The organism is Streptomyces sp. ME19-01-6, from assembly GCF_033793745.1.
Lineage (GTDB): Bacteria > Actinomycetota > Actinomycetes > Streptomycetales > Streptomycetaceae > Streptomyces.
This window is the reverse complement of record NZ_JARAXF010000039.1, coordinates 56,927-100,963: the sequence shown is the minus strand read 5'-3', so window position 1 is coordinate 100,963 and position 44,037 is coordinate 56,927. Positions and strand designations below refer to the sequence as shown.

Annotated in this window: 43 protein-coding genes, 1 rRNA gene, 2 pseudogenes and 1 riboswitch (1 of these 47 running past the window's edge); of the genes and pseudogenes, 30 read left to right on the top strand and 16 right to left on the bottom strand. The window is 70.8% G+C overall.

The window, feature by feature from the left end:
• From rrf to PV419_RS45910, 11 genes are all read left to right on the top strand, one after another.
• Positions 1-96 (top strand): 5S ribosomal RNA (gene rrf, locus PV419_RS45960); the annotation flags it as partial.
• Between the two features lie 143 nt (positions 97-239).
• The gene (locus PV419_RS45955; protein WP_319699354.1) at positions 240-848 is read left to right on the top strand and encodes a CDP-alcohol phosphatidyltransferase family protein; all 609 of its coding nucleotides are present in this window, start codon (positions 240-242) and stop codon (positions 846-848) included.
• Positions 849-963: 115 nt separating this feature from the next.
• Positions 964-3,459, top strand: a complete 2,496-nt coding sequence (locus PV419_RS45950) for a mannose-1-phosphate guanyltransferase (RefSeq protein WP_319699352.1) — start codon at positions 964-966, stop codon at positions 3,457-3,459.
• 133 nt (positions 3,460-3,592) lie between these two features.
• Positions 3,593-4,528 carry a DUF881 domain-containing protein gene (locus tag PV419_RS45945; RefSeq protein ID WP_319699351.1) on the top strand — a complete coding sequence of 312 codons (936 nt, stop codon included), beginning with the start codon at positions 3,593-3,595 and terminating at the stop codon, positions 4,526-4,528.
• Positions 4,525-4,857 carry a small basic family protein gene (locus PV419_RS45940; RefSeq protein ID WP_319699350.1) on the top strand — a complete coding sequence of 111 codons (333 nt, stop codon included), beginning with the start codon at positions 4,525-4,527 and terminating at the stop codon, positions 4,855-4,857. The genes PV419_RS45945 and PV419_RS45940 overlap by 4 nt, the downstream gene beginning before the upstream one ends.
• Positions 4,858-4,861: 4 nt before the next feature.
• Entirely contained in the window at positions 4,862-5,830 is a 969-nt protein-coding gene (locus PV419_RS45935; RefSeq protein WP_319699349.1) for a DUF881 domain-containing protein, read from the top strand.
• 130 nt (positions 5,831-5,960) lie between these two features.
• On the top strand, positions 5,961-6,794 hold the full coding sequence (locus PV419_RS45930; protein ID WP_415925520.1) for an FHA domain-containing protein: 834 nt from the start codon (positions 5,961-5,963) through the stop codon (positions 6,792-6,794).
• Positions 6,795-6,811: 17 nt separating this feature from the next.
• The gene (locus PV419_RS45925; RefSeq protein ID WP_319699347.1) at positions 6,812-7,573 is read left to right on the top strand and encodes a MerR family transcriptional regulator; all 762 of its coding nucleotides are present in this window, start codon (positions 6,812-6,814) and stop codon (positions 7,571-7,573) included.
• Between the two features lie 52 nt (positions 7,574-7,625).
• Positions 7,626-8,099, top strand: a complete 474-nt coding sequence (locus PV419_RS45920) for a bifunctional nuclease family protein (protein WP_014181304.1) — start codon at positions 7,626-7,628, stop codon at positions 8,097-8,099.
• Between the two features lie 209 nt (positions 8,100-8,308).
• Entirely contained in the window at positions 8,309-8,935 is a 627-nt protein-coding gene (locus PV419_RS45915; protein WP_319699346.1) for a MerR family transcriptional regulator, read from the top strand.
• Between the two features lie 144 nt (positions 8,936-9,079).
• Positions 9,080-10,549, top strand: a complete 1,470-nt coding sequence (locus PV419_RS45910) for a DNA polymerase IV (RefSeq protein WP_319699345.1) — start codon at positions 9,080-9,082, stop codon at positions 10,547-10,549.
• Here PV419_RS45910 and PV419_RS45905 read toward each other — a convergent pair.
• Positions 10,539-10,856 (bottom strand): PRC-barrel domain-containing protein, encoded by a 318-nt coding sequence (locus PV419_RS45905; RefSeq protein ID WP_319699344.1) that lies wholly within the window; start codon positions 10,854-10,856, stop codon positions 10,539-10,541. The genes PV419_RS45910 and PV419_RS45905 overlap by 11 nt on opposite strands.
• A 145-nt stretch (positions 10,857-11,001) precedes the next feature.
• Positions 11,002-11,099: riboswitch (glycine riboswitch) on the top strand.
• A 190-nt stretch (positions 11,100-11,289) separates the two neighbouring features.
• Here PV419_RS45905 and gcvP point away from each other — a divergent pair.
• The gene (gcvP, locus tag PV419_RS45900; protein ID WP_319699342.1) at positions 11,290-14,184 is read left to right on the top strand and encodes an aminomethyl-transferring glycine dehydrogenase; all 2,895 of its coding nucleotides are present in this window, start codon (positions 11,290-11,292) and stop codon (positions 14,182-14,184) included.
• An 88-nt stretch (positions 14,185-14,272) separates the two neighbouring features.
• Here gcvP and PV419_RS45895 read toward each other — a convergent pair whose 3' ends face one another.
• Both PV419_RS45895 and PV419_RS45890 read right to left on the bottom strand, forming a co-directional pair.
• Complete coding sequence (locus tag PV419_RS45895; protein ID WP_319699373.1) at positions 14,273-14,479, bottom strand: DUF5999 family protein; 207 nt, start codon at positions 14,477-14,479, stop codon at positions 14,273-14,275.
• Positions 14,480-14,749: 270 nt separating this feature from the next.
• Positions 14,750-15,328 (bottom strand): hypothetical protein, encoded by a 579-nt coding sequence (locus PV419_RS45890; RefSeq protein ID WP_319699340.1) that lies wholly within the window; start codon positions 15,326-15,328, stop codon positions 14,750-14,752.
• A gap of 443 nt (positions 15,329-15,771) precedes the next feature.
• Between PV419_RS45890 and PV419_RS45885 the strand changes: the two genes are divergently transcribed.
• Positions 15,772-17,277: a glutamate--cysteine ligase gene (locus tag PV419_RS45885; RefSeq protein ID WP_319699338.1), complete on the top strand. Its 1,506-nt coding sequence runs from the start codon at positions 15,772-15,774 to the stop codon at positions 17,275-17,277.
• 103 nt (positions 17,278-17,380) lie between these two features.
• Here PV419_RS45885 and PV419_RS45880 read toward each other — a convergent pair whose 3' ends face one another.
• Positions 17,381-19,213 (bottom strand): substrate-binding and VWA domain-containing protein, encoded by a 1,833-nt coding sequence (locus PV419_RS45880; RefSeq protein WP_319699336.1) that lies wholly within the window; start codon positions 19,211-19,213, stop codon positions 17,381-17,383.
• A 176-nt stretch (positions 19,214-19,389) separates the two neighbouring features.
• Here PV419_RS45880 and PV419_RS45875 point away from each other — a divergent pair, with 176 nt between their 5' ends.
• On the top strand, positions 19,390-20,169 hold the full coding sequence (locus PV419_RS45875; protein ID WP_319699334.1) for a CPBP family intramembrane glutamic endopeptidase: 780 nt from the start codon (positions 19,390-19,392) through the stop codon (positions 20,167-20,169).
• A 73-nt stretch (positions 20,170-20,242) separates the two neighbouring features.
• Here PV419_RS45875 and PV419_RS45870 read toward each other — a convergent pair whose 3' ends face one another.
• The 3 genes and pseudogenes from PV419_RS45870 to PV419_RS45860 all read right to left on the bottom strand — a co-directional run.
• Positions 20,243-21,067 (bottom strand): PhzF family phenazine biosynthesis protein, encoded by an 825-nt coding sequence (locus tag PV419_RS45870; protein ID WP_319699332.1) that lies wholly within the window; start codon positions 21,065-21,067, stop codon positions 20,243-20,245.
• Positions 21,068-21,274: 207 nt separating this feature from the next.
• Positions 21,275-22,234 (bottom strand): sulfotransferase, encoded by a 960-nt coding sequence (locus PV419_RS45865; RefSeq protein ID WP_319699330.1) that lies wholly within the window; start codon positions 22,232-22,234, stop codon positions 21,275-21,277.
• Between the two features lie 48 nt (positions 22,235-22,282).
• Positions 22,283-22,459 (bottom strand): annotated as a pseudogene (locus tag PV419_RS45860) (VOC family protein); the annotation flags it as partial.
• A gap of 126 nt (positions 22,460-22,585) precedes the next feature.
• Between PV419_RS45860 and PV419_RS45855 the strand changes: the two are divergent.
• Positions 22,586-23,835 (top strand): annotated as a pseudogene (locus PV419_RS45855) (IS256 family transposase).
• 61 nt (positions 23,836-23,896) lie between these two features.
• On the opposite strand, the gene PV419_RS45850 reads toward PV419_RS45855, so the two are convergent.
• Positions 23,897-24,637, bottom strand: coding sequence for a methyltransferase domain-containing protein (locus PV419_RS45850; RefSeq protein ID WP_319699328.1), 741 nt, complete (start codon positions 24,635-24,637; stop codon positions 23,897-23,899).
• Between the two features lie 1,066 nt (positions 24,638-25,703).
• Complete coding sequence (locus tag PV419_RS45845) at positions 25,704-26,681, bottom strand: threonine/serine dehydratase (protein ID WP_319699371.1); 978 nt, start codon at positions 26,679-26,681, stop codon at positions 25,704-25,706.
• 268 nt (positions 26,682-26,949) lie between these two features.
• Here PV419_RS45845 and PV419_RS45840 point away from each other — a divergent pair, with 268 nt between their 5' ends.
• Positions 26,950-27,561 (top strand): PadR family transcriptional regulator, encoded by a 612-nt coding sequence (locus tag PV419_RS45840; RefSeq protein WP_319699326.1) that lies wholly within the window; start codon positions 26,950-26,952, stop codon positions 27,559-27,561.
• 16 nt (positions 27,562-27,577) lie between these two features.
• On the opposite strand, the gene PV419_RS45835 is transcribed toward PV419_RS45840, so the two are convergent.
• Positions 27,578-28,006: an SRPBCC family protein gene (locus tag PV419_RS45835; protein ID WP_319699324.1), complete on the bottom strand. Its 429-nt coding sequence runs from the start codon at positions 28,004-28,006 to the stop codon at positions 27,578-27,580.
• A 272-nt stretch (positions 28,007-28,278) separates the two neighbouring features.
• Here PV419_RS45835 and PV419_RS45830 point away from each other — a divergent pair, with 272 nt between their 5' ends.
• Together PV419_RS45830 and PV419_RS45825 are read left to right on the top strand one after the other, a co-directional pair.
• Positions 28,279-28,827, top strand: coding sequence for a Clp protease N-terminal domain-containing protein (locus PV419_RS45830; RefSeq protein ID WP_319699323.1), 549 nt, complete (start codon positions 28,279-28,281; stop codon positions 28,825-28,827).
• A 31-nt stretch (positions 28,828-28,858) separates the two neighbouring features.
• Positions 28,859-29,935 (top strand): EamA family transporter, encoded by a 1,077-nt coding sequence (locus tag PV419_RS45825; protein ID WP_319699321.1) that lies wholly within the window; start codon positions 28,859-28,861, stop codon positions 29,933-29,935.
• A 76-nt stretch (positions 29,936-30,011) separates the two neighbouring features.
• Here PV419_RS45825 and PV419_RS45820 read toward each other — a convergent pair whose 3' ends face one another.
• Entirely contained in the window at positions 30,012-30,695 is a 684-nt protein-coding gene (locus PV419_RS45820; RefSeq protein ID WP_319699319.1) for a pyridoxamine 5'-phosphate oxidase family protein, read from the bottom strand.
• Between the two features lie 36 nt (positions 30,696-30,731).
• Between PV419_RS45820 and PV419_RS45815 the strand changes: the two genes are divergently transcribed.
• Entirely contained in the window at positions 30,732-32,063 is a 1,332-nt protein-coding gene (locus PV419_RS45815) for an aminotransferase class I/II-fold pyridoxal phosphate-dependent enzyme (RefSeq protein WP_319699318.1), read from the top strand.
• Positions 32,064-32,094: 31 nt separating this feature from the next.
• Here the strand turns inward: PV419_RS45815 and PV419_RS45810 are convergent, their stop codons facing one another.
• Positions 32,095-33,039, bottom strand: a complete 945-nt coding sequence (locus PV419_RS45810) for a DMT family transporter (RefSeq protein WP_319699316.1) — start codon at positions 33,037-33,039, stop codon at positions 32,095-32,097.
• A gap of 74 nt (positions 33,040-33,113) precedes the next feature.
• Between PV419_RS45810 and PV419_RS45805 the strand changes: the two genes are divergently transcribed.
• Positions 33,114-34,022, top strand: coding sequence for a LysR family transcriptional regulator (locus tag PV419_RS45805; protein WP_319699314.1), 909 nt, complete (start codon positions 33,114-33,116; stop codon positions 34,020-34,022).
• A 407-nt stretch (positions 34,023-34,429) separates the two neighbouring features.
• Entirely contained in the window at positions 34,430-34,795 is a 366-nt protein-coding gene (locus PV419_RS45800; protein WP_319699312.1) for a hypothetical protein, read from the top strand.
• Between the two features lie 77 nt (positions 34,796-34,872).
• Here the strand turns inward: PV419_RS45800 and PV419_RS45795 are convergent, their stop codons facing one another.
• Positions 34,873-35,334: a pyridoxamine 5'-phosphate oxidase family protein gene (locus tag PV419_RS45795; protein WP_319699310.1), complete on the bottom strand. Its 462-nt coding sequence runs from the start codon at positions 35,332-35,334 to the stop codon at positions 34,873-34,875.
• 121 nt (positions 35,335-35,455) lie between these two features.
• On the opposite strand from PV419_RS45795, the gene PV419_RS45790 reads away from it, so the two are divergent.
• On the top strand, positions 35,456-36,103 hold the full coding sequence (locus tag PV419_RS45790; RefSeq protein ID WP_319699308.1) for an isochorismatase family protein: 648 nt from the start codon (positions 35,456-35,458) through the stop codon (positions 36,101-36,103).
• A gap of 12 nt (positions 36,104-36,115) precedes the next feature.
• Here the strand turns inward: PV419_RS45790 and PV419_RS45785 are convergent, their stop codons facing one another.
• The gene (locus PV419_RS45785; RefSeq protein WP_319699306.1) at positions 36,116-36,577 is read right to left on the bottom strand and encodes a Rieske (2Fe-2S) protein; all 462 of its coding nucleotides are present in this window, start codon (positions 36,575-36,577) and stop codon (positions 36,116-36,118) included.
• A 116-nt stretch (positions 36,578-36,693) separates the two neighbouring features.
• On the opposite strand from PV419_RS45785, the gene PV419_RS45780 reads away from it, so the two are divergent.
• The 6 genes from PV419_RS45780 (at position 36,694) to ung (ending at position 41,555) form a co-directional block, all read left to right on the top strand.
• A complete protein-coding gene (locus PV419_RS45780) occupies positions 36,694-37,527 on the top strand; it encodes a HipA family kinase (protein ID WP_319699304.1) in 834 nt (277 codons plus the stop codon).
• Positions 37,524-37,919 carry a DUF3037 domain-containing protein gene (locus PV419_RS45775; RefSeq protein ID WP_319699303.1) on the top strand — a complete coding sequence of 132 codons (396 nt, stop codon included), beginning with the start codon at positions 37,524-37,526 and terminating at the stop codon, positions 37,917-37,919. Before PV419_RS45780 ends, PV419_RS45775 begins: the two co-directional genes overlap by 4 nt.
• A gap of 274 nt (positions 37,920-38,193) precedes the next feature.
• Positions 38,194-38,955 carry a 3-oxoacyl-ACP reductase FabG gene (gene fabG / locus PV419_RS45770; RefSeq protein ID WP_319699302.1) on the top strand — a complete coding sequence of 254 codons (762 nt, stop codon included), beginning with the start codon at positions 38,194-38,196 and terminating at the stop codon, positions 38,953-38,955.
• 17 nt (positions 38,956-38,972) lie between these two features.
• Complete coding sequence (locus PV419_RS45765; protein WP_319699300.1) at positions 38,973-39,734, top strand: SDR family oxidoreductase; 762 nt, start codon at positions 38,973-38,975, stop codon at positions 39,732-39,734.
• Positions 39,735-39,832: 98 nt separating this feature from the next.
• A complete protein-coding gene (locus PV419_RS45760; protein ID WP_319699298.1) occupies positions 39,833-40,798 on the top strand; it encodes an aldo/keto reductase in 966 nt (321 codons plus the stop codon).
• A 76-nt stretch (positions 40,799-40,874) separates the two neighbouring features.
• Positions 40,875-41,555 (top strand): uracil-DNA glycosylase, encoded by a 681-nt coding sequence (ung, locus tag PV419_RS45755; protein ID WP_319699369.1) that lies wholly within the window; start codon positions 40,875-40,877, stop codon positions 41,553-41,555.
• A 23-nt stretch (positions 41,556-41,578) separates the two neighbouring features.
• On the opposite strand, the gene PV419_RS45750 is transcribed toward ung, so the two are convergent.
• Positions 41,579-41,986 (bottom strand): DUF3224 domain-containing protein, encoded by a 408-nt coding sequence (locus PV419_RS45750; protein WP_319699297.1) that lies wholly within the window; start codon positions 41,984-41,986, stop codon positions 41,579-41,581.
• 117 nt (positions 41,987-42,103) lie between these two features.
• Between PV419_RS45750 and PV419_RS45745 the strand changes: the two genes are divergently transcribed.
• Both PV419_RS45745 and PV419_RS45740 read left to right on the top strand, forming a co-directional pair.
• Positions 42,104-43,108 (top strand): helix-turn-helix transcriptional regulator, encoded by a 1,005-nt coding sequence (locus PV419_RS45745; protein WP_319699295.1) that lies wholly within the window; start codon positions 42,104-42,106, stop codon positions 43,106-43,108.
• Between the two features lie 103 nt (positions 43,109-43,211).
• On the top strand, positions 43,212-43,724 hold the full coding sequence (locus PV419_RS45740; RefSeq protein WP_319699293.1) for a hypothetical protein: 513 nt from the start codon (positions 43,212-43,214) through the stop codon (positions 43,722-43,724).
• A gap of 16 nt (positions 43,725-43,740) precedes the next feature.
• Here the strand turns inward: PV419_RS45740 and lnt are convergent, their stop codons facing one another.
• Positions 43,741-44,037, bottom strand: the end of a protein-coding gene (gene lnt, locus PV419_RS45735; protein ID WP_319699367.1) for an apolipoprotein N-acyltransferase. Its footprint extends 1,254 nt past the window's final position; only the last 297 of its 1,551 coding nucleotides appear in the window; its start codon lies beyond the right edge, outside the window — the gene reads right to left on this strand; its stop codon occupies positions 43,741-43,743.

Genomic DNA, 44,037 nt, shown 5'->3' with positions numbered 1-44,037 from the left:
GAAACGCCCGGTTACATTCCGAACCCGGAAGCTAAGCCTTTCAGCGCCGATGGTACTGCAGGGGGGACCCTGTGGGAGAGTAGGACGCCGCCGAACAATTTTTGAAAAGCTCCGGGCGGGAACCATTGGTTTCCGCCCGGAGCTTTTTGTTGTGCCCGGGGCCCCGTGCCAGGGTCCAATACCTTACCGGTAAGGTCATGGGGCATCCCATCGGCACCGTTCCCACAGGAGGCTCCCGGGTGGAGGTCCAGGAGACACGCGTCCAGACCGACCGCGTGCTCACCATCCCGAACGTCCTCAGCGCCGCGCGTCTGGTCGGCGTCCCGCTTTTCCTGTGGCTGATCCTGCGGCCCGAGTTCGGTGGGCCGAAGAGTGACGAATGGGCACTGCTCGTGCTGGCGCTCAGCGGTGTGAGCGACTACCTCGACGGGAAGCTGGCCCGCCGCTGGAACCAGATCAGCAGCCTTGGCCGGATTCTGGATCCGGCGGCCGACCGCCTCTACATTCTGTCCACACTCGTCGGTCTGACCTGGCGCGACATCCTGCCGATCTGGCTGACCGCGGTCCTTCTCGCGCGGGAGTTGGTGCTGCTGGTCATGGTCGGCATCCTACGGCGTCATGGGTATCCCCCGCCCCAGGTCAACTTCCTCGGCAAGGCGGCGACCTTCAACCTGATGTACGCCTTCCCGTTGCTCCTTCTGAGTGATGGAAGTGGCCCAGTTCACACAATCGCTGCTATTTTCGGATGGGCGTTCGCCGGATGGGGTACAACGCTCTATTGGTGGGCAGGAGTCCTCTACGTGGTTCAGGTCCGCCGACTCGTCAAGGCGGACGCTGCGGCCGGCTGAGCTCGCTGATGTGGCAGCCCGTAGTGGCGGGGTGCTCGTAACGCGACAGGTATGTGGGCCATCGGGGTGCGTCAGTCGGCATGACCGTCGTCTCTTCAAGGAGGACGCTTCCGACATGAAGGCCGTCGTGATGGCGGGAGGCGAGGGTACTCGCCTGCGCCCGATGACCTCGACCATGCCCAAGCCGCTGCTGCCGGTGGCCAACCGGCCGATCATGGAGCATGTGCTGCGGCTGCTCAAGCGGCATGGTCTGTGCGAGACCGTGGTGACCGTCCAGTTCCTCGCGTCGCTGGTCAAGAACTACTTCGGGGACGGCGAGGAGCTCGGCATGGAGCTCACGTACGCCAACGAGGAAAAGCCACTCGGCACCGCCGGCAGCGTCAAGAACGCGGAAGAGGCACTCAAGGACGATGCCTTTCTCGTGATTTCGGGTGATGCCCTGACGGATTTCGACCTCACCGAGCTGATCAATTTCCACAAGCAGAACGGGGCGCTGGTCACGGTCTGTCTGACCCGTGTGCCCAATCCCCTCGAGTTCGGGATCACCATCGTCGACGAGGGCGGCCGGGTCGAGCGCTTCCTGGAGAAGCCCACCTGGGGGCAGGTCTTCTCCGACACCGTGAACACCGGCATCTATGTGATGGAGCCGGAGGTCTTCGACTATGTCGAGCCCGATGTGCCCGTCGACTGGTCCGGTGATGTCTTCCCGCAGCTGATGAAGGAAGGCAAGCCGATTTACGGCTATGTCGCCGAGGGCTACTGGGAGGACGTCGGCACGCACGAGAGCTATGTCAAGGCCCAGGCCGATGTGCTGGAGGGGAAGGTCGACGTCGAAATCGACGGCTTCGAGATCTCCCCGGGGGTATGGGTCGCCGAGGGCGCCGAGGTGCATCAGGACGCCGTGCTGCGCGGCCCGCTCTACATCGGCGACTACGCGAAGGTGGAGGCGGACGCGGAGATCCGCGAGCACACCGTCGTCGGGTCCAATGTCGTCGTGAAGAGCGGCGCCTTTCTGCACAGAGCCGTGGTCCACGACAATGTGTACGTCGGCCAGCAGGCCAATCTTCGCGGCTGCGTCATCGGAAAGAACACCGACGTCATGCGGGCGGCCCGGATCGAGGACGGCGCGGTCATCGGTGACGAGTGCCTGATCGGTGAGGAATCGATCGTCCAGGGCAATGTCCGGGTGTATCCGTTCAAGACAATCGAGGCCGGCGCCTTCGTCAACACCTCGGTCATCTGGGAGTCGCGCGGCCAGGCCCATCTTTTCGGGGCCCGCGGCGTGTCCGGGATCCTGAACGTGGAGATCACCCCGGAGCTCGCCGTGCGGCTCGCCGGGGCCTATGCGACGACCCTCAAGAAGGGCTCGACGGTCACCACCGCGCGCGACCACTCCCGTGGTGCGCGGGCGCTCAAACGAGCCGTGATCTCGGCCCTCCAGACCAGCGCCATCGATGTGCGGGACCTGGAGAACGTGCCGCTGCCCGTGGCCCGCCAGCAGACCGCGCGCGGCAGCGCCGGCGGAATTATGATCCGTACCTCGCCCGGCGTGCCCGACTCCGTCGACATCATGTTCTTCGACGAGCGCGGCGCCGATCTGTCCGCCGCCGGGCAGCGGAAGCTGGACCGGGTGTACGCGCGGCAGGAGTACCGGCGGGCGTTCCCCGGCGAGATCGGCGACCTCAGCTTCCCCTCCAGCGTCTTCGACTCGTACACGGGCTCCCTGCTGCGTGCCGTGGACACCAGCGGCATCGCCGAATCAGGCCTCAAGGTTGTCGTGGACGCCTCGAACGGCAGCGCCGGACTTGTTCTGCCCAGCCTGCTCGGCCGGCTCGGCGTCGACGCGCTGACCATCAATCCCGGCCTGAACGAATCGCGCCCGACCGAGACGGCGGAGGCGCGCCGCTCGGGTCTGGTGCGGCTCGGTGAGATCGTGGCCTCGGCCCGCGCGGCCTTCGGCGTGCGTTTCGACCCGGTGGGCGAGCGGCTGTCGCTGGTGGACGAGCGGGGCCGCATCGTGGAGGACGACCGGGCCCTGCTGGTCATGCTGGACCTGGTGGCCGCGGAGCGCCGCAGCGGTCGGGTGGCGCTGCCGGTGACCACCACACGTATCGCCGAGCAGGTGGCGGCGTACCACGGCACGCAGGTGGAGTGGACGACGACCGCGGCCGACGACCTCACTCGGGTCGCCAGGGCGGAAGGCACCATGTTCGGCGGGGACGGGCGCGGCGGCTTCATCATCCCCGAGTTCAGCAGTGTCTTCGACGGCACGGCCGCCTTCGTACGCCTGATCGGGCTGGTGGCCCGTACCCAGCTCACCCTCAGCCAGATCGACGCGCGCATTCCGCGCGCCCATGTCCTGCGCCGGGATCTGGCCACTCCGTGGGCGGTCAAGGGTCTGGTCATGCGCCGGGTGGTGGAGGCGGCGGGCGACCGGTCCGTCGACACCACGGACGGGGTGCGGGTGGTCGAGGCCGACGGGCGCTGGGTCATGGTGCTGCCCGACCCCGCCGAGGCGGTCACCCATCTGTGGGCGGAGGGACCGGACGACGCGTCCGCGCAGACGCTGCTGGATGAGTGGTCCGCCGTGGTGGAGAGCGCCGGGCGCTGACCCGTTCCCCCTGGTGGGGAGCGTCTGAGAGCTCGTAGGCAGCCCCCGGGAGCACACGGGGGCTGCAGCGGCCTCTGCCTGCTTCCGGCGCGCCGGTGGGGCCATTCGGCGGCTGCGCCCGCGACGTGCGACGATGTGCGGCATGCCGCAGCAGCCCCCCGTTCGGAGCACAGCTCCGCCGAGCCCACGCCCACGTCTCGACGCGTCCATGTCGCTGCTGACCAATGTGATGGACCACAGTCTCGACGAGGGGTACGCCGAGGCCGCCGCGCGCCACGGCACGGAGGGCCGGCGGGGCCTGCCACGTACCCTGCGCGGCAAGCTGGTGCTGGCCGCGGGGCTGGTGCTGGCGGCGGGCATCGTGACCATCGGCGCCGACGAGGCCCGGATATCGGCGCCGAAGCTGGCCAAGGATCGGGAAAAGCTGATCGACCGCATCGAGTCCGGGAACTCGAACGCGGATGACCTACAGAAGAGCCTGGACAGGCTCCGCAAGGAGGTCGGCGACCGGCAGCGGCAGGCGCTGGAGGAGCACGGCGGGGACAAGGGGGAGCTGCTCGCGCTGCTGTCGGGTGCGACCGAGGTGAAGGGGCCGGGGGTCAAGCTGGTTGTCAATGACGCCAAGGAGGCCGACCAGGGCGGCGGGGGGCCGCGGGAGAGCACCGGCTTCTCCGATACGGGCCGGGTGCGCGACCGTGATCTGCAGCGGGTCGTCAATGGCCTGTGGGAATCCGGCGCGGAGGCCGTCTCGATCAACGGGCAGCGGCTGACGGCCCTGTCGGCGATCAGGGCCGCGGGGGACGCCATACTGGTCGACAACAAGCCGCTGGTGCCGCCGTACACGGTGCTCGCGGTGGGGGACGGACGGCGGCTGAGCACGACCTTCCAGGACAGTGCCGACGGACAGTACCTGCATGTACTGCACGAAAACTACGGCATCCGCACGAGCATTTCCGCCGCGGACGAGGTGCGGCTTCCGGCCGCGCCGAGTCTGATCGTACGAACCGCAGAACCGATAGCCGGTGGCCCCGGGAAGGGCGGCACCGACACAGGGAAGGGCACATCGTGATCGCCGTATTGGGCCTCATCGTGGGAGTCGTGGTCGGACTTGTGGTCCAACCCGTGGTGCCGACGGTGGTCGAGCCCTATCTGCCCATCGCCGTCGTCGCCGCGCTCGACGCGGTGTTCGGTGGCTTCCGGGCGATGCTCGACGGGATCTTCGACGACAAGGTCTTCGTGGTCTCGTTCCTGTCCAATGTGGTGGTCGCCGCGCTGATCGTCTTCCTGGGCGACAAGCTCGGGGTCGGGGCCCAGCTGTCCACCGGTGTCGTGGTCGTGCTCGGTATCCGGATCTTCTCCAACGCCGCCGCCATCCGCCGCCATGTCTTCCGGGCGTGAGCCGATGACGACCGACGACACCCCGCAGGAGCCCCAGCGGCAGCCCCGCGAGCCGGAGCGGCCCCGCACGTCCGAGCAGTCCGATAAGCCCGAGTGGTCCCGTAAGCCGGAAGAACCCGGGGAGAAGGCCGAGGCGGAACGGCGGGAGACCGCACCGGCCCATGAGCCCGGCGAGGGCCCTGGCGAAGAGTCCGGCGAGGGGCCCGGAGACGGTTCAGCGGACCGCGGGGAGCCCGAGGCGGTCCAGGAGTCGTCCACCGGCCGTCAGCGGCTGGTGAAGGGTCTGTGGCCGCCACGGCTGACGCGGGCTCAACTCATCGTCGCGCTCCTGCTGTTCGGCCTTGGCCTCGGTTTGGCCATCCAGGTGCGCTCGACCAATGAGAACAGCGTGCTGCGCGGCGCCCGGCAGGAGGACCTGGTGCGCATCCTCGACGAGCTGGACAACCGCACCCAGCGGCTGCGGGACGAGAAGCAGCGGCTGGAGACCCAGAGGACCGAGCTGGAGAACAGCTCGGACCGGGCCGAGGAGGCCCGTAAGCAGACGGCCCAGAAAGAGCAGCAGCTCGGTGTGCTCGCGGGCACCGTCGCCGCCGAGGGGCCGGGCATCACCATGAAGATCGGCGCGTCGAGGGGCACCGTGGAGTCGGACATGCTGCTCGACGCGGTCCAGGAACTGCGCGCCGCCGGGGCCGAGGCCATCCAGATCGGCAAGGTGCGGGTGGTCGCGAGCACGTACTTCGCGGATATCGGCGGCGCGGTGGAAATCGACGGACGGAAAGTGACACAGCCGTACGTGATCAAGGTCATCGGCAAGCCGGAGGACTTGGAGCCGGCCCTGAACATTCCGGGCGGAGTGGTGCAGAGCCTGGAAAAGGAGCAGGTCACCGTGTCCATCGAGCGCTCGAAGAAGATCGTGGTCGACGCCTTGCGGTCGGCGAAGCGGCCTGACTACGCTCGGTCGTCGTCGCGGTGAGGTGGTTAGGTATGGGAGTCTCGCGGCGAGACAATGAGGACGCGGGGGGTCGGCGCACCGGAAGAGTCGCGCGTGATGGAAACTGTCTGGTGGTCACGGACGTTGTGATGATGTCCGGACCGTCTGGTGTGTGCATCGAGGGTTTGCCCTGCCCCACGGGCGGGTCTGTTTCAGTCAAGGGGAATCGCCCGTGAAGTTGTTCGGGAAGTTGTTCGGCAAGAGCGCGCGCCAGGACGGCGGCAGCAGCACCGCCCGCCACCGCGCCCCGCGTGCCGCGGAGGAGAGCGGGGTGAGCGAGGAGCGTCCGCTGTTCCGGGACGGCGGCGGCATTCCGGGTGGTCAGGGCGCGTCTTCTGTTGACCCTTCCGCGGCTGGACGCATAGGTTTCGGGGAGCCATCGACCGCGAACACGGGCGGAGGGTTCGGCTTGCCGGTATGTCAAAGGTGTGGCCATCAGAACGCCGAGGCCAGCCGGTTCTGCTCCAACTGCGGCGCGCCGCTGCGGGGCCAGGCGCCCTCCGAGCGCGCCTCGGAGACCACCTCCACCATCTCGATCTCCGGGCTGGAGGCCTATGACTCCGAGGTGACCGGGCAGACTCCGCTGCCCTCGCTCTCCCCGGAGGCCCAGGCGGCCGTCGAGGCGCTGCCCCCGGGGTCCGCGCTGCTGGTGGTCCGCCGCGGACCGAACTCCGGCAGCCGCTTCCTGCTGGACAGCGATGTGACCACGGCCGGCCGTCATCCGCAGAGCGACATCTTCCTGGACGACGTGACGGTCTCGCGTCGCCATGTTGAGTTCCGGCGCGGTCAGGACGGCTCCTTCACCGTCGCGGACGTCGGCAGCCTGAATGGGACGTACCTCAACCGCGAGGCGATCGACTCCGCCATCCTGACCAGCGGTGACGAGGTGCAGATCGGCAAGTACCGGGTGGTCTTCTACCCGAGCCAGCGGGGCTTCGGCATCTGACCCGTCAGGGGAGGTCCATGCTTCAGACACCGTCGGGCGGTGCCGGCACCGGCACCGCCCCCGCGGGTGGCCGGGCAATGAGCATCGGCACCGTGCTGAATCTGCTGCGGGACGAATTCCCCGAGGTCACCGTCTCCAAGATCCGTTTCCTGGAGGCCGAGGGCCTGGTCGAGCCGCGTCGTACGCCCTCCGGCTATCGCAAATTCAGCCCAAAGGACGTGGAGCGGCTCGGCCAGATCCTGCGCCTGCAGCGTGACCACTACCTGCCACTGAAGGTCATTCGGGAGCATCTGGACGCCCTGGAGCGGGGAGAGCGGCCGCAGCTGCCCGTCGCGGCCTCCGGCGCCTTGCCGGAGGGATCGGCCGGATCGGCCGAGGAGGGGCCCGAGAGCGCCTTGGAGCGCCCCACTGCCGCCCGGGTGGGCCGGGCCGAGCTGCTGGCCGCCACCGGGATCGACGAGGGGAAGCTGGCCGAGTGGGAGTCGTTCGGGCTGATCGGGCCGGGTGCGGACGGCGGGTACGACATCGAGGCGGTGACCGTCGCCAGGCTCGTCGCGGACCTGGGTCGTTTCGGTCTGGAACCACGTCATTTGAGGATCATGAAAGCCGCCGCGGAGCGCGAGGTCGGACTGCTCGAGCAGGTGGTCGCGCCCCTGCGACGACATCGAAATCCGCAGACCAGAGCCCATGCGGAGGCCAGCGCTCGGGAGCTGGCCGACCTGTCCGTGCGGCTTCATGCGGCCTTTGTCCAGTCCGCTCTGCGGGCCGGTTCCCGGTGACCGGCCCGGCCCCGACTATCCAAACCGGCCGGGCACGTCCTAGGGTTGCTGTGTGAACGAGCTCGACGTCGTGGGTGTCCGGGTGGAGATGCCCTCCAACCAACCGATCGTGCTCCTGCGCGAGGTAGGAGGCGACCGCTACCTCCCCATTTGGATCGGACCGGGGGAGGCGACCGCGATCGCCTTCGCTCAGCAGGGCATGGCTCCGGCGCGCCCGCTGACCCACGACCTCTTCAAGGACGTGCTCGACGCGGTCGGCCAGCAGCTCACCGAGGTCCGGATCACGGACTTGCGCGAGGGTGTCTTCTACGCGGAGCTGGTGTTCGCCAGCGGCGTGGAGGTCAGCGCCCGGCCGTCCGACGCCATAGCGCTGGCGCTGCGCACCGGCACGCCGATCTACGGCAGTGACGGGGTGCTGGACGACGCGGGGATCGCCATCCCGGACGAGCAGGAGGACGAGGTGGAGAAGTTCCGCGAGTTCCTCGACCAGATCTCGCCCGAGGACTTCGGCACCAGCAGCCAGTGAGCCATCAGCCGCCAGGGAGCGGCGGGCGGTGAACTGAGCTGCGCTGTTTGCCGGTCTTCGTCAGCGCATTCGAGTAGCCTTTCCCGCAAGAGGGATGCGGGAAACCACCCTTAGGGTGATTATCACTCGGCGTGCCGAGTGTGGCGATCGTTGACGCACCCCGGGTGACTGCCTACCGTCGAGAAGGCAGGTCGAGGACGGAGGTCGGCGTGAGAAGCAGCGGCGACGGCACGGCGGCAGGCGGTCCGTACACGCTCCCCGGGAGCGCACCGGCCGAACCGGCTTTGAAGGCTCAGGTGGCGGCACAGGCCGCACCGCCGCGGGAAGGCGCCGTGGCGAAGCCCGAGAAGGTGGGGTATCGCGGGCCGACCGCTTGTGCGGCCGCCGGCATCACCTACCGCCAGCTGGACTACTGGGCGCGCACCGGGCTCGTGGAGCCCAGCGTGCGGCCTGCGTACGGCTCGGGCAGCCAGCGGCTCTACAGCTTCCGGGACGTCGTCGTCCTCAAGATCGTCAAGCGGCTTCTGGATACCGGCGTGTCCCTGCAGAACATCCGGGCCGCCGTCCAGCACCTGCGCTCGCGCGGCCTCGACGACCTCGCCCAGATGACGCTGATGAGCGACGGGGCGACGGTCTATGAATGCACGTCGCCCGACGAGGTGGTCGACCTCCTCCAGGGCGGTCAGGGCGTCTTCGGGATCGCCGTGGGCGTGGTGTGGCGGGACGTGGAGAGCGCGCTGGCGCAGCTCCACGGCGAGCGCGTGGACACCGGCGAGACCCTGGTGGGGCACAACCCCGCCGACGAGCTCGCGCGGCGCCGCAACCGCGCGGGCTGAGCGCGGAGCCGGAGCCGCGCGGGCCGGCTGCCGCGCCCGGCTCGCGAGTGTGCGAGGACTCGGCGGCGTCGCACGGCCTCGCGGACGGCCTCACCTGATGGTCATTCGCCCGATTGTCAGTGGCATGCGGCAGCATCTGTAGGTGTGAGGGGTGCGCCGACGATTCTGCATCTGGACATGGACGCCTTCTACGCCGCGGCGGAGCAGGCGGCCAAGCCCAGCCTGCGCGGCAAGCCGGTGATCGTCGGCGGCCTGGGGCCGCGCGGCGTGGTGGCCACGGCCTCCTACGAGGCGCGGGTGTTCGGGGTCCACTCGGCCATGGCGATGGCCCAAGCCCGCCGCCTGTGTCCGAACGCGGCGTATCTCACCCCCCGCTTCACCCTGTACCGCCAGGTGAGCGACACGGTCATGGCCCTGCTGGCCGCCCTGTCCCCGCTGGTCGAGCCGCTGAGCCTGGACGAGGCGTTCGTGGATCTGGAGGCGGGCGGTGTCCCTGCCACCTCGCAGGCGGCGCGGGCCGTGGGGGAGCGGCTGCGCGCGGACATCGTGGCCGCGACCGGGCTGACCGGCTCGGTGGGGCTGGCGGGGTCCAAGATGCTCGCCAAGATCGCCTCCGAGCAGGCCAAGCCCGATGGTCTGGTGCTCATCGAGCCGGGCATCGAGCGGGAGCTGCTGGGGCCGCTGCCGGTGCGCACGCTCCCCGGGGTGGGCCCGGCCACCGCGGAGGCGCTGCGCCGGGCCGGGATCCACACCGTCGACGAGACCCGGGAGGCGGGGGAGGAGGAGCTGGTGCGGCTGCTGGGCAAGGCGCATGGCGCATCGCTGTACGGCATGGCCTGTGGGCGGGACGACCGGCCGGTCGTCGCGGAGCGGGACGCCAAGTCCGTATCGGTGGAGGACACGTACGACGTCGACCTCACCGACCGCACTCGGGTGCAGCTGGAGGTGGCGCGGCTCGCCGACCGGTGTGTGCGGCGGCTGCGCGGGGCCGGCCGCTCGGGGCGCACGGTCGTGCTCAAGGTGCGGCGTTACGACTTCTCCACGCTGACCCGGTCCGAGACGCTGCGCGGACCGACGGACGATCCGGCAGTGGTGCGGGAGGCCGCGGCGCGGCTGCTGGAAGGGGTGGACACCACGGCGGGTGTGCGGCTGCTGGGAGTGGGCGTGAGCGGCCTGGCCGACTACACCCAGGAGGATCTGTTCGCCCAGGCCGCCCAGGCCGCTCATGAGGCCGCGGAGGGGACGCGCGAGGCCGGAGGGACACCGGAGCCCGCCCCGGCGGACCTGATCGAGGAAGAGGGCGAGGACGCCGGCCGGCCGCGCCGCTGGCTGCCCGGCTCCGACGTACGACACGCGGAGTACGGGGCGGGATGGGTGCAGGGCAGCGGGGTCGGCCGGGTGACCGTGCGGTTCGAGGAGCCCTGGTCGGAGCCGGGCCGGGTGCGGACCTTCGCGGTCGACGATTCGGCGCTGGAGCCCGCGGAGCCGCTGCCGCTGATCCGGTCCGCCGTGAGCCACGCCGACGCCTCGGCCCTGGACGAGGAGCAGGGCCAGGAGCAGGGCCAGGCCCAAGACCAGGCCTGGACGGACAGCGACGCCGGGGTCAGCCGGTGACGTCCAGACCGTAGTGGTGGTAGAGCTGCAGCTCCTGCTCCGGCGACAGATGGCGGCCGACCCCGAAGTCCGGCGCGTCCTTGATGAGCGCCCGGTCGTACGGCACCCGCAGCGTGTCGCCGACGACCTCGCTGGGTTCGAGAGGCACGAACACGTCCCGGCTGAACAGGCCGGTGCGTACCGCCGCCCACTCCGGATCGCCGGTCGCGTCGTCGAGGTAGACCTCGTCCACGGTGCCGATCTTCGTGCCGTCGCGGTCGAGGGCCTTGCGGCCGATGAGGGTCCGCGGATCGATGTCGGTCTGCACACTCTCTCCCACAGGTGGCGATTTTTTCATGTTTTCCCGTGATTTTCCGTGATACCTACGAAAAGCCACAACGCCGCGCGCGTCCACTCGAGCGCTTGCCCAAAATCCCTGGCGGCAGGCTCGCTGGTAGGCTGACTGTGGCTGCAGACCCCGTGCGGGAGAGCTCTCCGCCGACGTCGTCGGAGGCGCCGAAGGAGCAAATCCTCCCCGGAATCTCTCAGGCACACGTACCGCGCGGGTGAGGTCACTCTGGAAAGCAGGGTGGGCCACGGGCGAGCACAGCTCCGGAACCCCTCCTCACCGACGGTGAAAGCCGGGTCGCCGTCCGCGGGCCCGGTGAAGCTCTCAGGTCGAGATGACAGAGGGGGAGGCCGTTCGGGCACCCGCACCCGTGGTGCCCCTCGTCGGTCGTACAGACCAGGAGGCCTCGCAGATGACCGCCAATCGCACCTCACTGACCGAGCTGGAACGCGGTACTCCGTTCGAGCGGCGCCACATCGGACCCGATGCCGAGGCACAGGCCAAGATGCTCGCGCAGGTCGGCTTCGGCTCCCTCGACGAGCTCACCCAGGCCGCCGTGCCGGAGGTCATCAGGAGCGCCGAGGAGCTGCGGCTGCCCCCGGCCCGCAGCGAGGCCGAGGTACTGGCCGAGCTGCGCGGCCTGGCCGAGCGCAACCAGGTGCTCTCCCCGATGATCGGCCTGGGCTACTACGGGACGTTCACCCCGCCGGTGATCCTGCGCAACGTGCTGGAGAACCCCGCCTGGTACACCGCGTACACGCCCTACCAGCCGGAGATCTCCCAGGGCCGGCTGGAGGCGCTGCTCAACTTCCAGACCGTCGTCGCCGACCTGACCGGGCTGCCGACCGCCGGTGCCTCGCTGCTCGACGAGGCCACCGCCGCCGCCGAGGCCATGGCGCTGTCGCGGCGGGTGGGCAAGGTCAAGCAGGGCGTGTTCCTGGTCGACGCCGACACCCTGCCGCAGACCGTCGCGGTCATCCAGACCCGCGCCGAGCCCACCGGTGTCGAGGTGGTGGTCGCCGACCTCTCGGCGGGCATACCGGCCGAGGTGGCCGAGCGCGGGGTGTTCGGCGTGCTGCTGCAGTACCCGGGCGCCTCCGGCGCGGTGCGCGACCCGCGCCCGGTCATCGAGCGGGCCCATGAGCTCGGCGCCGTGGTCACCGTCGCCGCGGATCTGCTCGCCCTCGCCCTGCTCACCTCGCCCGGGGAACTGGGCGCCGACATCGCGGTCGGCAGCAGCCAGCGGTTCGGCGTGCCGATGGGCTTCGGCGGGCCGCACGCCGGTTTCATGGCCGTCCGCGCGGCCTACGCCCGCAGCCTGCCGGGCCGTCTGGTGGGCGTCTCGGTCGACGCCGACGGCGACAAGGCGTACCGCCTGGCCCTGCAGACCCGCGAGCAGCACATCCGCCGCGAGAAGGCCACCAGCAACATCTGTACCGCCCAGGTCCTGCTCGCCGTGATGGCCGGCATGTACGCCGTCTACCACGGCCCGGAGGGCCTGCGGATCATCGCCCGGCGCACCCACCGCTACGCGGCCGTGCTGGCCGAGGGGCTGCGCGCCGGGGGTGTGGAGATTGTGCACGGCGCGTTCTTCGACACCCTGACCGCGTATGTGCCGGGCCGGGCCGCCGAGGTCGTCACCGCGGCCCGCGAGGCCGGGGTCAACCTGCGGCTGACCGACGCCGACCATGTGGGCATCGCCTGCGACGAGACCACCGGGCGCGCCCAGCTCTCCGCCGTGTGGTCGGCCTTCGGTGTGGACGGCGGGCTGCCCGCCATCGACGAGTTGGACGCCGCGGCGGCCGACGCACTCCCCGCCGACCTGCTGCGCGGCGACACGTATCTGAACCACCCGGCCTTCCACCGGCACCGCTCCGAGACCGCGATGCTGCGCTATCTGCGGCGTCTGGCCGACCGCGACTACGCCCTGGACCGGGGCATGATCCCGCTCGGCTCCTGCACCATGAAGCTCAACGCCACCACCGAAATGGAGCCGGTCACCTGGCCGGAGTTCGGGGCGCTGCACCCCTTCGCTCCCGTCGAGCAGGCCCAGGGCTATCTGACGCTGATCCGCGAGCTGGAGGAGCGGCTGGCCGAGGCCACCGGCTACGACAAGGTCTCCCTGCAGCCGAACGCCGGATCGCAGGGCGAGCTGTCCGGGCTGCTGGCCGTGCGCGCCTACCACCGCGCCAACGGCGAGGAGCGGCGTACGGTCTGCCTCATCCCGTCCTCCGCGCACGGCACCAACGCCGCCAGCGCCGTGATGGCGGGCATGAAGGTCGTCGTGGTCAAGACCGGCGAGGACGGCGAGGTGGACGCCGACGACCTGCGCGCCAAGATCGAGCGGTACGGCGACGAACTGGCCGTCCTGATGGTCACCTACCCGTCCACACACGGCGTCTTCGAGGAGCACATCACCGAGATCTGCGCGGCCGTGCACGACGCGGGCGGCCAGGTCTACGTGGACGGCGCGAACCTCAACGCCCTGGTGGGGCTGGCCCGACCGGGCAGGTTCGGCGGCGATGTCTCCCACCTGAACCTGCACAAGACCTTCTGCATCCCGCACGGCGGCGGCGGTCCCGGCGTGGGCCCGGTCGCGGTGCGCGAGCACCTGGCGCCGTATCTGCCCAACCACCCGCTGCAGCCCGCGGCGGGCCCGGCGACCGGCGTGGGCCCGGTCGCGGCCGCGCCCTGGGGTTCGGCGGGCATCCTGCCCATCTCCTGGGCGTACGTCCGGCTGATGGGCGCCGAGGGGCTGCGCCGGGCCACCCAGGTGGCGGTGCTCGGCGCCAACTACATCGCCAAGCGCCTGGAGCCGCACTACCCGGTGCTCTACACCGGCCCCGGCGGCCTGGTCGCCCACGAGTGCATCGTCGATCTGCGGCCGCTCACCAAGGCGACCGGCGTGAGCGTCGACGATGTGGCCAAGCGGTTGGTCGACTACGGGTTCCACGCGCCCACGATGTCGTTCCCGGTCGCCGGCACGCTGATGATCGAGCCGACGGAGAGCGAGGACCTGGCGGAGCTGGACCGGTTCTGCGAGGCGATGATCGCCATCCGGGCGGAGATCGAGAAGGTCGGCTCGGGGGAGTGGCCCGGTGACGACAACCCGCTGCGGAACGCCCCGCACACGGCGGCCGCGCTGAGCGGGGAGTGGGAGCACCCCTACACCCGGACGGAGGCGGCCTTCCCGGCCGGGGCGTCGCCGGCCGACAAGTACTGGCCGCCGGTGCGGCGGATCGACGGCGCCTTCGGCGACCGTAACCTGGTCTGCTCCTGCCCGCCGCTGGAGTCGTACGAGAGCTGACCGGGCAGGCCCGGTCGGGGTACGGGGCCGGTGCGGCAGAGATGCCGGGCCGGCCCCTGGGCGTTCAGGCTGCCGTGACGACGGGTGTTCAGGCCGCCGTGACGACGCGCTCGGTGTCCAGCGGCCGGTGCGGGGCGATGATCTGCCCGTCCGGCAGGAGCTCACCGGTGTCCTCGAAGAGGAGGACACCGTTGCACAGCAGGCTCCAGCCCTGCTCGGGGTGGTGCGCCACGAGATGGGCGGCCTCCCGGTCGGCGGAGTCGGCTGACGGGCACGGTGGCTGGTGCTGGCACATGGAAGGGATCTCTCGCTGGGGTGTGGTGAGTGTCCTGTGGCTTGCTGCGGCAGTCATGGCCGCCCCCCGTTGGTCAGTCGGTCGGTTGCTCCAAGTGTTGCCCTACAGGCCGGTTTCCGCACGGATTTCGCGGCACCGGTACTCGCTAGATAATGACGCATCCACACGGCCGGCGGTTCATCCTGACAGGACTGTTACGAGCCCGCAGCGGAGCGCCCCGTGATCCTCCAGATCACGGGGCGCTCGGGCGTGGGCGGCGGCCGCGAGGGGTCAGGCCGAGGAGCCCAGCAGTGGCGTCGGCGTCAGCCGGAGGGTGAGCACCGGCAGCAGGTCCGCGGCGCGGTACGCGCGGTGAGCGGCGATCCCGGGCGGGGCGGGGGTGAGCGGCACCAGCAGGTCGGCGGCGGCGAGGTGGCTCTCTTCGGCGTCGGCGTCCGGGTCGCCGCGCAGCCACAGCGTCAGCATGTACAGCTCCGGGATGGACAGCAGCCGGGGTTGGTACACCGAGGGCAGCGACTCGGCCTGGCGCAGCGCCAGTTCGGCCGAGGACACATACGGGCCTTCGGAGAAGTGTGAGAAGACCCAGCCGTCGGCGGCCAGCATCGCCTCGGCGGAGGCCACCGTGCGCTCACCGTCGCGGATCAGGAACCGCCATCCGGTGAGCCGGGCCCGCGGCGGGCCGTCGGGGGCGGTGATGTCGTCCAGGACGTGGACGGGCAGCGGGAGTTCGAGCTCGAAGGGTCCCTCCAGGGAGCCGAGGAGCGGGGTGCGGACGGCGGTGGGTGAGCCAAGGGCCGTGCGGATGCTGCTTCGAGCAGGCGCTGGAGCCGAGGGGACGTGCAGCGGCATGGTGGGTCGCCTCTCACTTCGGAGACACGGTGGAGCGCTGGCGTGACAGGTGCGGATGGCGCTGTCGGCGTACGCGGGTCAGAGGGCCTGACGCGATGTCAGGACGTTGTCTCTCTGCCTCGGTTACCGAGTTTATACGACAAGTGTTCCCGTCGTGTTTCATGTACCTGTCCCCGGTATTGCGGACAAGCACTTATCCGGCCCGCCCGGACGAGGGGATTTTCGCCGATTCTCTGCCATATGCACGGATATGACCTGGCATTTTAACCAAACCTGGGTAGGCTTGATCTCGCCGGTGTTTTTCATCACGGCAATGCGGCGCTGTGCAGAGCCTATCGGCTGGGCGGTCCGCGTGTGGCGTTATCGATCACATTGGCTGGGCATCATCGAGCGTGATGTACGCGGCCGGGGGCCGCTGATCCACTCGAGGAAGGGACGCTTCGATGGGGGAGAAGGTCGTAGCCGGGGAGTTCGATCCGTCCGGGCGGCAGCGGCAGCGCGTGAGGCTCCGGCAGGGGCTTGAGGCGCTGGCCCGGCTCCTGGCCGAGAAGCGTTTCGACCGCCCGAGGAATCTCATGGGGCTGGAGATCGAGCTGAATCTCGCGGGGTCCGACGGGATGCCGAGGATGATGAACGCCGAGGTTCTGGAGAGAATCGCCAGTCATGATTTCCAGACCGAACTCGGACAGTGCAATCTTGAAGTAAACATCGTGCCCCACCGTTTGCACGGAAGGGTTCTCGACCAGTTGGCGGAAGAGCTCCGGACGGGATTGTCATATGCCGATCGCAAGGCGGGGGAAGTGGACTCCGAGATCGTTATGATCGGAATTCTCCCGACCCTTGCCGCCCGCGACCTGGGCTCCACGAACCTCTCCTACGATGACCGCTACAAACTTCTCAATGAACAGATGCTGGCCGCCCGCGGCGAGGATTTCCTGATCGACGTCGAGGGCGAGGAGCGGTTCCGCTACGCCTCCGGCTCGATCGCCCCCGAGGCCGCCTGCACCTCCGTCCAGCTGCACCTGCAGGTCACCCCGGGCCGGTTCGCGGCCGTGTGGAACGCGGCCCAGGCGGTGGCCGCCGCGCAGATCGCGGTGGGCGCCAATGCCCCCTTCCTGTTCGGCCGGGAGGTGTGGCGCGAGTCCCGTCCGCCGCTGTTCCTGCAGGCCACGGACGTCCGCCCGCCGGAGTTCGCGGCCCAGGGCGTGCGTCCGCGGACCTGGTTCGGCGAGCGCTGGATCAGCGACGCGTACGAACTCTTCGAGGAGAATCTGCGCTTCTTCCCGCCACTGCTGACGACCGCGGGGGACGAGGACCCACTGCGGGTGCTGGACGACGGCGAGGTGCCGCTGCTGAATGAGCTGGTGCTGCACAACGGCACCATCTACCGCTGGAACCGCCCCGTGTACGCGGTCGCCGACGGCGTGCCGCACCTGCGGGTGGAAAACCGTGTACTGCCCGCCGGGCCCACCGTCAGCGATGTCATCGCCAATGCCGCCTTCTACTACGGCCTGGTGCGGGCGCTCGCCGAGGAGCCGCGCCCGGTGTGGAAGCGGCTGCCGTTCGAGACCGCGGCGGCCAACTTCGACACGGCCTGCCGCCACGGCATCGACGCGGTCCTGCGGTGGCCCAAGCCGGGCGGCCGCTCCTCTTCGACCGTGCGCATCCCCGCCGTCCGGCTCGTCCAGGAGGAACTGCTGCCGCTGGCCGCCGCCGGCCTCGACGCCTGGGGCGTCGAGGCCGCCGACCGCGAGCGCTACCTGGGAATCATCGATGAGCGCTGCCGACGGCGGGTCAATGGCGCCTCCTGGCAGGCCACCGTGTACCACCGGGCGCGGGAGAGCGGGCTCGGGCGGGACGCCGCGCTGGCGGCGATGACCCGCCGCTACTGCGAGCTGATGCGCACCGGCGAACCGGTGCACACCTGGCCGACCGCCCTCCCCGGCTGACCGGCCCGGCCGGGGGCGCCCCCAGCTACCGATGGGCGGGGGCGCCTCCGAGCGGTTGGGGAGAGCCGAGCCTCAAAAAAATGAGGCGCCCTTCGGGCGTGTCTCAGCCCGGGTCCTCCGCGCCCGCCCGGCTCGCCGACACGATCGCCTTGAGGATCACGCTGTCGATCTGCGCCGGGTCCTCCACCTGCTGTGCCGAGCCGCCGGTCGCCTCCGCGATGTCCTCGCACGCGGACAGGTCGGCGTCCGGCCCGACGGCGATGGCCATCAGGGGCACCGGGCGGCTCGGGTCGGCGAGCCGTTCCAACTCCTTGACCAGCGCCTTGCGCGAGATGCTGTCCTCGTCCTGGTCGGATCCGTCGGTGAGCAGCACGACGGCGTTGAACTTGCCCTCCGCGTAGCCGTCGCGTGCCTTCCGGTACGCCGCGAGCGCCGTGTCGTACAGCCCGGTCGCCCCGCCCGGCACCGGCTCCAGAGCGCCGAAGGCGGTCGTCAGCCGGTCGCGCTGGGTGGACCCGTCCGAGGTGCGCAGGCCCAGCCTCCGGGTGGGGACCAGCTCCCGGTAGTCCCGGGCGCCGTCGAGCCGCCGGGAGAACTCCCACAGCCCGATCTCGTCCTCCGGTGTGAACTGCGCCAGCGCCCGCAGCAAGGACGCCTTGGTGACGGCCATCCGGGACTCGCCGCGCCGGCCGGGCACCGGGGCCGACATGGAGGCCGAGGCGTCGACGACCGTGTTCAGCCGGGCGCTCTGCACGGTGATCGTCCACATGCCCAGCGCGGTGTCCAGCTCCGCACCCGACGGCCCGGAGGCCGGGACCACCGCGTACGGCTGGGGCGCCTTGCCGCCCGCCGTACGGGTCACCGCCTCGACCGCCTTGCCGCTCGCCGGCCGGAAGCCGTGCCGCGCGAGGATCCGGCGGTTCCCGGAGTCGGAGAGAAAGGTCATGAACCGGGTGGCGGCGCGGGCCCGCACGGTGGTGAGCGCGTCGTCATTCAGCACCGTGTACGGATAGTCGAGCTCGGCGGTGCCGTCCTCGGGATAGAACAGCTGGAGCCGAGGGGAGCCCCCGGCCGCCGCGTTGTGGCGGTAGGCGGCCTGCTCGGACAGGAACAGCGCCTGATTGCGCCGCGGATTCCCCGCCTCCGCGCCCGAGTCGTCGCGCGGCAGCGTGGTCAGCACCTGGTCGTCGCTGTCGGAGACGCGCTGGGACAGGAGTTTCGCGGTGGCGGCGGCCCGCGTGTCGGCTCCGCCGCCCTTTCCCGGCCCGCCGCTCTCCTCGGCTATCGAGGCGTTGACACGGGCGAGGGCCAGCAGCCCGGTGGCGCTGCGCGCCGGGTCCGCGGTCCCGAGCCGCAGGTCCTCGTCTCCGGTCGCGGCCCCGGTCAGCCGGGCCCAGCTGTACTTCTTCTCCGGCCATCCGAGCCGCTTGGCGGCCGACGGGGTCGCCGCCACGGCGACCGGCGAGGATGCGACGCCGCCGAGTGTGTCCAGGGGGACGGACTTGGCGGGGGAGGACGCCGCGCGGTCGACCCACACGCTGGAGTCCGGCAGCCACACCTGGAAACCCGGGTCGCGGCTGTCGTCGCCGAGCGCGTCGGCCACCTCGTAGGGCGCCCGGCTGGTGACCTTCACATCGAGGCAGCGGCCATCGGACCGGACCTGGGCGGACCGGGCGCGCTCGGCGACCTCACGCAGCGCCGGGGCGATGTCCGGGGACGCGGCCACCCCGATGCGCACGGCGTCGTTCGCACAGGACTCCATCGGGGCCAGCAGCTCGCCGCGCAGGGCCAGTGCCGCACCGGTGGCCAGGGCGAGCACGACCGCGGTGGAGATCGCGACGGCCCGGCGGCGGGCGGAGGACCGGGACCCCGTAGGGTCCTGCCGTGGTGAGTGGAGAGGGTCGGCTGAGTCCTCGGGCAGGCTGTGGCGTCCCATGTGCTGCGTCTCCTGTGAAGATGAAGCTGTCAGGAGAGGGGCGCGCCAGCGGGATGGCGCTCTCCCCTGACCGTTGCGCGATCTTCGGAACTCTTTTCGAGACCCTAGCGGCACACGACCACCGATGAGGCGGAACAGCGGAACTGGAGGCAGGGGTGCAGTCACACGCGCGGGACATGGAGCTTTCCCCACCGGAGGGCAGGCTCTCGGAGCGCGTCCTGCGCCATGAGACGCTGCTGGTCCTGGCGCTGTCGCTGGGCGCGAGCGGCGTGTCGGCGCTGATCAGCTTCATCGGCTCGGTGACCGCGCCCGGCGGGCTGAAGGACAAGGCGGCCACGCTCAACGCCTCTCAGGCACCGGGCAGGCCCTGGCTGGATCTGGCCTGGCAGCTCTTCGGCATCTCCACCGCGCTGGTGCCGGTCGCGCTGGTGGCCCATCTGCTGCTACGGGAGGGCGCCGGGCTGCGCGCCATCGGATTCGACCGACGGCGGCCGGCCTTCGACCTGGGCGCGGGCGTCGCGGTGGCGGCCGGGATAGGCGGTACGGGGCTGCTGCTCTACCTCGGCGCGCGGGCGGCCGGGGCCAATCTGACGGTGGTGCCCGAGGCGCTGCCCGACGTGTGGTGGAAGATCCCCGTGCTGATCGCCTCCGCCGTGCAGAACGCCGTGCTGGAGGAGGTGATCGTCGTCGGCTATCTGCTGCGCAGGCTCGGGCAGTTGGGCTGGACGCCGATGGCCGCACTGCTGGCGAGCTCGGTGCTGCGCGGCTCGTACCACCTCTATCAGGGCATCGGCGGGTTCTTCGGCAATATGGCGATGGGCGTGGTCTTCGTGCTGCTCTACCGCCGCTGGGGGCGGGTCGGGCCGCTGGTCGCCGCGCACGCCCTGATCGACATCGTGGCCTTCGTCGGATACGCCCTGCTGGCGGGCCGGGTGGACTGGCTGCCCACGGCCTGACCCGTCCGGGGGCGCCGCCGGGCGGGTTCCGGGCCATGACCACGCGCTCAGGGTCCGATAGCTGAACAGGCACCTAAGCGAGCAGTTCGCCGTCGACGACGGTGACCGCGGCGCCGGTCAACAGGGTGCGGTCGCCGCGCAGCGCCGTACGGACCAGCCCGCCGCGGGCGGACGCCTGCAGCCCGGTCAGGTCTGCGCGGCCCAGCCGCGCGGACCAGAAGGGTGCCAGGGCGGTGTGCGCGCTGCCGGTCACCGGGTCCTCGTCGATGCCGACGGCGGGGGCGAAGACGCGCGAGACGAAGTCGTAGCCGCGGGCCGGGTCCTCGGCGGCCGCGGTCACGATGCAGCCGCGGTGGCCGGTCCGCGCGAGCGCGGCGAGGTCCGGGGACAGCGTGCGCACGGCCGTCTCGTCGGCCACCTCCAGGAGGAGGTCGTCGATGTACGGGCTGGTGTGGTGGGCGGACAGGATCCGGGCGCCGAGCGCGTCGGCGACGCCGGCCACGCCCTGGGACACGTCGAGCGTGGCCAGCTCGGCGGTGGGAAAGTCCAGGGTGATCATGCCGCTGTCCTCGGCCGTCGCCGACAGCACCCCGCTGAGGGTGGTGAAGCGGATCGTGCCTCTCGCGGCTCCCGTGGTGCGCAGCACATGGGCGGTGGCGAGCGTGGCGTGGCCGCACATCGGCGCCTCGGTGGCCGGGGTGAACCAGCGCAGCGCCCAGTCGGCCTCCGCGCCCTCGGGCAGTGGATGCGCGAAGGCGGTCTCGGAGAGGTTGACCTCGGAGGCGATCCGCTGGAGCCGGTCGTCGTCGGGGAACGCGTCGGTGTCCAGGAGGAGGACCCCGGCCGGGTTTCCGGCGAAGGGGCGGTCGGTGAAGGCGTCAACGATTCGGATCCGCATGCGCCGACCGTAGAGGGCCGTCCGGGCCCTGGGCGATGGCCAATTCCCGGAGCGTGGACTGATGACCTGTCTCAACGAAGCCGGGTACCTTCTCAGCTCGTAGCGGCCCTGATGACCCGACACCGATGGATTCCGGGCCTTCCACGCGTGCGGGAACGGGCCCACCACCGCCCACTGCTCGTCGGAGCGTTCGTTCTGCGCGGGCCTCTACGCGTATCCCATGGCTGGGATAACACCGTCAAGCGTTCGTTCGACGAACTCGCGGGTCCCGCGGTCGAATTGGCCATCGCGATTTTCCAGCCTGTGTGACTGGAACGTCGACATGGTCGCGAAGTCGTCGACACCGAGCAGTTCGAACAGGGCGCGGCGCTGCTCGGGCCAGTTGGCTGCGAGATCCTCGGCTCTCACCTCCACATATCGCTTGCCCGTCAGATCGACCGTGGCCTTCCAGGCGAGCCATCGGTCATAGACCGGTTTGAGCCATGCGAGCGCGCCGTCGACCGTGGGCGGTGCCCATGGCTGGTCGACATGTGACGCGACCACCGCGACCGGGTGGCGCTTGATGTGGACGATGGTCGCCTCAGGGACGAGCTCCCAGAGGAAGTCCATGCACAGAAGGTTGAACGGTGTCTTCTCGCACCAGGTCGGCTTTCCCGCGTCGGCAGCTGCTCCGCCGAACATCGTGTCGACTGCGCGACGAAGGATCTTGAGCAGTTCGCGCCGATCGCTGAAGTATTTCGGGACCGCCCGCCGGTAACTCTGAGGCTCGAACGGCCCGGCAGGCCAGTCGCCATGCCCGAACCCTGCCGCAGGCACGGACTCGTCGAACGTGCTCGCGACGAGCTCCGACCACAGCCGTCCCACAGCGTCCCAGTAGTGCCGCTCACCGATGGCCGCGGGAACGGTATAACCCCGGTCTCTGTCGCGCCTGCCGGCCAGTCGCACTGTCAGCATGTCGCTCAGCCTGCGGAGGGCGTCGTCCCCGACGATAGGGTCGTATCGAATCGTGAGTGCATCCGCCAGGTCTCGCAAGCCACCCGGATCGACGATGAACCGGGTCTCGATCGGAATCCTGCGGATCTGCGGGTGTTCGCCGAGAATGTTCGCGAGCTGCGATGTTCCCGAACGACCCGTACCCGCTACGAAGATCGGTGAGGGGGTGGACATGGCGTTCAGTCAAGTCTCGGCACCGCGCCCGCGCAACCGAATATCCGCCGTGCCGACCCGCACATCAAGATGCAGCCGGCTCTTGGCGGCCTTCCCTTCGGGGACGCGCTGGAAGTACAGTCGCGGGCCCACACCTGAGGGATCACTGCAGGCGAACCATGAATCCCGCTGCTCAGGTGGCTGCGAGCGCTTGAAATCGTCCCAAGTGGCGAACCCCTCCGGTGGCGCCGAGCAATGCTCAAGTCCTGTGGATCGGACCCGGGTTGGACGCGAAGGGCGTACCTTCCCGGGTGATCGATTGACTGGAATCGAGTAGGCCGACGTTGGCCCGTCGGCCGGGAAGGTACGCCCATGCTCACGGTAGTCACCGAGGACGGCTCGACGCGAGGCGGGTCCCTGATCGACAAGATCGTCCGGGAGGGCGCCAGGCGGATGCTTGCCGCCGCGCTGGAGGCCGAAGTTGACGCCTACATAGCCGAGTTGGACGACGAGAAGGACGAGCGCGGGCGGCGTCTCGTCGTCCGCAACGGACACCACCAGCCCCGGAACGTGACCACCGCGGCCGGGACGATCGAGGTGAAGGCTCCACGCGTTAACGACAAGCGCATCGACGCGGCGACGGGCGAGCGCAAGCGGTTCTCCTCGGCGATCCTGCCGCCCTGGGCAAGGGAGTCCCCGAAGATCAGCGAGGTGCTGCCGCTTCTCTACCTGCACGGCCTGTCCAGCGGCGACTTCGTGCCCGCGCTCGAGCAGTTCCTCGGCTCCTCCGCCGGCCTTTCTCCGGCCACCGTGACCCGGCTGACCACCCAGTGGCAGGCCGACCACAAGGCGTTCGGCGAGCGCGACCTGTCCGCCACGGACTACGTCTACGTCTGGGCCGACGGCATCCACCTGCGCATACGCCTCGAGGAGGCCAAGGCTGCCGTCCTGGTTGTGATGGGCGTGCGCGCGGACGGCACCAAGGAACTGATCGCCATGGCCGACGGCTACCGGGAATCCGCCGAGTCCTGGGCGAGCCTGCTGCGGGATGCCGCCCGGCGGGGCATGCGCGCTCCCGTCCTCGCTGTCGGCGACGGCGCCCTCGGCTTCTGGAATGCGCTTCACGAGGTCTTCCCCGAAACCCGTCACCAAAGGTGTTGGGACAAGACGGCCAACGTCCTCGACAGCCTGCCCAAGTCGGCCCAGCCCGCGGCGAAGAAGGCCATCCAGGGCATCTACAACGCCGAGGACAAGGAGCACGCGGCCAGCGCGGTCAAAGCGTTTGAAAAGCAGTACCAGGCGAAGTTCCCCAAGGCCGTCAAGAAGATCACAGAGGATGAGGCCGAGCTGCTGGCCTTCTACGACTTCCCCGCCGAGCACTGGATCCATCTACGGACCACGAACCCGATCGAGTCGACCTTCGCGACCGTGCGGCTGCGGACCAAGGTCACCAAGGGCGCCGGCTCCCGGGCCGCCGCACTGGCCATGGTCTTCAAGCTCATCGAGTCCGCCCAGGCCCGGTGGCGGGCCATGAATGCACCCCATCTCGTCGCTCTCGTCCGTGCCGGGCCCGCTTCGAACGCGGCCAACTCGTCGAACGGCCCAAGGCCCTCGCGGCATAACCAAGTCCCACCGCAGACGGCATGAATCTGCCCGAGTGGGGAGTCAGTCGTCCGCCTGTTCCTAAAGGTCCGCTACGAGAAGTCGGTAGCCGACGTCCAATGTTTCGCGGTCGAGCAGGTCAGCATGCCGTTCGTGCCACAGGCCGGAGGACAGGTCGCTGGCCAGCCGGGTCAGGCCCGGGCGGAGGACCTGCTCGCCGGTTTGGGCAAGCATCGAGATGCCTGCTCGCACTTCCGGATCGAGATATGCCTCAGGCCGGCGCCAGAATGCAGCACCGAATCCGTCAGTGCAGTCGTGCGGGATCAGGACCGTCTCGACGCGGGCACCTCCCAGCAGCGCAACCAGCCGATCGACGCGGACGGTCTGTGTGTCGGTGAACGCGGCTACTTCGGGCAGGTACTCGTCCAGCAGCCAGAAGGTGCGGAAGATGGCCTGGTCCCACGTGAAGATGACGACGCGCTGCCGGGCGATCCGAAGGAGTTCCCCGATACCGGCTTCCAGGTTCGTCCAGTGGTGCACAGTCAGGATGGCCATCGCCGCGTCGGCCGAGTCGTCGGCGATGGGGATCGACTCCGCGGATGCCTGCAGGGCCCGCGCAGATCCGGCCGGACGCTGGGCGATCATCACCGCACTGGGTTCAACCGCCAGCACCGATTGCGGTGGTTCGTAGGAGCCGGCACCAGCACCGACGTTGATGACAGTGCCAGCATCGCCGAGCGCCTCGTGGATCTTGACAGCGATCCGGTGGTCGGGTCGTCGCGTGTGATTGTAGGTCGCACCGATGCGGTCATACGTCGCCACGACGGCCAGTATGCCTCGTCACTCGCCACCTACCGTTGCTGATGAGCCATCCACAAGTGTTGACAATTTCTCGGTGCGTCGGTACGACGTACCCCAACACCTCGCACCAGAAACGAGCGAGGATCACCGGTCCAACCGCGGTGGCAATCGGCCCGGATGAGACGCCAGGGAGGACAGCGAGCGCGTGAAACAGCCCAGTACGAACGGTGAGGCGATCGCCAAGCTCCCCTTCCAGGCCCGGCCAATCGCTGGTGAAGGCCGCTATCCGTTCATCGCCCGCCTCGCCCATGCCAACTGCCTCCCGCCCCCCCCTACCTGCGGCGGTTCCTCGCGGGACCGCCTGGATATCGCAACGCGTCCTGGGAACGGCTCGCGGCCGTCACCGGCTGTGACGCCGGACAGCTGCGGAAGATTCTCGACACCACGAAGTGCAAGGAGTGCGGCTCCGTCTTTCTGCTCGACCGCACGTTCGGCAACCTGCCCCGCCCGATGCCGAGCCTGTCCATCCCTCAAACGCGAGGTCACAGAGCCCTGCGGGCAGTGGCCTACATCGAACGTCAGCTCCGCAACAAGGACACCACCGAGCAACACGAACCCCGCACCTGCACCGCCTGCGAGTACGCCTGCCAGCAGCCACCCCGGTCTCCGAGCGCACCTGCTCGGAGAAATGCAGGCGACAGATCTCCCGCTGGGACTGGATGATCGAGCGGAACGGACTTCCCCTGCCCTCACGGACATGCGCGTTCTGCGGAACCCCGATAGGCGTGAAATCCCCGTCCGATCCCCATCGCAGATGGTGCAGTCGCCGATGCCGCACACAGGCATCCCGCCAGGCATCCCGCGGCCATGACCCAGCCACCTTCTTCAACCCGCTGATCTGCGAACAATGCCAGAGGCCGTTCGAACGCCACGCGAACCACGCAAGTGCTACCGGCTATCCCGCGGCTGGCTCGAGAAGCCCACATCGAGCAAGCAGCCGAAGGCACCACATCACCGGCTGCCCGCACCGCAACCACACGCGATCGATGAACGCCCATCGCTTCAGGGCACACTGCCAGAGCAACCGTCAAGGCTTGTGGATGGGAGCACCGACCCAGCGGTGATATGCGTCCATGTCGACGTTGCTGCCGCACACGATGGTGGCTACGTGCCGGTCGGCGAAGCGGTCACGGTCTTCGAGGATCGCCGCGACGCCGAGCGCGGCCGACGGCTCGACGACGAGGCCAGCCTGGTCGAGGAGCATCCGCATACCGGCGATGATCGACGCCTCCCGGACAAGGACGGCGTCGTCGGCGACCAGAAGAAGGTCGTCCAGGACGGCCGGGATGGGATACCGACCGGCGACGCCGTCAGCGATGGTGTCGGTCGAGTCGGTGGTGACGACGCGCCGTTGGCGCCACGAGCGTGTCAGCGCCGGTGCGCCCAACGGCTGGACGCAGATCACCTCGACATCGGGCGCCAAGGTCTTCATCACATGACCCACGCCGGTGGCCAGCGCCCCGCCGCCGAGAGCGATCAGGACGGCGTCGAAGGACGGCGCGGTGTCCACCAGTTCCAGGCCGATGGTCGCCGCGCCCTCGCAGGTCTCGATGTCCAGGCTGTCCTCAACCAGCCGAATGCCGTCGTGCCGCGCGATGGCCGCGGCCCGCTCGCGCGCCAGCTCGTGGTCGCCGTCCACCAGTTCCAGCCTGGCATCCAGTGCGCGGATGCGATCGAGCTTGGCCCGAGTCGCGAAGCGGGATGCCACGACGGTGACGTCGAGTCCCCGGCCGCGACCGGACCAGGCCAGGGCCTGGCCGAGGTTGCCCGCGCTCGCGCACACCACGGCTCGCGAGCCGTCATTGGCGAGCTGGCTCGCGACCACCTCGGTGCCGCGGCCCTTGAAGCTGCGGACCGGGTTCGCCGTTTCGAGCTTGACGCTGACCGCGCAACCGAGGTGGGGCTCCAGCGCCTCACAGCGGTACAGCGGAGTGTCGAGAAACATCGGGTCGATTACCCGGCGAGCCGCTCGGATCCGAGTGGAGTTGAGGCGCGTCTTCTGCACGACACAGCAGCCTAGCGCCGCTGGCTGACACTCCACGAGAAATTGTCGAAGCCTGCCGGACACGCCTTCGGCCCATCTTCAGTGTCACAAACAGCGAAGTGGCCCGTCTTCGCCGACACAGACTTCGATCGCCCCAGCTGCAGTGACAACCGACCCAAGATCGCTGTCACGCGTCAGCTGTTCACCGAGGCCCCGGGGTGTTGCTCTGCGATCGGTTCCGATATATCGTTGAGACATCGCGACAGATCAACGATGGAAGGAACGTCATATGCGTCACCATGGACATGAACACTGCGGGCCCGGCCATCGCGGCCGTGGCGACTTCGAGGGGCGGCGCGCGGCCTTCGGCCCGTTCGGCCCGCCCTTCGGCGGCCCCCCGTTCGGTGGCCGCGGCCGGGGCGGACCGCGTGGCCGCGCGCGCCGCGGCGATGTGCGCGCCTCGATCCTGGCGCTGCTGCGGGATCGCCCGATGCACGGCTACGAGATGATCCAGGAGATCGCCGAGCGCAGCTCCGGCGCCTGGCGGCCGAGCCCCGGCTCCGTCTATCCCACGCTGCAGCTGCTCGAGGACGAGGGGCTGATCAGCAGCGAGAGCGAGGGCGGGAAGAAGTTGTTCGCCCTCACCGACGAGGGTCGCGCCGAGGCCGAGGCCGGATCGCGGGCCCCGTGGGAGGAGTTCGGGCGCGGCGTCGACTGGGAGTCGATGCAGGAGATCCGGCAGGCGGGCTTCGGGCTGATGGAGGCGTTCGCGCAGGTCTGGAAGACCGGCACCGCCGAGCAGCGGCAGAAGGCCGTCGCGGTCATCAACGACTCCCGCAAGCGGCTGTATCTGATCCTCGCCGAGCAGGACGAGTCGGCCGAACAGGACGGGGAGGACTGAGGGAGGAGAAAGCGCCTCAGGTGACCAGGCCGTCGAGCTTGCGCAGCGACTCGTTGAGGGCGGCCGTCGCCGAGTCCTTGAGCTTCCCGGCCATCAGTGAGACCGCGGGTCCGGTGAACTCGCCGTCGACGCGGACCGTCGTGGCCTCGCCTTCCGGCGCCAGTGAGTAGCGCATGACCAGGTTCACCCCCATGGGGCCCTTGCCCCGGGTGGCGAGCACCCGGACGGGCTCGCTGGCCTCGATGGTCCAGATCACCTCCGCCGGAAAGCCCATCAGTTTCATGTTCTCCTGATACGTCGCGCCCACCTCGAGCGTGGCGGGGCCGCCCTCCGGGAAGCCGGTGTGGGTGACGTTCCACTGGCCCCACGAGGTGAAGTCCGTCAGCTGGGCCCACACCTTTTCGGCCGGTGCCTCGATACGCGCCTGGGCGCTGACCTCGGCCATGAGACCACCCCTTCCGCGGAATTCCGCGACGCTTGGCTCGCTCGGATCGCTTCGACCTAGTGGATCGCTCGGGTCGGGCGCTGTGGCTCGGGAGCCTCAGCGGTGTCGCGCAACGTAGTCCCGGCGTCTCGAACATTCAATACTGATGAACCGTCAGCTCTCGGGCTCCTCCGTGAGGAGGAGATTCGGCCATCAATGCCCAACTATCGTGGGAGACCCACATGCTCCCCGGCGGGGATGCTCCGGACTCCGGGGACTGATGGGGTGAGAGCGTGCGAAAAAGTACCTCCAGCGCTGGTGACGAGGGCCGCCTTGGTGAGGAGCTGGACGCCGTGGTCGCGGGGGCGCGCAGACGGGCCTTCCGCGACGGCGACCGGCAGATCGACACGGCCCATCTGCTGCACACCCTGCTGGAGTCGGATCCCCGGGCGCGGGCCGCGTTCGTGGGTGGCCCGCCCCAGGTCGCGCGACTGCTCGGCTATCTGGCGCAGCGCTCCATCGGCTACGGGGTCCAGTGGAGCGGCTCGGTGGAGGACTCCGGCGCGCGGCACCAGGTGAGCCTCCGGGACGTCCAGAGCATCCAGGCTGCCCAGGGCGGCGCCATGTCCGGCTGGTCGCCCGCCGCCGTGGCGGCCATGGGTGCCGCGGCCGTGCGAGCCCGGGCCCGCGGTGTATCCCATGCCGACGGACCCGACCTCCTCGCCGCCCTCGCCGGCGACCCGGAGTGCCGGGCCGTGGAGGTGCTGCGGCAGGCGGGCGTCGACGCGGAACTGCTGGTCGCGGCCCTGGACGGTGAGTTGCGCCAGCAGTCAACGGCATGACGGTCCTGTCGCGAGCTGACATGATGATCCGATGCATGGCACTCAGGGGCAGGGTCCGGGGCGGACGAGAAACACGGGGCTGGGGCTTGCGCTCACCTCGGCACTCGCGTTCGGCGGGTCGGGAGTGGCCGCCAAACCGCTGATCGAGGCGGGTCTCGAACCGCTCCATGTGACCTGGCTACGGGTGACCGGCGCCGCCTTGGTCATGCTCCCGGTCGCCTGGAACCACCGCGCTCTGCCCGCCCGCCGCCCCGCCCTGCTGGCGGGGTTCGGCCTGCTGGCCGTCGCCGGGGTGCAGGCGTTCTACTTCGGCGCGCTGTCGCGTATCCCGGTCGGTGTCGCGCTCCTCGTCGAATATCTGGCCCCCGCCCTGGTCCTCGGCTGGGTGCGGTTCGTCCAGCGGCGGCCGGTGAGCGGTGCCGCGGCGGTGGGGGTCGTTCTCGCGGTCGGCGGACTGGCCTGCGTGGTCGAGGTGTGGTCGGGGCTGAGCTTCGACGCAGTGGGGCTGTTGCTCGCCCTGGCCGCCGCCTGCTGCCAGGTCGGCTACTTCGTCCTGTCCGACCACGGCAGCGACGGCGAGGACGCCGCGGACCCGCTGGGCGTCATCGCACACGGGCTGCTCGTCGGCACCGTGGCGCTGACCGTCGTGGCGCACCCCTGGGATCTGGACTGGACGGTGCTGGCCGGCCGGGCCGACCTGGCCGGCGCGCGGGTGCCCGCCGTGCTGCTGCTCGGGTGGATCGTCCTGGTCGCGACGGTGGTCGCCTACCTCACCGGGGTCCTCTCGGTGCGCCGGCTGTCGCCTCAGGTGGCCGGGGTGGTCGCCTGTCTGGAGGCGGTGGTGGCGACCGTGCTGGCCTGGGTGCTGCTGGACGAGCACCTGTCGCTGCCGCAGATCGTCGGCGGCGCGGTGGTGCTGGCCGGGGCGTTCATCGCACAGACCTCGGCGCCGAAGGCGGCCCTGGCGGAGCCGGTGGCGGGAGCGGCGGCCGGGTCGGCGGCCGGGGCGCGACAGCTCTCCGCGGCCGAAGCGGCCGAAGCGGCCGACGGCACCGACCGGGCGGCCGACGGCACCGACCGGGCGGCCGGCTCGCCGACCGCCCGCTGACCGGCTGGGTGTCGTCCGGCGCGGGCGGATCGGCTTCGCCTGAAGCAGGCCGGACCGGTCGGCGTGGCCGGCTTCCTCAGAGGCGGGTGAGGTAGGCGGGCACCGGCGTGCGGGCCGTCAGGTCGTCGGCGGGCACCGGCGTGCCGTAGGTCCGCGCCACCGGCAGCACCCCGCTCCAGTAGGGGAGCGCCAGGTCCTCGGGGTCGTCGTTCGGGCCGCCGGTGCGGACCTTCGCGGACAGCTCGGTGAGGTCCAGGCGGAGTACGGCGGTGGCGGCCAGCTCCTTGGCGTTGGCCGGCCGGGAGTCGGCGGCCCGGCCGGGCACGACGTGGTCGACCAGGGCGTCGAGGGCCGTGGCGCGCTCGGCCTCGTCGGTCACCTGGCGGGCGGCGCCGTGCACCACCACCGAGCGGTAGTTGATGGAGTGGTGGAACGCGGAGCGGGCCAGGACCAGCCCGTCGACATGGGTGACGGTCAGGCACACCGGCATCCCCGGGTCGTCCGCGCCGCCCGCCATCCTCAGCGGGCGGGAGCCGGTCGAGCCGTGCACATACAGCCGCTCGCCCACCCGCGCGTACAGCGTCGGCAGAACAACGGGGGTGCGGGTGCCGTCGGGTACGAAGCCGAGATGGCAGACGTAACCCTCGTCAAGTATCGAGTGCACCAGCTCCCGGTCGTACGAGGCGCGCTCGCGGGACCGGGTGGGCACCGTCCGGTCGGTCGGCTGGTAGGCGTCCGGGGTGGTGCTCGCGGCGGTCATTTGACGACTCCTTTGAACTAGTGCAAAATTTGTTTTGTGCTAGGAGAGTATCGGATCGAAGGGCGCGGCGCAGCCGGGATTGCCGCGAGCGTCGAGCGTGCGGTGGGCGCCGGTGACCTGGCCCCCGGTCAACTGCTGCCGCCCATGCGGGAGTTGGCGGCCCGGCTGGGCGTCAATCCCAATACCGTCGCCGCCGCCTACCGCTCGCTGCGGGACCGGGGTGTGATCGAGACCGCGGGCCGCAAGGGGAGCCGGGTGCGCCCGCGCCCCGCCACCACCTCCCGCGAGCTGGTCCGCGTCGAGGCCCCCGAGGGCGTGCGCGACCTCGGGGACGGCAACCCGGACCCCGTCCTGCTGCCGCCGCTCGGCGAGGCGCTCGCCGCGGCCGCCGCGCGCAACGCCGAACGCCCGGCGCTGTACGGCGCGCCCGCGGTCTCCCCGGAGCTCGCCCGGGCGGCCCGCGCCGCCCTCGACGCGGACGGGGTGCCGGGCGGCCCGGTCGCCGTCACCTCCGGCTCTCTGGACGCGATCGAGCGTGTGCTCGCCGCCCATCTGAAGCCCGGCGACGCGGTCGCGGTCGAGGACCCGGGCTGGGGCAGCGTGCTCGACCTGGTCCCGGCGCTGGGGTTGCGCACCGTCCCCGTCGCGGTCGACGACGACGGGCCGCTGCCGGAGCGGGTCGAGGACGCGTTGCGCAAGGGGGCACGGGCGCTGATCGTCACCTGCCGGGCGCAGAACCCGACCGGGGCGGCGGTGAGCGCTGTGCGCGCCCGCGAGCTGCGCGCGGCCCTGGACCGTCACCCGCGAACGCTGCTGATCGAGGACGACCACGGGCACGGCATCGTGGATCTGCCGCTTCACCCGCTGGCGGGCGGGACGGAGCACTGGGCGCTGGTCCGCTCCGCCGCCAAGGCGTACGGCCCCGATCTGCGGGTCGCCGTGCTGACCGGCGACGTGGTCACCGTGGACCGGGTGCGCGGCCGGCAGCGGCTGGGCCCCGGCTGGGTCAGCCATCTGCTGCAGGACGCGCTGGCGCAGCTGTTGCGTACCGGCGCGGTGGACATCGCGGCGGTCGCCGCCTCGTACGGTCGGCGGCGCGACGCGCTGGTGCGGGCCCTGCGTGAGCGCGGGATCGCCGCCCACGGCCGCAGCGGGATGAATGTGTGGGTGCCGGTCCCCGACGAGACCGGCGCCGTCGCCCGGCTGCTGCAGTCCGGCTGGGCGGTCGCGCCCGGGGCCCGGTTCAGGATCGCCTCGCCGCAGGGGGTACGGCTGACCGTGTCGCTGCTGGGCGCGGACGACATCGGTCCCCTCGCGGACGCGCTCGCGTCGGCGACGGGACCGGCCCCGGCGGGGCGCTATGGCTGAGGCGACCGGGCGGCGCCAGGGGGAAGGCCGCTCAGGCCCGAGGGGCCTTGGCGCGGGGCCGCGTCTGGGTGAGCGCCGCGCCCGCGAGCACGATGAGCGCGCCGACCGGAGTGTTCCAGGTGAGGTGCTCGCCGAGGATCGCCACGCCCGCCGCGGTCGCGATGACCGGCACGAAGTACGTCACCATCATGGCGGTGGTCGGGCCGACCTCCTCGACCAGGCCGTACTGCACCAGGAAGGCGAAGCCGGTGCCGAGCGCGCCCAGCGCGACCACCGACAGCAGCGGCAGCACCGGGAAGGAGCCGGGGGCCGGGGCGAACAGCGGGGCCACGACCGCCAGCTGAGCCGTGCCCATCAGCAGCTGGGCACCGGACATCGCCAGGTGGGAGTGGCCGGAGCCGCTCAGTGTGCGCCGGACGTACTGCCAGCCGATCGCGTAGCTGAGCGAGGCGGCCAGCGCCATCGCGGTGCCCGCCGGGTCCTGGCCGGAGAAGCCCTGCCAGACGCCGAGCACGACCAACACGCCGGCGAAGCCGATGCCCAGGCCCGCGACGCGCTGCCGGGTCGGCCGGTCGTCGGAGGCCGCCGCGACGGCGAGCACCATGCCCCACAGGGGTGAGGTCGCGTTGCAGATGCCGGCCAGGGTGGAGGGGATGGTCAGCTCGGCGTACGCGAACAGCGAGAACGGCAGGGCGTTGAGGAAGAAGGCCGTCACGGCCAGATGGCCCCAGATCCGGGCGCCCCGCGGCAGCCGCTCCCGCTTCGCCACCAGGACCGCGACCAGGACGGTGGTGCCGAACAGCATGCGCCCCAGCGTGACGTACAGCGGCGCGAACGCCTCGGTGCCGACCTTGATGAACAGAAAGCTGAAGCCCCAGATCAGGGCGAGGGCGCCGAACCGGATCCGCCAGTCCAGGAGCGGGCGGCGGGCGGGGGCGGCCGTGGCGGCGGGGCGTGAGGCGGTCGCTGTGCTCATGACGCTACCTTGCCGCCTGTCAACCTCTTAGGACAAGCGAGATTTCGTACGCACCATCGCGTAGCATCTCTTACATGTTGAACCTGGAACGCCTCCGTACGCTGTACGCCGTGTCCCGCCACGGCTCCGTGAGTGGCGCCGCCGAAGGGCTGCACGTCACGACCTCGGCCGTCTCCCAGCAGCTGGCCAAACTGGAGCGCGAGACCGGGCAGCAGCTGCTCGCCAAGAACGGCCGCGGCGTGCGGCTCACCGACGCCGGGCGGCTGCTCGCCGACCACGCGGCCCGCATCCTCTCCCAGGTCGAGCTCGCCCAGGCCGACCTCGAGGCGCAGCGCGGCCAGGCGGTCGGCGAGCTGCTCATGGGCGCCTTCCCCACCGCCGTGCGCGGCATCTTCCCCGCCGCGCTGGCCAAGCTGCGCGTCGACCACCCCCAGCTGCGCCCCCGGCTGCAGGAGATGGAGCCCGATGAGTCGGTGCCCGCGGTGGTCCGCGGCGATATCGACCTCGCGGTCGTCCTGGACTGGTACAACAAGCCGCTGCCGATGCCCGACGGGCTGGTCAAGGCGGCGCTGCTGGACGACCCGGTGGATGTGGCGATGCCCGCCGACCACCGCCTGGCCGACCGGGCCGCGGTGGACCCTGAGGAGTTCGCGGACGACGAGTGGATCTCCTGGCCCCAGGGTGGATTCTGCTTCGACTGGCTGATGATCACCCTGCGCGGCAAGGGTCTCGAACCGCGGATCTGCCACACCGCGCGGGAGCACCACACCCAGCTCGCGCTGATCGCCGCCGGGCTCGGTGTCGCCGTGGTGCCCCGGCTGGGCCGTGGCGTAGTGCCCGAGGGGGTGCGGGTGGTGCCGGTGCGCCAGCACACCATGCGGCGCCATGTCTACGCGATCTGGCGCGCGGACGCCGACCGCAGGCCCTCGATCCGGGCTGCGGTCGACGTCCTGCGGGAGGTGGGGGAGCGGTTCGGCGGTTGAGTCGCGGCGCCATGGTGCGCATTGGTCTGATCGAATGATTCGTCCCATAAATGCCCGGATTTGAGTGGAAACATCCTCAAGATAAGAAGACGTTTCCGGGAGATTGCCCGGCTCAAGTCCAAAGGGAGTACTGAATGCGTCCTCAAAGCAGGGCCGCATCGTCGCGAGCGCGGTGTTTGGCGTTCGGCGGCATCACCTCACTGGCCGCCGTCTCGCTGGTAGGCGTACTGGGCGTCCTACCCGCCGAGGCACGAGGCCCCGGAGCCACAGCGCAGTCGGCTTCGGCCGTCGTGTCCGCTGACCGGGCCTCCTCCTTGGGTGACCCTGAACCTGTCCCTGACCCCGACTCCATCCCCGGCCCCGGCCGGCCCGGTCGGCCCGGTAAGCCCGGTGACGTGAGGCCCCCGATGCCCCCGGGCGTTGAAAACGGGTGCTTCGAAATCGACACCGTTCGTCAGGAAGCCGCCGGCGGCGGGGCCTTCTACGCAGCCGTCAGTTTCGGAATTCCCTACGTCGGGGACGAGACCTCTCCCGGCGGGGCGATCGACTGGGACGACCTCTCCGATGAGGGGGGAGCGGTACCCGTGGGCGCCTGCGGTGTATCCATTGACGTCGGCCCCGGCGGCGACGGCAGTGACATTTTCATCGACGTCATCACCACGTCGGGGACCGTGCACGGCATCACCTGCAGCCGCATGGGGTCGGTGATCACCTCCTGCGGCACCTGGGTTCTGCGCGCGACACCGATGCCCGGGGACACGCTGGGGCCGTAAGTCGTGCTCCTGCTCTCGAGACCGGTGACGCGGGGCAGTCGGCAAATCCGGCTGTCCCGCGTCGTGTCGCCATGGTCCTAGGGGAGCTTGCGGAAGTCCCAGGAGCTGATCGTGTCAGGCGTCAGGCGCAGCCACGCGTGGCGGCCGTCGTGCGGCATGGCGGACAGCCCGAAGTACTTGGCCGCGAACAGCCGCTCGGGCGTGTCGAGCTCGGGGCACGGCTCGCCGGTGCGCGGCGCCTCGCCGACGATCGCCACCCGGCCGGCCAGCTCGACGCCGCGCAGCTCGCCGTACTCATGCCCGTCGTCGACCACCACGGCGACCCGCGGGTCCCGCAGCAGCTGCGCCCAGCGGCGGCTGCGGGTGAGGGAGTACAGCCACAGCGAACCGCCGTCCCAGCCGAACCACAGCGGGCTGATGTGCGGCCGCCCCTCCGCCGAGACCGTCGCCATCCGGCAGGTGCGCTGCTCGGCGAGGTAGGAGTCCAGCTCTGCCTCGGTCATCATGACGCGGCGGCCCCGCCGCTGGGTAATGGCCATCGGTCCCGGCACCTCCCGGTGACTGTGTGTGTGCGGCACAGGATGGATCCTCTTCCTTCCATTCGCAATGGCGACTAGCCTCGCGCGGCCGGACCGGCCCACCGCCCGCAGGAGGCCCACCATGCCCTCGTACGCCCGCGAAACCCTGTCCGAGCTGCTGACCCCCGCGATCTGCGCGCTGCTCACCGTGGAGTGCCAGCGCGGCGTGGTCGGCCCGCACGGCGCCCTGCCCGAACTGGCGGCCGCCGCCCGTGACTCGGGCGTGCTCGACACGGTCGCGCGCCTGGTCTCGGCGGCGCACGACACGCCCGTACCGGTCCTGCACGCGGTGGCCGAGCGGCGCGCCGACGGGCGTGGCGCGAGCCGGAACGCGCGGCTGTTCCGGGCCGCCGAGCGGCTGCCGGTCCAGCAGCTGACCGGCAGCCAGGCGGTACGGATCGCCGAGCCGATCCCGGTCGCGCCCGAGGACCTGATCGTGCGGCGGCTGCACGGCCTCTCGCCGATCGCCGGGACGGACGTGGACGCGCTGCTGCGCAATCTGGGCTGCCGCACCCTCGTCATCACCGGCGTGTCGGCCAATGTGGCGATACCCAACGCGGTCTTCGACGCGGTCAACCTCGGCTACACGGCCGTGGTCCCCGCCGACGCCATCGCCGGGGTGCCCGTTGACTACACCCCGGCGGTGATCCGCAACACCCTCGCCCTCGTCGCCACGGTCACCACGGCCGCGGAGATCATCGCCTGCTGGCGCCGGTCCCGACCGCGGTGAGACCGACGGCCGTCAGGCGATCGAGATCGTGTCGCCCTGCACCTTGATCTTGGCGCTGGGCAGCGGCTTGGTCGACGGACCGGCCTTCACGCTGCCGTCGGTGATGTCGAACTTGCTCCCGTGGAACGGACAGTTGATCGTGCCGCCCGAGACGTCCCCGACCGGATTGTTCGCGTGCGGGCACACCGACGAGAACGCCTTGAACTCGCCCGCCTTGGGCTGGGTCACCACGATCTTCTGGTCCTTGAACACCTTCCCGCCGCCCTCGGGGATGTCGGCGGTCTTCGCCAGCTCCGCGCCGCCGCCCCCGCCGGTCGAGTCGCCGGCTCCGCCGCTCTTCGACGGCTCCGACGAGCTCGAGTCGCCGTCGCTGCCGCACGCCGCGAGTGCGGCGGCGAGCCCGGCCGCTCCGCACGCGGTGACAAAGGCGCGGCGGGTGGTGGTGGATCGCCCGGTGGTTGCCGGTTCCGCCATGGTGGTGCCTCCCGGTGAGGGTGCGTTTTTGTACGTTTCCCAAGACCATACGTGCGCGGCGACGCGAGCGTTCAGCCGCCACGAAAAGCGGTTGCCCCGCTCAATAGGCTGGGCGGATGCTCCCTGAAGTCACCGCCACCCGGTATGTCACACCACTGCGTGAAGGCGGATCGCTGCCCGGCATCGTCGAGGCCGACGACCTCGGCACCTACGTCATGAAGTTCACCGGCGCCGGGCAGGGCCGCAAGACCCTGGTCGCCGAGGTCATCTGCGGACAGCTGGGCCGCCGCCTCGGGCTGCGCGTCCCGGACCTGGTGCGGATCCAGCTGGACCCGGTGATCGGCCTGGCCGAGCCGGACGAGGAGGTCCAGGACCTGCTCAAGGCCAGCGGCGGGCTCAACCTCGGGATGGACTACCTCCCCGGCTCGCTGGGCTTCGACCCGCTGGCCTTCGCGGTGGGCCCCGCCGAGGCCGGGCACGTGGTGTGGTTCGACGCGCTCATCGGCAACGTCGACAGGTCCTGGCGCAACCCGAACATGCTGGTCTGGCACGGCCGGCTGTGGCTCATCGACCACGGCGCCACGATGATCTGGCACCACAGCTGGCGCGGCGCCGACGCGGTGGCCGCCAAGCCGTACGACGCCTCCGACCACGTCCTGGCACCCTTCGACCCCGACCTCGCGGCGGCCGCCGAGGCCCTGGCGCCGCGGATCACCGAGGAACTGCTGACCGAGATCGCGGCCGACGTCCCCGACGAGTGGCTGATCGACGAGCCCGGCTTCGACGGTCCGGACGCGGTGCGCCGCCGCTATGTCGAACTGCTGCTGGAGCGCGCCGCTACGATCAGTGACCGGATCACTCTCGGCGACCAGCGGCCGCCGCATGGGGACAAGCCGTCCCGGGCTCCGAAGTGGCTGCGGATCTGGGTCGAGGGAAAGGCGTCGGAGTGAGCGGGCGGGCAGACGGCCGCGAGGTCTTCGAGTACGCGCTGCTGCGCGTGGTCCCGAGGGTCGAGCGCGGCGAGCAGATCAACGCGGGTGTCGTGGTGTACTGCCGGGCCCAGTCCTTCGTGGCGGCCCGCACCCACCTGGACGAGGCCCGGCTGCTCGCGCTGGATCCCGACGCGGACGTGGCGGGCGTACGGGCGGCGCTCGCGGCCGTGGAGAACGTGTGTCACGGCGGGGAGCGGGCCGGGCAGGCCGCCGGCGACGACGCGGGGCGCCGCTTCCGCTGGCTGGTCGCCCCCCGCTCCACAGTCGTCCAGCCGGGCCCGGTGCACACCGGCCTGACCCGTGACGCCGAAGCGGAAACCGAGCGTCTGCTGGAGCTGCTGGTGCGCTGAACCCCTCTTTTGCGCTCGGCTCGCCTCCGGGCGCTCAGACCCGGTGCCGACAGTCGTCGGCTTCGGTCGCTCGTGCCCCGCTCCTTGTGCCTCCTCCTTTTCGACACCGGCGCGCCCTTGGCTCGCTCGCTTGGCGAGCGGAGGGCATGCGGCAGCCCGGTCGTTGACATGGCGTAGTGGGCCTTCTAGCGTCTCGTACGCTGAAGCGACTAAGCGGTCGCTCACCGCCTTCGTCGTCCGGGCGGTGGGCCCCACCGAGGCGAGGAGAACCCGCATGTCCACCACCGAGCAGCGCGTCGCCATCGTGACGGGCGCCGCCCGCGGCATCGGCGCGGCCACCGCCGTGCGCCTGGCGCAGGAGGGCCGCGCCGTCGCCGTGCTCGACCTCGACGAGGCGTCCTGTGCGGACACCGTCAAGAAGATCACCGAGGCGGGCGGCACCGCCATCGCCGTGGGCTGCGACGTGTCCGACGCGGCCCAGGTGGAGACCGCGGTCGGGCGGGTCGCCGAAGAGCTCGGCGCGCCGGTGATCCTCGTCAACAACGCGGGCGTGCTCCGCGACAACCTGCTCTTCAAGATGAGCGACAGCGACTGGGACACCGTCATCGGCGTCCATCTGCGGGGCGCGTTCCTGATGTCGCGCGCCTGCCAGAAGTACATGGTGGACGCGGAGTACGGCCGGATCGTCAACCTCTCCAGCAGCTCGGCCCTCGGCAACCGCGGGCAGCTCAACTACTCCGCCGCCAAGGCCGGCCTGCAGGGCTTCACCAAGACCCTGGCCATCGAGCTCGGCAAGTTCGGCGTCACCGCCAACGCCGTGGCGCCCGGCTTCATCGCCACCGATATGACCGCCGCCACGGCCGAGCGCGTCGGCATGGGGTTCGAGGATTTCCAGGAGGCCGCCGCGAGCCAGATCCCGGTGCGCCGGGTCGGAGAGCCGGACGACATCGCGAACGCCATCGCCTTCTTCACCGGTGACGCGGCCGGGTTCGTCTCCGGCCAGGTCCTGTACGTGGCCGGCGGCCCGCTCAACTGACGGGAGACACCGACCACATGACTGCGGAAACTTCGGACAGCGGCCGCGCCGCGCTCGTCACGGGCGCCAGCCGCGGCATCGGATACGGCATCGCCGAGGCGCTGGTGGCGCGCGGCGACCGGGTGTGCATCACCGGGCGCAACGAGGACGCCCTCAAGGAGGCTGTCGAGCGGCTCGGCTCCGACCGGGTGATCGGCGTGGCCGGCAAGGCCCACGACGAGGCGCACCAGGCGGTGGCCGTCGAGCGGGCGATGGAGGCGTTCGGGCGGCTGGACTTCCTCATCAACAACGCCGGCACCAACCCGGTCTTCGGGCCGATCGCCGACCTCGACCTGGGTGTGCTGCGCAAGGTCTTCGAGACCAATGTCGTCTCGGCGCTCGGCCTCGCCCAGCAGGTCTGGAAGGCGTGGCAGAAGGAGAACGGCGGGGCCGTCGTCAACATCGCCTCGGTCGCCGGCCTTTCCACCTCGCCCTTCATAGCGGCGTACGGCGTGAGCAAGGCCGCCATGATCAACCTCACCGCGCAGCTCGCCCACGAGTTCGCGCCCGGAGTGCGGGTCAACGCCATCGCCCCGGCCGTGGTGAAAACCAAGTTCGCCGCCGCGCTGTACGAGGGGCGCGAGGAGGAGGCCGCCGCGGCCTACCCGCTGGGGCGGCTCGGCGTGCCCGAGGACATCGGCGGCGCGGCCGCCTTCCTCACCTCCGACCAGGCGGCCTGGATCACCGGCCAGACGCTCGTGGTCGACGGCGGCATCTTCCTCAACGCCGGGGTCGGCTGAGGGCTTGCGTTCGCGCGCACTCCAACGTGCACCATCTCAGGTGTTGGATCCGGCCGGGTCCGGCACCTGAGACTTCTGTGTGAGGAGAGGTGCGTACGATGCGCTATCTGACCCTGGCGGGCGGCACCGGGCCCGAGGTGAGCGCCCTGTGCCTGGGCATTCTCCCGTTCGGCAGCACCGTCGACGAGGAGACGTCCTTCGCCGTCCTCGACCGCTTCGCCGAGGCGGGCGGGACCTTCGTCGACACCGCCAACAACTACTCGATCTGGGCGCCGGGCGGCACCGGGAACGAGAGCGAGGAACTGCTCGGCCGCTGGATGCGCGGCCGCGGCCGGCGGGAGAGCACCGTGGTCGCCACCAAGGTCGGCGCCCGGCCCGACCCGGCGCGGGGCGGCGAGTGGCCCGCCAACTGGGAGGGGCTTGGCGCCGGCACCGTGCGCTCCGGCATCGAGGGCAGCCTGAGGCGGCTGGGCACCGACCGCGTCGACCTGTACTACGCGCACATCGAGGACCGTACGGTGCCGATGGAGGAGACCGCCGGCGCGTTCGCCGAACTCGTCGCGGAGGGCAGTGTCGGCGTCCTCGGCTGCAGCAACCACGCCTCCTGGGCGGTGGCGGCCACCCGGCAGTACGCCGCCGACCGCGGCCTGGCCCGCTACAGCTGCGTCCAGCAGCGCTACACCTACCTCCAGCCGCGGCCCGGGGCCGGCTTCGGAACCCAGGGCTACGCGGGCGTCGACCTCGTCGAGTACATCGGCACCCAGGAGGACATGACGCTGCTGGCGTACGGTTCGCTGATCCACGGCGCGTACACCCGCGACGACAAGCATGTCCTGGAGCAGTACGACCACCCGGGCACCGAGCGGCGGCTGAGCGCGCTGCGCGAGGTGGCGAAGGAGACCGGCGCGACGGCGAACCAGGTGGTGCTCGCCTGGCTCATGGGGGCGGCGAAGCCGGTGATCCCGGTGCTCGGGGTGAGCTCCGTGGCCCAGCTGGAGGAGGCGCTGGGCGCCGTCGATCTGGACCTCGCCCCCGAGCTGCGGGCGAAGCTGGATGCCGCTTGAGCCGTTGTCGGTGGTCGCCGGTAGGTTCTGGGGCACGTCAAGAGATCGAACACCGGAGGTTGTTGACGTGACCGACATGCTGCCCGAGTCCTGGCGCGGCGTCCTCGGCGAGGAGCTGGACAAGCCCTACTTCAAGGAGCTCACCGAGTTCGTCGAGGAGGAGCGGGCCAAGGGTCCCGTCTACCCGCCGCGTGAGGAGGTCTTCGCCGCCCTGGAGGCCACCCCGTACGACCAGGTGAAGGTGTTGATCCTCGGGCAGGACCCGTACCACGGCGAGGGCCAGGGGCACGGGCTGTGCTTCTCCGTGCGCCCCGGCGTCAAGACCCCGCCGTCGCTGCGGAACATCTACAAGGAAATGAAGGAGGAGCTCGGCCACCCGATCCCGGACAACGGCTATCTGATGCCGTGGGCCCGGCAGGGCGTGCTGCTGCTCAACGCGGTGCTGACGGTCCGGGGCGGCGAGGCCAACTCCCACAAGAGCAAGGGGTGGGAGAAGTTCACCGACGCGGTGATCCGCTCCGTGGCCTCCCGCCCCGATCCGGCCGTCTTCGTGCTGTGGGGGAACTACGCGCAGAAGAAGCTGCCGCTGATCGACGAGGAGCGGCACGCCGTGGTCAAGGGTGCCCACCCCTCGCCGCTGTCGGCGAAGAAGTTCTTCGGCTCCCGCCCCTTCACCCAGATCGACGAGGCGGTCAAGGCCCAGGGGCACACGCCCATCGACTGGCGGATCCCGAACCTGGACGCCCAGGCCGGGTGACCGCCCTCACGGGATGACCGGCATCAGCCCAGGTCGTACTCGAAGCTGTACGGGGTGGTGGGCTGGCCGGCCATGGCCACGAAGCCGCCCTTGCCGGTGAGCCCCGCCAGCTCCCCGGTGCCGGAGCCGGGCACCACCTCCAGGGAACAGTGGATCTTGCCGTCCTCGCCGAAGGTGCCGTGCTGCACGAAGACGAAGCTGCCCGTGCGCCCGCCAAGGGCGCCGGTCACCAGCTCGTAACCGGTGCAGACGCCCGTCTTGTCGGAGAAGTAGGTGATCGCGTACTCGCAGGTGGTGCGCTCCGCCTCCAAGGTCCCGGAGAAGCTGTTGGTGACCGTGGCACGGGCCAGCTTCGGGCCGTCACCGGCCTCGCCGACGGTGGTCTCGTCCCAGTTGGCGAAGGTGAACGTGCCGGTGGCGTGGGTGGTCATACGGTGTCCTTCCGATGGTGCTCGGGTGGTTCTCGTGCCGCGCGCGGTCCGTGCCGCGCGGGCCGAGGAGTACATTGCCCGCCGTACCTGACATCTTTTGTCAGGTACGGCGGCACAATGGGAGCCATGCGCGCCGACCGTCTTCTCTCGCTGCTCCTGCTGCTGCAGAACCGGGGCCGGATGACCGCGCCGGAGCTGGCCGCGGAGCTGGAGGTGTCGGTCCGCACGGTCTACCGCGACATCGAGGCGCTCGGCGCCTCCGGGATCCCGGTGTACGCCGACCGCGGCCCGGCCGGCGGCTACCGGCTGCTCGACGGCTACCGCACCCGGCTGACCGGGCTCACCGGCGACGAGGCCGACTCCCTCTTCCTGGCCGGGATGCCCGGCCCGGCCACCCAGCTGGGCCTGGGCGCCGACCTGGCCACCGCCCAGCTCAAGCTGCGGGCCGCGCTCCCGGCGGAGCTGGGGGAGCGGTCCCGGCGCATCCAGGAGCGCTTCCACCTGGACGCGCCCGGCTGGTTCCGCGACGCCGAGGAGGTGCCGCACCTGGGCGCGGTCGCCGAGGCGGTGTGGCGGCCGCGGGTGCTGCGCGTGGACTACCGCCGCTGGCGCGGCGAGGTGCGGCGGGAGCTCCACCCGCTGGGCCTGGTCCTCAAGGGCGGCATCTGGTACCTGGTGGCGCGTGCGCGGAGCGGGGAAGGCCAGGAGAGCACGGAAAGCGTGCGCACCTACCGTGTGTCGCGGATCCTGGACGCCGAGGTCCTGGGGGAGACCTTCGCCCGGCCCACCGGGTTCGACCTGGCCGCCCACTGGGAGGAGTCGTCCCGGCGGCTGGAGGAGATGCGCTTCCAGGGCGAGGCCCAACTGCTGCTCACCCCGCGCGGACTGCGGCTGCTCCCGATGAAGTTCGGTGCGCCCGGGGCGGCGGCGGCCGCGGACGCGGGCCCGCCCGACGCGGCCGGCCGGGCGCGGGTGGTGCTGCCCGTGGAGTCGCTGCCCGTCGCGACCCACGACCTGCTGTGGCTGGGCGTGGAGGCCGACGTACTCGGCCCGCCCGAGCTGCGCGAGGCGGTCGCGCGCGCTGTCACCGAACTGGCCCAGCGCTACGCCCCGTCGGACTGAGCGCGTGAGCGCGCTGCCCCGGATCGCCGCCGGCTGCGGCTAGTTTCGAAGGAGTGCCGGAACAAGGAGTGCCGGAACAGCGGGAGGCCAGCGGGAGGCCGCGATGGCGGGAGCACGGCGCAAGGCGTCCGAGGACGACGCGGTGCCGACCAGGATCGGGCAGGCGGTCATGCTGCACCGCGGCGGCGACCGGGAGGAGGCGCGCAACCGCCTGGCCGAGCTGTGGCGCGAACTCCACGACGGCGGCCACGGCGGCGACCCCTTCCACCGCTGCGCCCTCGCCCACTACATCGCCGACACCCAGGACGACCCGGCCGACGAGCTGATGTGGGACCTGCTGGCGCTCGCCGCGGCCGACCGGATCGCCGGCGCGGACGGCCGCCCCGCCGCCACGCAGGTGCGCGCCTTCTACCCCAGCCTCCACCTCAACCTCGCGGCCGACTACGCGAGGCTCGGCCAAGGGGAGGCGGCCCGCGGCCAGCTCGCCCTGGCCCGGGCCAGCGCCCGGGGGCTGGCCTGTGGTCCGTACGGGGACGGCGTACGCGCCGCGATCCGCCGGCTCGCGCTGCGCCTGGGCGGTGCGGCGGAGGGGGACCCGCCCCCTTCGGCCCGGTAGCCGTGCGAGCGGGCCGTCAAGGGCGCGCGGGGGAACCAGATGCCCGGCGCCGCCTGAGCGCGCCCGCGCCCTTCACCGCGCAGAAGGCGGTGAGCGCGGTCAGCGACCCGTACACGGTCCACGGCCCGGTCCGCACATACGGGCTGGTGCCCCGGCCCAGCGGCACCTCGTAGACCATGGCCGCACTCGTGTCGGTGCCCAGCCGCCCGCCCACCGGTTCGCCGCGCGGCCCGAAGACCGCGCTCACCCCGGACAGGGTCGCGTGCACCATCGGCCGCCAGGTCTCCGCGGAGCGCAGCGCGGCCAGCGAGGC

What these genes read in the sequence shown, in the direction of transcription:
- PV419_RS45895 (WP_319699373.1), bottom strand. Translation starts at nt 14,479, where the DNA reads ATGTGCCAGCACCAGCCACCGTGCCCGTCAGCCGACTCCGCCGACCGG.
- PV419_RS45765 (WP_319699300.1), top strand. Translation starts at nt 38,973, where the DNA reads ATGACTGCGGAAACTTCGGACAGCGGCCGCGCCGCGCTCGTCACGGGC.
- PV419_RS45760 (WP_319699298.1), top strand. Translation starts at nt 39,833, where the DNA reads ATGCGCTATCTGACCCTGGCGGGCGGCACCGGGCCCGAGGTGAGCGCC.
- PV419_RS45925 (WP_319699347.1), top strand. Translation starts at nt 6,812, where the DNA reads ATGCTTCAGACACCGTCGGGCGGTGCCGGCACCGGCACCGCCCCCGCG.
- PV419_RS45805 (WP_319699314.1), top strand. Translation starts at nt 33,114, where the DNA reads ATGTTGAACCTGGAACGCCTCCGTACGCTGTACGCCGTGTCCCGCCAC.
- PV419_RS45835 (WP_319699324.1), bottom strand. Translation starts at nt 28,006, where the DNA reads ATGGCCGAGGTCAGCGCCCAGGCGCGTATCGAGGCACCGGCCGAAAAG.
- PV419_RS45950 (WP_319699352.1), top strand. Translation starts at nt 964, where the DNA reads ATGAAGGCCGTCGTGATGGCGGGAGGCGAGGGTACTCGCCTGCGCCCG.
- PV419_RS45750 (WP_319699297.1), bottom strand. Translation starts at nt 41,986, where the DNA reads ATGACCACCCACGCCACCGGCACGTTCACCTTCGCCAACTGGGACGAG.
- gcvP (WP_319699342.1), top strand. Translation starts at nt 11,290, where the DNA reads ATGACCGCCAATCGCACCTCACTGACCGAGCTGGAACGCGGTACTCCG.
- PV419_RS45740 (WP_319699293.1), top strand. Translation starts at nt 43,212, where the DNA reads ATGGCGGGAGCACGGCGCAAGGCGTCCGAGGACGACGCGGTGCCGACC.
- PV419_RS45795 (WP_319699310.1), bottom strand. Translation starts at nt 35,334, where the DNA reads ATGGCCATTACCCAGCGGCGGGGCCGCCGCGTCATGATGACCGAGGCA.
- PV419_RS45780 (WP_319699304.1), top strand. Translation starts at nt 36,694, where the DNA reads ATGCTCCCTGAAGTCACCGCCACCCGGTATGTCACACCACTGCGTGAA.
- PV419_RS45880 (WP_319699336.1), bottom strand. Translation starts at nt 19,213, where the DNA reads ATGGGACGCCACAGCCTGCCCGAGGACTCAGCCGACCCTCTCCACTCA.
- PV419_RS45870 (WP_319699332.1), bottom strand. Translation starts at nt 21,067, where the DNA reads ATGCGGATCCGAATCGTTGACGCCTTCACCGACCGCCCCTTCGCCGGA.
- PV419_RS45890 (WP_319699340.1), bottom strand. Translation starts at nt 15,328, where the DNA reads ATGCCGCTGCACGTCCCCTCGGCTCCAGCGCCTGCTCGAAGCAGCATC.
- fabG (WP_319699302.1), top strand. Translation starts at nt 38,194, where the DNA reads ATGTCCACCACCGAGCAGCGCGTCGCCATCGTGACGGGCGCCGCCCGC.
- PV419_RS45825 (WP_319699321.1), top strand. Translation starts at nt 28,859, where the DNA reads ATGCATGGCACTCAGGGGCAGGGTCCGGGGCGGACGAGAAACACGGGG.
- PV419_RS45790 (WP_319699308.1), top strand. Translation starts at nt 35,456, where the DNA reads ATGCCCTCGTACGCCCGCGAAACCCTGTCCGAGCTGCTGACCCCCGCG.
- ung (WP_319699369.1), top strand. Translation starts at nt 40,875, where the DNA reads ATGCTGCCCGAGTCCTGGCGCGGCGTCCTCGGCGAGGAGCTGGACAAG.
- PV419_RS45865 (WP_319699330.1), bottom strand. Translation starts at nt 22,234, where the DNA reads ATGTCCACCCCCTCACCGATCTTCGTAGCGGGTACGGGTCGTTCGGGA.
- PV419_RS45840 (WP_319699326.1), top strand. Translation starts at nt 26,950, where the DNA reads ATGCGTCACCATGGACATGAACACTGCGGGCCCGGCCATCGCGGCCGT.
- PV419_RS45935 (WP_319699349.1), top strand. Translation starts at nt 4,862, where the DNA reads ATGACGACCGACGACACCCCGCAGGAGCCCCAGCGGCAGCCCCGCGAG.
- PV419_RS45800 (WP_319699312.1), top strand. Translation starts at nt 34,430, where the DNA reads ATGCCCCCGGGCGTTGAAAACGGGTGCTTCGAAATCGACACCGTTCGT.
- PV419_RS45945 (WP_319699351.1), top strand. Translation starts at nt 3,593, where the DNA reads ATGTGCGGCATGCCGCAGCAGCCCCCCGTTCGGAGCACAGCTCCGCCG.
- PV419_RS45810 (WP_319699316.1), bottom strand. Translation starts at nt 33,039, where the DNA reads ATGAGCACAGCGACCGCCTCACGCCCCGCCGCCACGGCCGCCCCCGCC.
- PV419_RS45785 (WP_319699306.1), bottom strand. Translation starts at nt 36,577, where the DNA reads ATGGCGGAACCGGCAACCACCGGGCGATCCACCACCACCCGCCGCGCC.
- PV419_RS45875 (WP_319699334.1), top strand. Translation starts at nt 19,390, where the DNA reads ATGGAGCTTTCCCCACCGGAGGGCAGGCTCTCGGAGCGCGTCCTGCGC.
- PV419_RS45820 (WP_319699319.1), bottom strand. Translation starts at nt 30,695, where the DNA reads ATGACCGCCGCGAGCACCACCCCGGACGCCTACCAGCCGACCGACCGG.
- PV419_RS45745 (WP_319699295.1), top strand. Translation starts at nt 42,104, where the DNA reads ATGGGAGCCATGCGCGCCGACCGTCTTCTCTCGCTGCTCCTGCTGCTG.
- PV419_RS45885 (WP_319699338.1), top strand. Translation starts at nt 15,772, where the DNA reads ATGGGGGAGAAGGTCGTAGCCGGGGAGTTCGATCCGTCCGGGCGGCAG.